This window comes from Sphingobacterium sp. UBA5789 (assembly GCF_002418355.1).
Classification (GTDB): Bacteria; Bacteroidota; Bacteroidia; order Sphingobacteriales; family Sphingobacteriaceae; genus Sphingobacterium.
This window is the reverse complement of sequence record NZ_DIDX01000004.1, coordinates 393273-450943: the sequence shown is the minus strand read 5'-3', so window position 1 is coordinate 450943 and position 57671 is coordinate 393273. Positions and strand designations below refer to the sequence as shown.

The 57671-nt window shown below is 39.3% G+C and carries 57 protein-coding genes (2 of these 57 cut by a window edge); 31 read left to right on the top strand and 26 right to left on the bottom strand.

All coding sequences use genetic code 11. The features are described 5' to 3' along the window. From B4B65_RS11205 to fbaA, 8 genes are all read right to left on the bottom strand, one after another. Positions 1-1787: the 5' portion of a GH92 family glycosyl hydrolase gene (locus tag B4B65_RS11205; protein WP_293915697.1), read on the bottom strand. 505 nt of this gene lie to the left of the window's left edge; 1787 of the gene's 2292 nt are visible here — the first part of the coding sequence; it begins with the start codon at positions 1785-1787; the stop codon falls past the left edge of the window. Positions 1788-1883: 96 nt separating this feature from the next. Continuing rightward, the gene (locus B4B65_RS11200) at positions 1884-2852 is read right to left on the bottom strand and encodes an NAD(P)H-quinone oxidoreductase (protein ID WP_293915696.1); all 969 of its coding nucleotides are present in this window, start codon (positions 2850-2852) and stop codon (positions 1884-1886) included. 1 nt (position 2853) lies between these two features. Next, positions 2854-5598 (bottom strand): TonB-dependent receptor, encoded by a 2745-nt coding sequence (locus B4B65_RS11195; protein WP_293915695.1) that lies wholly within the window; start codon positions 5596-5598, stop codon positions 2854-2856. Positions 5599-5842: 244 nt separating this feature from the next. After that, positions 5843-6370 (bottom strand): ferritin, encoded by a 528-nt coding sequence (locus B4B65_RS11190; protein ID WP_002995590.1) that lies wholly within the window; start codon positions 6368-6370, stop codon positions 5843-5845. 179 nt (positions 6371-6549) lie between these two features. Then, a complete protein-coding gene (locus B4B65_RS11185) occupies positions 6550-6927 on the bottom strand; it encodes a DUF6686 family protein (RefSeq protein ID WP_236582137.1) in 378 nt (125 codons plus the stop codon). Between the two features lie 151 nt (positions 6928-7078). Then, positions 7079-7423: a ribosome hibernation-promoting factor, HPF/YfiA family gene (gene hpf, locus B4B65_RS11180; RefSeq protein WP_002995592.1), complete on the bottom strand. Its 345-nt coding sequence runs from the start codon at positions 7421-7423 to the stop codon at positions 7079-7081. A 14-nt stretch (positions 7424-7437) separates the two neighbouring features. Then, entirely contained in the window at positions 7438-8319 is an 882-nt protein-coding gene (locus B4B65_RS11175; protein WP_293916766.1) for a tyrosine-type recombinase/integrase, read from the bottom strand. A gap of 129 nt (positions 8320-8448) precedes the next feature. Then, positions 8449-9528, bottom strand: a complete 1080-nt coding sequence (fbaA, locus tag B4B65_RS11170; RefSeq protein ID WP_002995594.1) for a class II fructose-bisphosphate aldolase — start codon at positions 9526-9528, stop codon at positions 8449-8451. Positions 9529-9771: 243 nt separating this feature from the next. Between fbaA and B4B65_RS11165 the strand changes: the two genes are divergently transcribed. The 6 genes from B4B65_RS11165 to B4B65_RS11140 all read left to right on the top strand — a co-directional run bounded on the left by B4B65_RS11165 (position 9772) and on the right by B4B65_RS11140 (position 15674). Continuing rightward, complete coding sequence (locus B4B65_RS11165) at positions 9772-10119, top strand: ArsC family reductase (protein WP_293915694.1); 348 nt, start codon at positions 9772-9774, stop codon at positions 10117-10119. A gap of 20 nt (positions 10120-10139) precedes the next feature. Continuing rightward, positions 10140-12098 (top strand): M1 family metallopeptidase, encoded by a 1959-nt coding sequence (locus tag B4B65_RS11160; protein WP_293915693.1) that lies wholly within the window; start codon positions 10140-10142, stop codon positions 12096-12098. 38 nt (positions 12099-12136) lie between these two features. After that, complete coding sequence (locus B4B65_RS11155; protein WP_293915692.1) at positions 12137-12838, top strand: hypothetical protein; 702 nt, start codon at positions 12137-12139, stop codon at positions 12836-12838. 110 nt (positions 12839-12948) lie between these two features. Beyond that, complete coding sequence (locus tag B4B65_RS11150) at positions 12949-13365, top strand: Rrf2 family transcriptional regulator (RefSeq protein ID WP_201679115.1); 417 nt, start codon at positions 12949-12951, stop codon at positions 13363-13365. Between the two features lie 8 nt (positions 13366-13373). Then, complete coding sequence (locus B4B65_RS11145; protein ID WP_293915691.1) at positions 13374-14024, top strand: NAD(P)-dependent oxidoreductase; 651 nt, start codon at positions 13374-13376, stop codon at positions 14022-14024. A gap of 168 nt (positions 14025-14192) precedes the next feature. After that, complete coding sequence (locus B4B65_RS11140) at positions 14193-15674, top strand: amino acid permease (protein ID WP_201679113.1); 1482 nt, start codon at positions 14193-14195, stop codon at positions 15672-15674. Positions 15675-15753: 79 nt separating this feature from the next. On the opposite strand, the gene B4B65_RS11135 is transcribed toward B4B65_RS11140, so the two are convergent. After that, positions 15754-17217: an aminoacyl-histidine dipeptidase gene (locus B4B65_RS11135; protein WP_293915690.1), complete on the bottom strand. Its 1464-nt coding sequence runs from the start codon at positions 17215-17217 to the stop codon at positions 15754-15756. Between the two features lie 65 nt (positions 17218-17282). Between B4B65_RS11135 and B4B65_RS11130 the strand changes: the two genes are divergently transcribed. Then, a complete protein-coding gene (locus B4B65_RS11130; protein ID WP_293915689.1) occupies positions 17283-17879 on the top strand; it encodes a sugar O-acetyltransferase in 597 nt (198 codons plus the stop codon). On the opposite strand, the gene B4B65_RS11125 is transcribed toward B4B65_RS11130, so the two are convergent. Beyond that, positions 17876-18448 (bottom strand): 2'-5' RNA ligase family protein, encoded by a 573-nt coding sequence (locus tag B4B65_RS11125; RefSeq protein WP_236582135.1) that lies wholly within the window; start codon positions 18446-18448, stop codon positions 17876-17878. The two genes, B4B65_RS11130 and B4B65_RS11125, sit on opposite strands and share 4 nt — an antisense overlap. 213 nt (positions 18449-18661) lie before the next feature. Here B4B65_RS11125 and B4B65_RS11120 point away from each other — a divergent pair, with 213 nt between their 5' ends. The 3 genes from B4B65_RS11120 (at position 18662) to B4B65_RS11110 (ending at position 20947) form a co-directional block, all read left to right on the top strand. Continuing rightward, positions 18662-19522 carry a DUF4846 domain-containing protein gene (locus B4B65_RS11120; protein ID WP_293915688.1) on the top strand — a complete coding sequence of 287 codons (861 nt, stop codon included), beginning with the start codon at positions 18662-18664 and terminating at the stop codon, positions 19520-19522. Positions 19523-19590: 68 nt separating this feature from the next. Next, positions 19591-20433: a universal stress protein gene (locus B4B65_RS11115; protein ID WP_293915687.1), complete on the top strand. Its 843-nt coding sequence runs from the start codon at positions 19591-19593 to the stop codon at positions 20431-20433. Between the two features lie 46 nt (positions 20434-20479). Continuing rightward, entirely contained in the window at positions 20480-20947 is a 468-nt protein-coding gene (locus B4B65_RS11110) for a copper resistance protein NlpE (RefSeq protein WP_201679109.1), read from the top strand. 174 nt (positions 20948-21121) lie between these two features. On the opposite strand, the gene B4B65_RS11105 is transcribed toward B4B65_RS11110, so the two are convergent. Both B4B65_RS11105 and pnuC read right to left on the bottom strand, forming a co-directional pair. Continuing rightward, positions 21122-22201: an acyl-CoA dehydrogenase gene (locus B4B65_RS11105; RefSeq protein WP_293915686.1), complete on the bottom strand. Its 1080-nt coding sequence runs from the start codon at positions 22199-22201 to the stop codon at positions 21122-21124. 56 nt (positions 22202-22257) lie between these two features. Then, on the bottom strand, positions 22258-22896 hold the full coding sequence (gene pnuC, locus B4B65_RS11100) for a nicotinamide riboside transporter PnuC (protein WP_293915685.1): 639 nt from the start codon (positions 22894-22896) through the stop codon (positions 22258-22260). 13 nt (positions 22897-22909) lie between these two features. Between pnuC and B4B65_RS21735 the strand changes: the two genes are divergently transcribed. Then, positions 22910-23035, top strand: coding sequence for a hypothetical protein (locus B4B65_RS21735; protein WP_422663651.1), 126 nt, complete (start codon positions 22910-22912; stop codon positions 23033-23035). Positions 23036-23117: 82 nt separating this feature from the next. Here B4B65_RS21735 and B4B65_RS11095 read toward each other — a convergent pair whose 3' ends face one another. After that, a complete protein-coding gene (locus B4B65_RS11095; RefSeq protein ID WP_293915684.1) occupies positions 23118-24614 on the bottom strand; it encodes a malate:quinone oxidoreductase in 1497 nt (498 codons plus the stop codon). 240 nt (positions 24615-24854) lie between these two features. On the opposite strand from B4B65_RS11095, the gene fabG reads away from it, so the two are divergent. Next, on the top strand, positions 24855-25598 hold the full coding sequence (fabG, locus tag B4B65_RS11090; protein ID WP_293915683.1) for a 3-oxoacyl-[acyl-carrier-protein] reductase: 744 nt from the start codon (positions 24855-24857) through the stop codon (positions 25596-25598). A 208-nt stretch (positions 25599-25806) separates the two neighbouring features. Beyond that, positions 25807-26784 (top strand): acyl transferase, encoded by a 978-nt coding sequence (locus B4B65_RS11085; RefSeq protein ID WP_293915682.1) that lies wholly within the window; start codon positions 25807-25809, stop codon positions 26782-26784. Between the two features lie 2 nt (positions 26785-26786). On the opposite strand, the gene ypfJ is transcribed toward B4B65_RS11085, so the two are convergent. Beyond that, on the bottom strand, positions 26787-27656 hold the full coding sequence (gene ypfJ / locus B4B65_RS11080; RefSeq protein ID WP_201679103.1) for a KPN_02809 family neutral zinc metallopeptidase: 870 nt from the start codon (positions 27654-27656) through the stop codon (positions 26787-26789). Between the two features lie 131 nt (positions 27657-27787). Between ypfJ and B4B65_RS11075 the strand changes: the two genes are divergently transcribed. Continuing rightward, positions 27788-28366 (top strand): PhnA domain-containing protein, encoded by a 579-nt coding sequence (locus B4B65_RS11075; protein ID WP_293915681.1) that lies wholly within the window; start codon positions 27788-27790, stop codon positions 28364-28366. A gap of 92 nt (positions 28367-28458) precedes the next feature. Here B4B65_RS11075 and B4B65_RS11070 read toward each other — a convergent pair whose 3' ends face one another. After that, on the bottom strand, positions 28459-30678 hold the full coding sequence (locus B4B65_RS11070) for an NADP-dependent isocitrate dehydrogenase (protein ID WP_293915680.1): 2220 nt from the start codon (positions 30676-30678) through the stop codon (positions 28459-28461). Positions 30679-31025: 347 nt separating this feature from the next. On the opposite strand from B4B65_RS11070, the gene B4B65_RS11065 reads away from it, so the two are divergent. Further along, entirely contained in the window at positions 31026-31355 is a 330-nt protein-coding gene (locus B4B65_RS11065; RefSeq protein ID WP_201679100.1) for a DMT family transporter, read from the top strand. A gap of 96 nt (positions 31356-31451) precedes the next feature. On the opposite strand, the gene B4B65_RS11060 is transcribed toward B4B65_RS11065, so the two are convergent. From B4B65_RS11060 to B4B65_RS11050, 3 genes are all read right to left on the bottom strand, one after another. Continuing rightward, entirely contained in the window at positions 31452-32015 is a 564-nt protein-coding gene (locus B4B65_RS11060; RefSeq protein ID WP_293915679.1) for a Crp/Fnr family transcriptional regulator, read from the bottom strand. Between the two features lie 5 nt (positions 32016-32020). Continuing rightward, complete coding sequence (locus B4B65_RS11055; RefSeq protein WP_293915678.1) at positions 32021-32353, bottom strand: DMT family transporter; 333 nt, start codon at positions 32351-32353, stop codon at positions 32021-32023. Positions 32354-32415: 62 nt separating this feature from the next. Beyond that, positions 32416-33192, bottom strand: a complete 777-nt coding sequence (locus tag B4B65_RS11050; RefSeq protein WP_293915677.1) for an AraC family transcriptional regulator — start codon at positions 33190-33192, stop codon at positions 32416-32418. A gap of 63 nt (positions 33193-33255) precedes the next feature. On the opposite strand from B4B65_RS11050, the gene B4B65_RS11045 reads away from it, so the two are divergent. From B4B65_RS11045 to B4B65_RS11000, 10 genes are all read left to right on the top strand, one after another. Continuing rightward, the gene (locus B4B65_RS11045; protein WP_293915676.1) at positions 33256-34512 is read left to right on the top strand and encodes a CynX/NimT family MFS transporter; all 1257 of its coding nucleotides are present in this window, start codon (positions 33256-33258) and stop codon (positions 34510-34512) included. A gap of 112 nt (positions 34513-34624) precedes the next feature. Then, positions 34625-34993 carry a hypothetical protein gene (locus B4B65_RS11040; protein WP_293915675.1) on the top strand — a complete coding sequence of 123 codons (369 nt, stop codon included), beginning with the start codon at positions 34625-34627 and terminating at the stop codon, positions 34991-34993. A 203-nt stretch (positions 34994-35196) separates the two neighbouring features. After that, positions 35197-36336: an efflux RND transporter periplasmic adaptor subunit gene (locus B4B65_RS11035; RefSeq protein WP_293915674.1), complete on the top strand. Its 1140-nt coding sequence runs from the start codon at positions 35197-35199 to the stop codon at positions 36334-36336. Between the two features lie 11 nt (positions 36337-36347). Beyond that, on the top strand, positions 36348-40913 hold the full coding sequence (locus B4B65_RS11030) for an efflux RND transporter permease subunit (protein WP_293915673.1): 4566 nt from the start codon (positions 36348-36350) through the stop codon (positions 40911-40913). Positions 40914-41057: 144 nt separating this feature from the next. Then, positions 41058-41603, top strand: coding sequence for a GNAT family N-acetyltransferase (locus B4B65_RS11025; RefSeq protein WP_293915672.1), 546 nt, complete (start codon positions 41058-41060; stop codon positions 41601-41603). Between the two features lie 128 nt (positions 41604-41731). Beyond that, a complete protein-coding gene (locus B4B65_RS11020; protein ID WP_201679092.1) occupies positions 41732-42292 on the top strand; it encodes a GNAT family N-acetyltransferase in 561 nt (186 codons plus the stop codon). 11 nt (positions 42293-42303) lie between these two features. Continuing rightward, entirely contained in the window at positions 42304-42828 is a 525-nt protein-coding gene (locus B4B65_RS11015; RefSeq protein WP_293915671.1) for a DUF4269 domain-containing protein, read from the top strand. 118 nt (positions 42829-42946) lie between these two features. Next, positions 42947-43822 carry a pirin family protein gene (locus B4B65_RS11010; protein ID WP_201679090.1) on the top strand — a complete coding sequence of 292 codons (876 nt, stop codon included), beginning with the start codon at positions 42947-42949 and terminating at the stop codon, positions 43820-43822. Between the two features lie 47 nt (positions 43823-43869). Further along, positions 43870-44181, top strand: coding sequence for a GNAT family N-acetyltransferase (locus tag B4B65_RS11005; RefSeq protein ID WP_201679089.1), 312 nt, complete (start codon positions 43870-43872; stop codon positions 44179-44181). Between the two features lie 8 nt (positions 44182-44189). Further along, the gene (locus tag B4B65_RS11000; RefSeq protein ID WP_201679088.1) at positions 44190-45071 is read left to right on the top strand and encodes a pirin family protein; all 882 of its coding nucleotides are present in this window, start codon (positions 44190-44192) and stop codon (positions 45069-45071) included. Positions 45072-45143: 72 nt separating this feature from the next. Here the strand turns inward: B4B65_RS11000 and B4B65_RS10995 are convergent, their stop codons facing one another. Continuing rightward, positions 45144-46280 carry a TlpA disulfide reductase family protein gene (locus B4B65_RS10995; protein ID WP_293915670.1) on the bottom strand — a complete coding sequence of 379 codons (1137 nt, stop codon included), beginning with the start codon at positions 46278-46280 and terminating at the stop codon, positions 45144-45146. Between the two features lie 92 nt (positions 46281-46372). After that, positions 46373-47770: an alpha-L-fucosidase gene (locus B4B65_RS10990; protein ID WP_293915669.1), complete on the bottom strand. Its 1398-nt coding sequence runs from the start codon at positions 47768-47770 to the stop codon at positions 46373-46375. Positions 47771-48105: 335 nt separating this feature from the next. Here B4B65_RS10990 and B4B65_RS10985 point away from each other — a divergent pair, with 335 nt between their 5' ends. Next, positions 48106-48663 carry an AAA family ATPase gene (locus B4B65_RS10985; protein ID WP_293915668.1) on the top strand — a complete coding sequence of 186 codons (558 nt, stop codon included), beginning with the start codon at positions 48106-48108 and terminating at the stop codon, positions 48661-48663. Positions 48664-48961: 298 nt separating this feature from the next. Next, on the top strand, positions 48962-49546 hold the full coding sequence (locus B4B65_RS10980) for an outer membrane beta-barrel protein (RefSeq protein ID WP_293915667.1): 585 nt from the start codon (positions 48962-48964) through the stop codon (positions 49544-49546). A gap of 334 nt (positions 49547-49880) precedes the next feature. Here the strand turns inward: B4B65_RS10980 and B4B65_RS10975 are convergent, their stop codons facing one another. Genes B4B65_RS10975 through pdxH form a run of 3 tightly spaced genes read right to left on the bottom strand, consistent with a single transcriptional unit; the run spans position 49881 to position 52245 of the window. After that, positions 49881-51077, bottom strand: coding sequence for an NADH-quinone oxidoreductase subunit D (locus B4B65_RS10975; RefSeq protein ID WP_293915666.1), 1197 nt, complete (start codon positions 51075-51077; stop codon positions 49881-49883). A gap of 17 nt (positions 51078-51094) precedes the next feature. After that, complete coding sequence (locus tag B4B65_RS10970; protein WP_293915665.1) at positions 51095-51589, bottom strand: NADH-quinone oxidoreductase subunit C; 495 nt, start codon at positions 51587-51589, stop codon at positions 51095-51097. Positions 51590-51591: 2 nt separating this feature from the next. After that, complete coding sequence (pdxH, locus tag B4B65_RS10965; RefSeq protein WP_293915664.1) at positions 51592-52245, bottom strand: pyridoxamine 5'-phosphate oxidase; 654 nt, start codon at positions 52243-52245, stop codon at positions 51592-51594. A gap of 135 nt (positions 52246-52380) precedes the next feature. Here pdxH and B4B65_RS10960 point away from each other — a divergent pair, with 135 nt between their 5' ends. Then, entirely contained in the window at positions 52381-52950 is a 570-nt protein-coding gene (locus B4B65_RS10960) for a YqgE/AlgH family protein (protein ID WP_293915663.1), read from the top strand. A gap of 73 nt (positions 52951-53023) precedes the next feature. Here the strand turns inward: B4B65_RS10960 and dinB are convergent, their stop codons facing one another. Continuing rightward, complete coding sequence (gene dinB, locus B4B65_RS10955; protein WP_409590283.1) at positions 53024-54070, bottom strand: DNA polymerase IV; 1047 nt, start codon at positions 54068-54070, stop codon at positions 53024-53026. Positions 54071-54195: 125 nt separating this feature from the next. Between dinB and B4B65_RS10950 the strand changes: the two genes are divergently transcribed. After that, positions 54196-54435 (top strand): hypothetical protein, encoded by a 240-nt coding sequence (locus B4B65_RS10950; protein ID WP_002995669.1) that lies wholly within the window; start codon positions 54196-54198, stop codon positions 54433-54435. Positions 54436-54440: 5 nt separating this feature from the next. On the opposite strand, the gene B4B65_RS10945 is transcribed toward B4B65_RS10950, so the two are convergent. Then, positions 54441-54854 (bottom strand): DUF6157 family protein, encoded by a 414-nt coding sequence (locus tag B4B65_RS10945; RefSeq protein WP_293915661.1) that lies wholly within the window; start codon positions 54852-54854, stop codon positions 54441-54443. Next, positions 54826-55821, bottom strand: coding sequence for a helix-turn-helix transcriptional regulator (locus B4B65_RS10940; protein ID WP_293915660.1), 996 nt, complete (start codon positions 55819-55821; stop codon positions 54826-54828). The genes B4B65_RS10945 and B4B65_RS10940 overlap by 29 nt, the downstream gene beginning before the upstream one ends. Before the next feature lie 159 nt (positions 55822-55980). Between B4B65_RS10940 and B4B65_RS10935 the strand changes: the two genes are divergently transcribed. Together B4B65_RS10935 and B4B65_RS10930 are read left to right on the top strand one after the other, a co-directional pair. After that, a complete protein-coding gene (locus B4B65_RS10935; protein ID WP_293915659.1) occupies positions 55981-57165 on the top strand; it encodes an MFS transporter in 1185 nt (394 codons plus the stop codon). Positions 57166-57253: 88 nt separating this feature from the next. Further along, positions 57254-57671: the start of a CofH family radical SAM protein gene (locus B4B65_RS10930; protein ID WP_293915658.1), read on the top strand. It continues 707 nt past the right edge of the window; only the first 418 of its 1125 coding nucleotides appear in the window; the start codon lies at positions 57254-57256; its stop codon lies off the right edge, out of view.

The following is a 57671-nucleotide window of genomic DNA, read 5'->3' as shown; positions in this document are numbered from 1 at the left end:
ATCTCTCTGATCTCATGGATAGGAAAACCATAGTAAGAATCATCAAAAACCGGAGGTAAAGAGAAAACCGAATCCAGTTTGATTTCCATAGCACGATGTCCACCCATTAACTGAGCCAATCCGTTCACATCCTGAAATACAGACCAGCTGTAATGCCAGCTGTTACCCTCTGTAAATGCATCCCCCCATTTGAAAGCATTAAATGGAGATTGAAAAGATCCGTCTTTATTTTTGCCACGCATTAATCCTGAGGCAGGATCAAATAAATTTTTATAATTAAAAGAGCGCTTGCGATACAAATCTACATCTTGCTGACGGCCTCCCAGAGACTTGGCCAGTTGATAGATTGCAAAATCGTCATACGCATATTCTAATGTACGAGCTGCATTCTCATTAATCTTCACATCATAAGGCACATATCCCAGTGTTTTATAATACTCAGCACCTGCCCGGCCTACAGCAGTCAGCGGACCAGCATTATTAGCACCTTTAATGACAGCTTCATACAAGGTTTCTATATCCTTGTTGTTTACCTTTACACCCTTTACCCAGGCATCTGCAACGACAGAGGCCGAATTATTTCCAACCATCACATTTCTAAAGCCCGGGCTTGCCCATTCCGGCAAAAACCCTCCTTCACGATACGCATTTGCCAATCCTTCCTGCATCTTCTCACTCATTTCCGGATACATCAGATTCAGGAAAGGAAATAAGGCTCTGAATGTATCCCAAAAACCTGTATCTGTAAAGAAATAGCCAGGCTTGACCTCTCCAGTATACGGACTGTAATGCATGACGTTTCCTTGCGCATCCAATTCATAGAACATTCGCGGGAATAATAAAGAGCGGTATAAAGAAGAATAAAATGTACGAACCTGATCTATGGAACCGCCTTCGATCTCCACCTTTGCCAGTTCTTCATTCCACTTCTTCTCTCCTTTTAACACCTGCTGATCGAAAGTAACGCTATTCAGTTCCTTCAGATTGATCTCAGCCTGTTCCGGACTGATGAAAGAAGAAGCTACCTTCATTAAGACCTGATCACCACGATTAGCGATCTTAAATCCTACAATAGCACCTACATGATCCGCCTTAATCAGATAGCGGTCATCTTTTAGTACAGAATCGGCAAAGGTGGAAATATTAGCAAATGGATGATCAAAAGTCATCACGAAATAATTCTTAAAATTGTCGGGAACACCACCACTGTTTTTTGTGGAGTAACCGATAATCTTCTGCTCACGCGGAATAACTTCTACGTAAGAACCTTTATCAAAAGCATCAATCAGCACATAAGCTTCCTCTGTTTTAGGAAAGGTGAAACGAAAATAAGCTGCACGTTCTGTTGGGGTAATCTCTGTTTTTACATCATAATCAGCAAGATATACTTCATAAAAATGAGGTTTTGAAATTTCAGCTTTATGACTGAACCAACTTGCTCTTTTATCCTGATCAAAAGTCTTTATTCCAACAGTAGGCATAATAGCAAACTGACCATAATCGTTCATCCACGGCGAAGGCTGGTGTGTCTGCTTAAATCCGCGAATCTTATTCGCATTGTAGGTATACATCCATCCGTCTCCCATTTTTCCGGTCTGTGGACTCCAGAAATTCATACCCCACGGCAAAGCAATCGCAGGATACGTATTTCCATTAGAAATAGTATAATCCGATTGTGTTCCAACTAATGGATTGACAAAATCTACAGGATTACTGATCTTACCGATTTCCTGTGCGGTAGCGCAGACGGTAGAAAGGCAGAGTAAGGCTGTTGCTATATAGTTCATATTACTTGATTATGGTTAGCTATTAACGGAACTAAAATAAAAAAATAATTTGATTATATCGCTGCTAAAAGTATTTAGCAAAGGAAATATTACAATTTAGAAGGTTAACACGAGCTTTCCGAGGAAATGACCCTCCTCCATTAATCTATGCGCCTCTTCTGCTTGCGTAAAATTAAAAGACTTAAAAACCATAGGTTTAAATGCTTTAGATGCTATAAATGGGAAGACATTACCGACTACTGCTGCTGTCAGCTCTGCTTTAAAGCTTTTATCTCTTGCCCTTAGTGTACTTCCGGTTACTAACAGACGCTTTTGCATCATCTGCAGAATATTCAATTGCACCTTTGCTCCTTCCATCGCATTGATATAAACCAATCTGCCGTCCGGGTTAAGGATTGATATGTTTTTATTAAAATAATCACCACCTATACAATCCAGTATCACATCCACTCCACTTTCTTTGAGTACCTCTTCAAAATCTTCTTCATGATAATTGATGGCCCGCACGGCACCCAGCGATTCGCAAAATTCGCACTTCTCCTTACTGCCTGCAGTAGCGTATACCTCCGCTCCGGACAACGTAGCCAGCTGAATTGCGGTAGAGCCTATTCCACCCGATCCTCCATGTATAAGTACACGCTCTCCTTTCTTTAACTGACCCCGCTCAAAAAGATTATGCCATACCGTAAAAACAGTCTCCGGTATTGCGGCAGCTTCTTCATAACTGAGATTTTCAGGTTTAAGCATACAACTGCCGGCATCTACCACAACATACTCTGCATATCCGCCTCCTGCAACCAAAGCCAGTACGTCGTCCCCTGTTTTCCAGGAACCAGCCAGACTTCCGGTTGCCTCAATAACTCCACTTATCTCCAATCCCGGAATATCGGCAACAACTCCTGCAGGAGCCGGATAATTACCCTTCCGCTGAAAAACATCAGGTCTGTTGATTCCGGCAGCCTTCACGCGTATCAATACTTCGTGGTCTCCAACTGTAGGAACTGGTCTCTCTTCAACTTTTAATACTTCAGGACCTCCGAATGAAGAAATAACGACTGCTTTCATACTATGATTTTTTAGGATACTTCTGCAACCGCAGATTCAAGGATAACATAAAATAACGCGCCAAACGGTTATTACGAACGTCGAGGATATCATTGCCAAGAATCTCACGGGAGATTCCGGTATTCTGATTCAGCAGGTCAAAACCCTGCAATCTCAACATGGCGAGTTTATTGGGCAAAAATGTACATTCAAAGTAGGAGTTGATAACAGTTGGGTTAACATTCTTTGCTGTACCTCTGTAACCGTCATTAAAACGTTGAGACACCTCTACTCCAAGCGTCATATGCTCATTAAAGTAAAACTTATTACCCAAGCTCAACACAAATGAATGTGCTGTAATATTACTCTTAAACGGCCATTTGTAAGTAGCCGAATTTAACATATAGTTACCGTTAAATTCAGACTCCATAATGTCGTCAATCATATAACGCAGCTGCATTGACTGTGAATATATAAACTGTCTGTTTGTCACCAATGCTTTATTTACCATGGAGACATTGTTGTAGAAATCTCCGTTCCCGTTAATATTCAGCTGAAAATCATCAGAGATAAAAGGAGAAGAAAACAAATAATACGAACGTATATCATAGTATCCCGACATATTCTGATAACTGGTCTGTTGAACAGTTGTATTATTCAGAGAGATCTTATCTGTCGCAATTTTATTCTGCACAAAATTATAAGACAGATTAGCTTCAAAATATTGTCCCTTAGAAACCAACGACTTGCGGAAACGACTGGAAATACGGTTGGTAAATTCTGCTTTCAGAGCCGGATTACCAACAATAATATTCTGCGAGTTGGATACATCCCGGATAGGCTGAATCTGGTAAAAGTTAGGCTGATTATTCTTCCCCATATAATCAATCGAGAAGTCGGTCTGATCATTGATTTTCCATTTGAAGCCTGCGGTAGGAATCAGGTTTACATTATCATAGGTATATTGTTCATCTTCAGCATATAATCTGCCGGATATTTCCAGCGGCTGTACCCCGAATCCCAGATTATATTTAAACTTCTTATCCCTGGAATCATATTGATAATTAATAGCCGTCTGATTGCTGCTATATTTATAATCATAATTAAGCCCCAGTGAATCTACAAATACCATATATCCCAATAACTGAGAACGCTCCAGATCTTCCACTCTCCTGTCCGCATCAATATCATTCCGTTCAAATTCATAACTTACTTCCAGAGAACTCTGCGCGTTAATAGGCTCAATGTAAGATCCATTTACTTTAATAGACCTGTTATCACTCACGGTCTCTATATATTGCCGCTGCAGAAAGAAGGAGTAATTGTTATTCTTTTTCATTGCATCCTGAATGATATAGCGATCTGTTACCTGTTCATCCTTACTGCTTGAACCGGCACTCATTCTCATATTAAAAACCAATTTACGCCCTGGTTTTTTAAAGGATTTAGAATATAAAGCGTCGATATCCAGATTAGGGGAAAAATTCTTGGAAATAGATGAATAAGTCCCGTCATTGGTCAATACATTATTCCGGAGTTTTTTTTCCCTGTAGTTATTAATATACGTCCGGTTATAGGAAAATACAGGCTCAATCTTTAAGATATCATTATTCTTGAATTTCGAATCAAAATTAAGTGCCATCCTATGGCTAAAATCTTTTGTGTCCACCTGATAATCTTCCTGATTGAAAATAGAATTGTTGCTATATACGGATTGCAACAAGGAATTACCGTCAATCAGATTTTGTCTTTTGGTAAAAGTGTACTGCCCGTTGACCGTAGTCGTTTTGGTAAGATTATCAGAAAAACTACCACCCAGCGATGTAGTGGTGTTGAGACCATCTGTAGGATCAGCGAAATCAGCTAGCTCTCCCATAGAACGCTCCCGGCTTCCTCCGCTTGGAGAACCAAAGGTAAAAAGACTGGTATTCGTATTATTGATAGATCCGATCAGGGATAATTCCTGCCCATCGTTAAACTTATTAATCCCTCCACTCATCAGGTAACGATCTTCCGTACCAATTCCACCTGTTACCTGACCAAAGACAATCTTCTTTTTATCATCCTTTAAGACAATGTTGATAATCTTTTCAGGCTCTCCGCTCTTGGTACCTTTAGAAGCATTATAATCTCCGTAATAATCTATAATCTGTAAATTCTTTACAAAATCGGCAGGCAGATTACGGGTAGCTGTAAGCACATCTCCACCAAAAAACTTTTTTCCTTCCACCTGAACGGAGGTAATAGGTTTTCCGAAAGCAAATACAGAACCATCCCGGGATACCTGAATATTGGGTAATTGCTTAAGAGCATCTTCCAGCAGCAGTCTCTTCTGAAAATTATAGGCATTCATATTATACTGCACCGTATCCTGCTTATATATTACCGGAATCGTTTTTACAATCACCACCTCCTTGAGTAATTCAGACTGCGGAGACAAAATAATAGTGGGAAGAGAAGATCGCGTGACTAATTCTGTAGCAGAATAGGCCTTGTCTGTAATCTGATAACCTAATAAACTATAGGTAACACGAATCTGCCCTAACGGTACAGCCGTGAATGTATAACGGCCATTGGCCGCTGAGGCTTGAGTAAATGCACCTCCTGGAGCAGTCAGACGTACGCTAACTCCTTTAAGCGGTATTCCTGCAGTATCCACCACGAGCCCTTCAATGGTTATTTTTTTCGATTGAGCGTTTACCGTAACCGAAATAAATACCAAAGAAAAAAGAAAAATAAAATGTAGCCGAAAACGAGGAGTAGCCAAACTTCTATTCTTTTAATTTACTTTTGTCAATATAAAAAAAATTACGCACAATAATAATCAGGTATCTAAAAAAATAGCATTAAAAACACATCTATCCATGATTTGTCAATTCTTCTTTACAAAACGCAGAGAATATATAGTACAAACGCTGTTTTCAGACTTAACGTATTCTTAAAATATATTTTCACAAACAAAAAGAGGACACCTTTAGGGTATCCTCTTTCTGTATTCTAACGATTAAATATTATTCTGCACCAAGTGCTACTTTGTTTACGTGTTTGTCAATTTCCCAACGTCCTGTTCCCTCTTCACCAATAACATCAAACATTTCCAGAATACGTCTTGCTACATACTCTTCTTCCACCTGCTCCTCAAGGAACCACTGAACAAAGTTAAAAGTAACATAATCTTTAGCTTTCATACATTTGTCAGCAATCTGATTGAATTGCTCAGTAACAAACATTTCCTGCTCAAGTGTTTGCTCAAACACGCTTCTGAATGATTCGAAGTCTGTAGGAATACCCGTAATTTCAGGAGACACTGCACGACCACCTCTGTTGTTGATGTAGTTGAATAATTTCAACATATGCTCACGCTCTTCATTAGATTGTTTTGCAAAAAAATCTGAACTGAAATCCAAACCCTGATCATCACACCATGAAGACATAGCCAGGTAAAGTGCTGAAGAATGAGCTTCAACTTTGATTTGTGCATTTAATATATTTTCGATCTCTTGTGCCAGAGATGATTTTAATTTCAATAAATCTTTCATATTAGTATATTTTAAAATTCTGTTAAACATTAATGTGGAAAGACACATATTCGCTTTCCTTTGATACAAAGGTACAACGAAGTTATGCAGTTAGTATAAAAAAAGTACAATACAAATTAAGTCTAAATTAGACTTTTTAACGCTAACTTATTTAGAATCAATACAATTACAAAGAAGACTTATCCGACCAGAACAGGTGCAGGGCAGGTACGTAAACAGGATCTGACTACACTATTCAGTTCAATCATAAATTTGGCACCATTCAGAATTTCTCTCAGGTCAAGAACATCCTGTACGGACAATATAAAGCATCTTTCTGTGCGGAAAGGCATAATAATCTCAAAATCAGACGTACGTGAAGCATCATGAAGCATAGCATCAACATCTATAGCATCTACTTTTCTTTTAAAACAAAAGAAATCTGACACACTGAAAGACGTTGTCTTATCCTGAAAATCCAGCCAGTAGTTATTTTTTCTGCTACACTGATACACCGCACCCTGAGCGGTCATAAAGACCTCTTCTACTTCAGCTAAAGGACAAATTTTTGCTATCATTGACATACTTGATATCCGATCGATAAAATTAATACAATGCGAATGTAATGACTATTAAGATTGAATCCAAATAAATTCGTTTATTATTTCAATTTATTCTAAATAAAAAAGGCTAACCTTACGGCTAGCCTTCTCTAAAAGTGTTAAAATGTTAATACTCTTCCTCTTCCGAATTGAGTAATTCTTTATGATTGCTCGTAGCAGTTCGTGTTTTCGTCTTATGTTTGTTAATCTGTCTCCTAATGGATTCCACAGCGACATCTGTTGCTTCTTCAAAGCTCTTTGCCTGTGCTTTGGCAAACAATTGATTTCCCGGAATATTCAATTTTAGTTCTACCACCTTATTTTCTTCGTCGTCTACATTCTCCAGTCTCAGATAACATACGCCTTCGATTATGCTGTCTAAAAACTGCTCTAACTTAGATGTTTTCTTTTTAATGAAATCTACAAGTTTTTGATCTGCATCAAATTTAATGGATTGCACAGTAATGTTCATTTTTCCTCCTTTTTTTAAGCCTTTGGATGGGCTTGTTTGTAAACTGATTTTAATCTCTCTACCGAGTTGTGCGTATACACCTGAGTGGCCGCCAATCCGGCATGTCCCAATAACTCTTTTATTGCATTCAGATCTGCTCCGTTATCCAGCAGAGCTGTAGCAAATGTATGCCGCAATACATGCGGGCTTTTTTTACGCTGTGTCGAGATCAGGCTTAAATACCGATGAACGATCCGGTAGATCATCTTAGGATATGCCTGCTTCCCTTCTTTAGTAACAATTAAGAACGCAGTTTTGTTGTCTTTTTTTTGATTATCCAATTGCTGGATATAAATCTTTAGTTTTTCTAAAAGTGTATGGTTGACCGGAACAAGTCTTTCCTTGTTCCTCTTTCCTAATATAAGGATATTTTTATTATAAAAATCAATATCCGTAATCTTTATTTGTAATAACTCTGTCAAACGTATACCTGTTCCAAAAAGCAGTTCCAAAACCAAATAATCCCGCTCATCAGTGAAAGAATCTACCTCTCCTTCCATCTGATCCAGAAGACCAACCATCTTATCTTTCTCCATGACAGATGGTAATTTCTTCGGGGTTTTTAATGCTTTGATTAAAGTCAAAGGATTCTGGTCTGTCAAAGATTCCCGTTGTAAAAACTTATAATAAGTACGTAAAGCTGAAATAGAACGGTTTACAGAAGTTGCCTGCCGCCCACCTTCCATCAGATGGGAAAGATAAAGCCGTATAACCCGATGATCAGCTTCATTCTCGGGAATAGCCTGATCCTGAAGAAAAGTAAAATAAACATCTAATTCATGCGTATAAGCTTCAATCGTGTGATTAGAATACCGTTTCTCAAAACGCAAAAAATTCAAAAACCGCTGCTGATACATATCTTCTTTCTTGATCAAAGGAAAGTTAGAAAATAAAAAGGCAATAAAAAAGCTCAATCCTTAGAATTGAGCTTTTTTAACATATTTAATAATACTATACATTTTCTGCCTGAAGCAGAGCAATACAGATTACAGTTTGCTGTTTACGTCGACAGCGTTTAATTCTTCGAAAGCCTGTGTAAGACGAGTTACAAAAGCTTCTTCACCTTTACGCAACCATACACGCGGATCGTAGTATTTTTTGTTTGGTGAATCTGCTCCTTCCGGATTGCCGATCTGTCCTTGTAAATAATCATGGTTCTTAGCTTCATATCCACGAACTCCATCCCAGAAAGCCCACTGCATATCGGTATCGATATTCATCTTGATCGCTCCGTATGAGATTGCTTCTTCGATTTCTTCAGCAGAAGAACCTGACCCCCCGTGGAATACAAAATTAACTGGCTTCTCTGCATTCAATCCGAATTTTTCTTTTACATACTCCTGAGAATTATGCAAAATAACAGGCTGTAATTTTACGTTTCCTGGCTTGTATACACCATGTACATTACCAAAAGCTGCCGCAACAGTGAATTTGTCAGAAATTTTAGATAATTCTTCAAATGCATACGCTACTTCTTCCGGTTGAGTATATAATTTGGAGCTGTCAACATCAGAGTTGTCCACACCGTCTTCTTCACCTCCGGTTACACCAAGTTCAATTTCAATGGTCATACCAAGCGGTTTCATACGCTCCAGATATTTTTTAGAGATCTCAAGATTTTCTTCTATTGGCTCTTCAGAAAGATCCAGCATGTGCGAAGAGAATAAAGGTTTACCGTGTTGAGCAAAGAATTTCTCACCTGCATCTAACAATCCGTCTATCCAGGGCAATAATTTTTTAGCTGCATGATCTGTATGCAAAATTACAGCTACACCATAGTGTTCAGCCAAAAGATGAACATGCTGTGCTGCAGAAACTGCACCTAATACGCAAGCCTTTAAATTGTCATTGTTTAAAGTTTTTCCTGCATAGAATTGTGCTCCTCCGTTTGAAAGTTGGATGATAACTGGAGAATTAACAGCTTTCGCTGTTTCCATTACAGCATTAATTGAATTAGTACCGATAATATTAACTGCCGGTAATGCGAATTTGTGTTTTTTAGCAATTTCAAATAACTCTTGAACTTGATCGCCGGTCAACACACCTTTAAAATCTTTTAGGCTCATTGTATTGTTTTAAAATTTATTGATTCTGTTCCTCTTTATTTTGTGGTCCTAAGTTAAAAATAATTTTTAACTACTCCTAATCATATAGTGTAAAAGTTACACCATCTCACGCAGGTTTACATTGATTATAGGACACAAAACAATCGTAATACAAAGGTGACATTATTTATCCGAAAGGGAAAAGACTATTACAACTAAAAATAATATATTTGAAATATTACCATATTTAAGTCTTTCAATATTATGCTTCACGTTTACGGAATAAAAAACTGCAATACAGTAAAAAAAGCCCTCGATTATCTGGCTGATCATAAACTCGATTACACCTTTCACGATTTCAAGAAAGAAGGAGTATCAGATGAACAATTAAAAAAATGGGAAAAACAGGTCGACTGGGAAAAATTAGTCAACAAAAAAGGAACAACCTGGAAAAAACTGACGGATGAGGAAAAAGAGGCTGTTACAGATGCTTCTTCTGCCAATAAAACACTTATATCAAATACCAGTATGATCAAAAGACCTGTAATTGAGTACAGTTCAGGTTTGATTTTAGGGTTTGACGAGGAAGAATATAATCAGAAATTGAAATAATTCCAATTTATAAATAGCCCATGAATAAAAAATCTTGTGCCGGGATTTCTTTAGCATTAGCATTGATCTGTGCTCAATTGAATGAGACTGTCGCCCAGGACAACACCACCCGATATAACTATACACAAGCGTTCAGCCCGCAGTTTTATACTTCCAATGGCAACTCCTACCGTTCTGCCAGTGGTAAGCCAGGAGATCAGTACTGGCAAAATGCTGCCAGTTACAGCATAAAGGCAAGGTTAAGTGATACCGATAAAAAAGTAAGCGGCAGCGTAACGATTACGTATACCAACAATAGTCCGGACCGGCTGGATTATATCTGGCTCCAACTTGATCAGAATCTGTTTAAAAGCGATTCCAGGGGACAAAGCACCGTTCCTCAGAATAATAGCCGATACGGTGATGCTGCATCACAGTTTGAGGGAGGTTACAACCTTTCTTCGGTACAGCTTAATGGGAAAGATCTGAAATACGAAGTGTCTGACACGCGTATGAAAATTACACTGCCTCAAGCGCTGAATCCAAAAGGAGGACAAATCCAGTTTACCATTGACTATTCCTATACAGTACCGCAATATGGCGCCGACAGAACCGGAATTCTACCCACTGCAGCAGGAGACATTTATGCTATCGCTCAGTGGTATCCGCGTATGGCCGTTTATGATGATATATTAGGATGGAATACAGACCCCTATTCCGGTCCGGGAGAATTTTACTTGGAATATGGGGATTTTAATGTGGAAATCACTGCGCCTGCTGATCATATAGTCGTCATGGGAGGCGAACTGCTAAATCCTCAGGAAGTATGGACTGCTGAACAATTCAAACGCTACCAGCAGGCACAATCTTCGGATCAGACCGTGATCATCCGTAGTGCTGCTGAAGTCGCAAATAAGAACTCCAGACCGGCAAAGAAAGAACTGACATGGAAATATACTTTAAAAAATGCCAGAGACGTTGCATGGGCATCTTCTAAAGCATTTATTATTGATGCAGCAAAAATCAATCTTCCAAGCGGCAAAAAATCATTAGCCATATCAGCCTATCCAAAGGAAAGCGACGGACAGCAAGCCTGGTCCCGTTCTACTGAGTATACCAAGTCTTCTATAGAATATTATTCAGAAAAATGGTTTGAATATCCTTATCCCGTAGCTGTCAATGTAGCTTCCAATGTAGGTGGCATGGAATATCCGGCATTATCATTTTGTGGTTCCTCCGCCAAAAACGCAGGATTATGGGGAGTAACGGATCACGAATTCGGACACAACTGGTTTCCTATGATAGTCGGTTCCAATGAACGCCTTCACGGATGGATGGATGAAGGATTTAATACATTTATAAATGGATTATCTCGTGAAGCATTTAATAAAGGTGAATATGATAAAAGTATAGGTAGCCGGAATAAAATGGCTCAGGGATTCAATTCAAGTTCACTGGAACCAATCATGTCTACACCACAAAATATGCAGGAACGCAATATTGGCACACTGGTTTATTACAAACCAGGTTTTGGATTGCGTTTATTACGGGATGAAGTAATTGGTGCAGAGCGGTTTGATGAAGCTTTCCGAACATACATTCGCGATTGGGCATTTAAACATCCTACACCGAATGATTTCTTCAGAACAATCGAAAATGTAACCGGAGAAAATCTCGGGTGGTTTTGGAGAGGATGGTTTCTCAATAACTGGAAACTGGATCAGGCGATCAGAAAAGTGGAATATGCAAAATTCAATGCTGCAAACGGAGCGCTGATTACCATAGATAATCTTGAAAAGCTACCTATGCCTGTTGTTATAGAAGCAACAACGGTATCGGGAAAAAAGATACGTAAAAAATTACCGGTGGATATATGGCAACGCAATACTTCCTGGACTTTCCTTTTAGACTCTAAAGAAGAATTAAGCTCTGTCGTAATTGATCCTGATCAGGTGTACCCGGATATTAATCCCGAAAATAACACTTGGTCTAAGAAATAGATTTCGTACTTTTATAACAAAAAAAAATCAAACGTACTATGCTGTTAAAGTCCTCTTTACTGAAGAAACTATCCGGAATAATCGGAATCCTGTTTATAATGGTAGCCAATACCTATGCACAAAAAATAAATGGTATAATCTACGATTTGGAAAGCAGTGAACCAATCTCCAATGTCAGCATACAAAACATGAAATCAGCGGTCAAGTCTTTTTCTGATAAGGATGGAAAATTCAGTATTGATGCCGCAATGGGTGAAAGACTTTCTCTTTTTGTTAATGGCTATACTCCGGATACCATTTTTCTGTATCAGGAAGGCGTACAACGTGTATATATGATGCGTGATGGCAAATCTATTGTCCTGAATGAAGCTTTGGTAACCCGACTTACAGATTCCAGACTGGATGAAGAGATTAAAAAAGCGAAAGAGCAGGGACAAATAGCAAATGCAAGTCAGTATCAAGGTGGAATACGCGTATCACCATCCCGTCTTTTTGGCAAAAAAGGAAAGACAGCACGTAAGAATCTGGATATTCTGGTACTGGAGAAAAATAACAGAATTATCGATCGCAGATTCTCAGACAAACTTATCGCCTCCCTCACTCCTCTTGAGGCTGATGAGATTCCATTGTTCAGAGAGCAATTCAGACCATCACTGGACTTTATACAAACTGTGAATGACGAGACACTGAAACTTTACGTATTGGATTCGTACAAGAAGTATAAAAGTAATAAAAAATAAAACTGTTAACCTTCTATTGTCATAGAAGGTTAATTTTTACACAAAACTGTAACAAAAATTATTACAGTATAATTTTAACTGCTACATTTGTACAACAAAAACAAAGAATCATGTTCAGTAATTTACATTTTGCCACTTCTACCCATATCATAGCCCTCCTGATGTTGGAGCGTGATGCATGGCTCTCATCTGACTATATAGCCGGAAGCATTAATGTAAATCCGGTAGTTGTACGTAAAGAAATCAGAAAACTCAAAGAAGCGCAGCTTGTTATAAGTAAAGAAGGTAAAAACGGTGGTGTGCGTATAGCAGCAGACATAAACAAAAAAACACTGGCGGATATCTATAAAGCAACACTTGCATCAGATGAAAAGGGAAAATACAACAATCCGAATCCTAATTGTCCGGTGGGAAAAAACATCAATAATTATCTTACAATCGTATACAGCGATATTGAACAGCAACATATTGCCTATTTAAATCAAATCAGTATTCAGGATTTATCCTCATATTTTAACAATAAATAATAAAAAAAATGAAAGTAGCATTAATCGGAGCTTCAGGATATGTAGGTTCACATATCTTAAAAGAATTAGTACATAGAGGACATCATGTAACCGCTATAGCAAGAAACACAGATCAGATAGAGAAAAATGAGCATATTCTCGCTGTACAAAATGATGTCAATGACAGTAATGCGCTGGCAGCTATCCTAAAAGGAAGTGATGCGGTGATCTCTGCATATAATGCGGGATGGACTAATCCTTCTATTTATGATGATTATACGGCCGGTGCCAGATCCATTCAGGATGCTGTAGAGCACGCAGGTATCAAGAGATTTATCGTAATCGGCGGAGCAGGTAGTTTGCTTACCGAAGCCGGAACAAGAATTGTAGATGCTCCTGATTTTCCGGCAGAGATCAAACCGGGCGCGTTGGCTGCAGCAGATTACTACGAAGTAATCCGCAGGTCCGAAGGCCTGGACTGGACTTTATTCAGTCCTGCTATTGAGATGAGCCCAGCCTCTCCGGGCACACGGACAGGCACGTATCGCACAGATCTTGATCATCCTGTCACGGATCACGAAGGTCGTTCACGTCTGTCTGTAGAAGATGTAGCTGTTGCAATAGTCGATGAGTTGGAAAAACCACAGTTTATCAAAAAGCGTTTCACAGCTGCTTATTAAGACATATTTAAAAAAAAACCGAAAGGGAAGAAGATTTTCTTCCCTTTTTTCATTTAAAAATCTATTTTTGGTATAGAATTACTTGTGCTAACCAATGAGTAATAAATTTTAAGATTCAAAAACTGGAAAAACAAGTGTATTAACTCATTATTCTAATCAAAATTATAAATGCTTTTTAAAAAATCAATCACTCAATTAGTCTCAGAGGCCCACGAAAGTGGCGAGCACACCTTGAAAAGAACCTTGTCCAGCACAGGGCTGGTTGCCCTTGGCGTTGGAGCCATTATTGGTGCAGGATTATTTTCACTGACGGGAATGGCAGCAGCTGATAATGCAGGGCCGGCAGTTATGCTTTCCTTTATTATAGCCGCTGTAGGCTGTGCTTTTGCAGGGCTTTGTTATGCAGAATTTGCATCTATGATTCCGGTAGCAGGAAGTGCTTACACATACTCTTATGCAACTATGGGAGAATTGGTTGCATGGATCATCGGATGGGATTTGGTATTAGAATATGCACTTGCAAGTGCCACGGTAGCCGTGAGCTGGTCTCAATACTTCGGAGAGTTGCTGAAGATATTCGGCATGAATATACCAGACGAATTCCTGCACGGTCCATGGGAAGGCGGATATGTCAATATTCCGGCAATTATTATTGTCTGCCTACTCTCCTTGCTACTGATAAGAGGTACCAAAGAATCATCTACAGTAAACAATCTGCTTGTTATTCTTAAAGTATCGGTAGTTTTGATTTTTATCGGTTTAGGCTGGTCATTCATCAATCCGGCAAATCATACTCCGTTTATCCCTGCTAATGAAGGTGAAGAACTATTGAAAAGCGGAAAAATCGGTTGGGGTGAATTCTTTAAAGATGGTTATTTTGGTAATTTTGGTATTTCCGGAGTTTTCAGAGCAGCAGGAGTTTTATTCTTTGCTTTTGTTGGCTTTGATGCCGTCAGTACAGCAGCACAGGAAGCCAAGAATCCTAAAAAAGGAATGCCGATTGGTATCATTGGTTCATTGATTATCTGTACGGTATTGTATGTATTATTTTCGTATGTGATGACCGGATTGGCGAATTATACAGAATTCAAAGGTGACGCAAAACCAGTCGCTACAGCATTTGCCAAGACAGGATACCACTTCCTGAATACGGCCTTGATCATTACTATTATCAGTGGATATACTTCCGTTATTCTGGTTATGCTCTTAGGCCAAAGCCGTGTATTTTACTCTATGAGTAAAGACGGTTTGCTTCCGGCTCTTTTCTCTCATCTCGGAAAAAATCAGACACCATGGAAAACCAATGTTATTTTTATGATTTTCGTAAGTCTTTTTGCCGGATTTGTACCTGTCTCTGATCTGGGACATATGGTGAGTATCGGAACTCTTTTTGCCTTTACATTAGTTTGTATCGGTATTCTGGTACTGAGAAAAACAGCTCCGGATATCGAACGACCATTCCGCACACCTTTAGTTCCGTTAATCCCGATACTGGGTGTTATCGTGTGTGTGACAATGATGGCATCATTACCAATCCAGAGCTGGGAGCGGTTAGGTATCTGGCTGGGAATAGGAATGATTATCTATTTTGTGTATGGTAAAAAACACAGTAAGATCCGTAAACAGCATGAACAAGGATTGAAAAATTAATATCCTGACGCAAGCTAATAATATACAAGAAGGGCAGTCCNNGGACTGCCCTTCTTGTATATTATATTCTGATTTACGCTTACTTTTTGGGAATGTTTACCAGAATCTCCTGTGTAAATTTCCAGAATTTCTGAACGGAAGATATGGATACACGTTCCGCCGGAGAATGTGCCCCGAGAATAGTCGGGCCAAAGGAAATCATATCCATACCTGGATAATTCCGTCCCAGAATACCACATTCCAGGCCAGCATGGCAGGCGACCACCTCCGGTTGTTCATTGTATTGCTTCTGATAGATATCCTTAAGTACCTGCAAGATCTGTGAGTCCGCATCAGGTGTCCAGCCCGGATAATCTCCTGAAAAACCAACTTCTGCGCCCATCAGCTCAAAGGTAGATTTTAACGCGTTTGCCAAATCATATTTAGAAGATTCAACAGAAGATCTCGTCAGACATTTTATCGTGATCTTACCATCCTTCACTTCTATATTGGCTATATTATTGGATGTTTCTACCAAATCCGCAAAATCAGCACTCATGCGGTACACGCCGTTATGAGCGGCATACACGGCTTTGATAAGTTGCTCCTGTACATCCAGTGGCAAAATAGTGACCGGAGTATGCTCTTGCTGTTCAATAATAATTTCAAGACCGGCATCTACACTTTTATATTCGGCTTTGATAGCCTGAATTACAACTTCAGCAGCTGAAATAAAATGCTGAACCTGATCCTGAGGCAAGACAACTTTGGCAAAACTTTCTCTTGGAATAGCATTCCTCAGGCCACCGCCTTTAATTTCTGACAACCGAAGGCCAAATTGGGCATGTGTACCAAACAAGACCCTGTTCATAATCTTGTTCGCGTTCCCCAGGCCTTTATGAATTTCTATACCGGAATGTCCGCCATTCAGTCCTCTTACTGTAATTGTCAGTCCCGCATATCCGTTTAATACAGGTTCAGAGCTGTAACTCTTTGTTGCAGTCACATCTATTCCTCCGGCACAGCCGATGTCAATTTCTGTATCATTTTCTGTATCCAGATTCAATAATATCTGTCCCTGTAAAACTCCTCCTTCCAAACCAAATGCACCTGTCATACCGGTTTCTTCATCTATGGTAAAAAGGGCGTCTATAGCCGGATGAGCCAGATCCTGTGATTCCAGAATCGCCATAATAGTCGCCACTCCTATCCCATTGTCAGCACCCAAAGTAGTACCGTCAGCTTTTACCCAATCACCATCGATCAACATACGGATTCCGTCTGCATCAAAATCAAACACGGTATCGTTATTCTTTTGATGTACCATATCCAGATGCGATTGCAGAACTATCCCTTTACGATCTTCCATACCTGCTGTAGCTGGTTTTCGGATCACGACATTTCCGGTTTTATCTGTGATGGTTTCGAGACCTAATGATTTTCCAAAATCCTCTATAAAAGCAATTACCCTTTCCTCTTTCTTAGAAGCTCTGGGTACTGCATTTAAAGCATTAAAATTTTTCCAAATCGACTGTGGTTGTAATTGTAATATTTCCTGATTCATAGTATCTGAATTATGCCACAAAGGTAAGGATTATAAACGACGATAAAATTTTCTATCTTGGGAACATGAAAACTGCTAAAGAACTTATGCTTGCTTCTGAACCCTATCGCGCAATGGGAAAAGAATTATTCGAGGACCGTCAGTATGCAAAGGAGGAATTGTACAAATACAATTCATTAGCGCCTTCAAAAATCAAGGAGCGTAATCAGATCATCAAAAAATTATTTGCGAAGACAGGGAGCCGTCTCTTTATTGAGCCGCCGTTCCGTTGTGATTACGGATATAATATAGAAATAGGTGATAATTTTTATGCGAACTATAATTGTACAATCCTAGATGGTGCCAAAGTCAGCATAGGTGAAAATGTCATGTTTGCACCCAATGTAAGTTTATTTACAGCTGGTCATCCCATACATGCAACTCCCCGAAATGAAGGATGGGAATATGCCTTTCCTATTACTATAGGAGACAATGTATGGATCGGGGGCAATGTAGTAATCAATCCCGGTATCACGATTGGAGATAATTCAGTCATAGGTGCCGGTTCAGTCGTTACCAGAGATATTCCAGCCAATGTCATTGCTGTAGGTAATCCCTGCCGTGTACTTCGCCCGATTACGGACGAAGACAAGCAATATTACTTCAGGGATAAAAAATTCTAGCTGAGATCCAGCCTGAATTGGGCAGGCGCAGCTGGCATTTTGCTTCCAAACTTAAATTCATCTGCAAATTGATATTGACTGGACCCTTTATCGTAGATACGTAATACAACACGATCACAGAAGAAGTTAAGACTGATACTCTCAAACCGTTCCAATGCAATTGCCAGTTTATCCGCATTGAGTTTTCGAGCAATACTCATGTGCGGATCGTTACTTTTCCGGACATTTTTTGCATTCAGAGATCCAACAAACCTATTCATAATATTCTTCAGATAATTCTTGGAATAATCCGTTGGAGCAATAAAAAATGCTCCGTTTTGCGGAAATGCCTCATACTTATCCAGATAGACATAATCGGGACGTTCGGTATCAGCCAGCTGTCTGATTTTACGTTTGATAAATTCCAATTCGGCATCGGTAGCGTTGAACTCTAAAATAGTAATATGAGCATCCGAATTTTTACTATTGTACCAACCGATTATATTGGCCAATGCTTCCTTGAGATGACGGACCAGACTCATAGAACGAGAACACGGCAGGAAAACCAGCGAATAATGTTTACTTTCCATAGTTATAATAAATTGAACCTATAATAATTGACACTACTATAACGAATGAATTGTAGAAAAAGTTTACGGAAGAACACTCAGACCCCAATTGAAACAAACTTGTTACTTAACAAACTTTAACATAATTTATCAGATTTCATACGCTGCATGCATGCCCTAAATTTCTTAATACCACATAAATTTGCTACTTTGAAGTAAAAATTAAAATCTATTATGCTGCATCTCTTTCATACTCTTCTGCTTATCCCCTCTTTGCTGGTGTCCGCAACAGCCTGTCAATCAGGCACAGGAAATGCCGAATCTAATATAGCACGGCGTGACTCTCTTCCGTCCGAAAATTATTTGTCTGATGAGGGGTACAATACAGCATGGATCAATCCTGACGGTATGATTATAAAAGATCGCTTTATCACACCTGAGGGATACCAGCGCAAAACCTTTCAGGCGAATGAGTTTGGTTACTTTCTACAACATCTTCCTTTGAAAAAGATGGGATCTGAGGTCTTATATTACAACGGTAATGTCAAAGCTCAAAACAAGATATATGCGAGTGTAGTCAACCTTCCTATCGGCACAAGAGACCTGCATCAATGTGCAGATGCCGTCATGCGGCTAAGAGCAGATTACCTGTATCAGCAAAAAAGGTATAAGGATATCCGCTTCAATTTTTTATCTGATGCCAAACCGCGTTATTATACAGATTATATAAAGGGGGACTACAGTGCAAAAAAATACTGGAAGTATATGGAATATATATTTGCATATGCTAACACAGCTTCACTGCATGATGAATTGCCCTCTGTGGCTTCCGTCCGTAATATTAAAATCGGAGACACATTTATTCAAAAGGGAAACCCTATTGGACACGCTATCATCGCTGTCGATATAGCGGAAAATGAAAAAGGAGAAAAATTAGTACTCCTTGCACAAAGCTATATGCCTGCGCAGGAAATACAGATATTAAATAACCCGAATGATCCTAAACTTAGCCCCTGGTATAAACTGAAAGACGGAGTTATTCTTACTCCTGAATGGAAATTTAAAAGTGAAAACCTCAAAACCTGGAAAAACTAAAAGCAGTATTATTTGCAATTACACCTCAAAATCAGTAACTTAATAGAATTCTACATCATATTTATCCTATGAAACGTATTTTATTCCCTACCGATTTTTCAGAAGCTGCCAACAATGCATTTGTTTATGCGCTTCAACTTGCTAAAAGTATAGACGCATCCCTTTACATCCTGCATGTCTACGAATTGCCGATTTATTCGAGTATGTACGCAGGTCAGTTGGATTATGTACAGCAGATTTATCAATCTATAGAACTGGCTCAATTTGACAATTATAAAGACAATGTTCCTCAGTTACATGAAATTGCTAAAAAGTATAACCTTGAAGATATAGAGATGTATTTTGTCTTCGAAAAAGGCCTGTTTCTGGACTCGATCAAACGCGTCATTAAACGTGACCATATCGATATAATTGTCATGGGTACTACTGGTTTGAATTCAGCCAACTCTACACTCATAGGTTCGAATACCGTCAATCTTATCCGCTCGGTATCGCAGCCTGTATTCAGCATTCCAAGACTGGCAAAATTTGATGGGATCAAAAGTATAGGATTTACCACTCTCTTCAGAGAAGCTGACAAGAAACCATTAGCTGAGATTTTGAAACTGGCAGATTATTTTGATGCAAAAGTTGAAGTACTACATATTAAAACGAAAGAAAACGAACATATAGAGTCGCTTGTATCCGAATGGAAAGATCAATTCAACAGTCCTCGTCTGACATTTTCAATATTGCCGGCCACATCTGTTGAAGAGAGAGTGTTGGAATTTATTATGGAGCATAACATTGATTTTCTGGCCATTGTAAAACGTAACCGCAATTTCTTTGATCGGTTATTTACATCCAGTATGAGCCAAAAATTAGCCTATCATTCTACCATACCTATATTAGTTATTCGCGAAGAAGTATAAAGGAACGGTTTTTGCAAATCATCAGGTACATCAAAAGAAAGCAACTATGAAGAAATTGATTTTAAGTATTACAGGAGCGGCATTGGTTTTAATTTCTTGTCAAAACACATCTACAACATCTGAAAAAAGTGATTCTACTGAGGTCTTATCAAAAAAAGATTCAACAGGAGAATTTGTAAACCCGGATCCGGCTCATAACAGCCAAAACGCATTAGACTGGGATGGGGAGTATGAAGGCGTATTGCCATGTGCTGACTGTGAAGGTATCAAAACAAATGTAATCCTGCATAAGGATAATACTTATTCACTTGTATCTGAATATTTAGGAAAAAAATCAACTTTCAAAGAAGAGGGAAAATTTACCTGGGATGATAGTGGAAGTGTCGTTACACTGAAACTTAAAGACGGAACAAATAAATTCAAAGTACAGGAAGGATCTATAAAAATGCTGGATCAGGAAGGAAATGTTATCACCGGATCACTGGAAGCAAATTATATACTTAAGAAAGTTTAGAAATTAAAAATCCATATAAGAAAAAGAGCTGTTTTAGGATATAAAACAGCTCTTTTTATAGTTACTCATTGTACTGTTCTTCCTCTCTCTCTTTCCAAGGATCCCGATATAATCGGGAGAGAAATTCTTACTTTTAGTAAAGTATCAATGGAATAACTAATAATTCGAAAAGCTCTAATCTGCCTTTAGAAGCAAACTATGCTGCGAAGCGGTAAAAATATTCCGGAATACAATGTTCAATTCTGATTCCCGTTGCGCAGCAGTAATACCGCAATAAGGAAAAAATTCAGTCACTTTATTACGAATAAAGGATACCATTTCTCTACTTTGAGTTTCAATACGTTTATAGCATATCGTATTATCTTCTCCATCAGTAAGTTTACTCCAGGAAAGATCCATATCCCCCCATATTTCTTGTTGCATCTTATCATAAAGAGCTACAGTGTGATCCAAATGATCCTTTACTGAGACGCCAAATTGCTCCTGCCATACGGATTTTTTGGATTTATGCTTAAACAGATCCACGGCCAGATCCAAAAAACGCTCAAACATGCCCATATAATTTGCTAAAAGGGTCAATGCAGCAAATGGCATAAAAGGGTATTGATATAAAGGAGCGGTTAAGGTCGCTTTTTCAGGCACCAAAGAATAAACCTGATTATCCGCAATAAAAACATTTTCTAATTTAAAACTATGGCTTGCCGTACTTTCCAAACCGAATGTATCCCAGTCTCTTATCAACTCCACATCTGTGTGATCTGCAAAGATGGTAATAAAACAAGCCTGTCCCTTTTCATCTATGCACACGGAATCTCCTTCAAATAGGGGTACATTTGCTGTAAAATGAGTTAAATGCGGAGAACCGGTAGCATATTTCCATTCACCGGAAACGAGGTATCCACCTGCTGTCTTATAAGCCCTTCCTGATAACAAACCACTTCCACCAAAGCACACTTTTGGATCTGCAAAAACAGATTTTCCTTTTTCCTTATCTATAAAACCAACAAATAGATTCGCTCCCGAACATAAGGTTACTGTCCAGGCAAGACTACCATCAATATAGGCAAGGTCCCGAAGGAAACGTACACCTTCTGATAAATTCAAATCTGCTCCATTCAGTTCTTCAGGAACCCATATTTTAAACCATTTTTCCTGATAAGCCAGCTCCAGCTGTGCCGTTGTCAATTGCTTCTGTGCTATGGCAGCATGAATCTGCGATTCAAGTATATTCTTCTGATCTTTCGTAATCTGCATATTATAAGAGCTGTAATTTCATCGTATAGAATTTGTTGGAAACGGAGCCGTAGATATCAAATCTTTTTATCCTCCTGTGCTATAGATAGCTCACGTTGCTTCATCATTTTTTTCCAGTTGAAATAACCAAAAAATGCAACTGTAAATAAATAAAGGGTAAGTATAGCATAAAGCAGCAGACCTTTATGATAAAGCAAAGGAATCGCAAACAGATTGCTGATATTCAGCAATATCCAATTCTCAAGTTTACGTTTGGCGAGCAACCACATTCCGGCCCAGGCTGTAGCGGACACCCAAGCATCCCACAAAGGCACATCTGAATCTGTGTGACGAGTTAGAAAATAATAGAAAATAGCAAATGCCGTCCCTACTATCAAAACAACGATGCCCCAATCCCTTCCTGAACAGGATGTAATAGGTTTCTGAGCAGCCTCTTTATTTGAAATCCAATACCACCAACCATATATACTCATAATAAGGTAATACATATTAAGAGCAATCTCTGCATAAAGTTTAGCCTCATAGAGTACTATCATGGTCACTATAACGCTGATAATACCAAATAAATAATTGGAGACTTTATTGTTTTTGGATAACATGACTTGTGTAACTCCTGCGGATACACCTAACCATTGCAACCATGATGTTTCCAGAACCTGTTGCCAAAGGTGCTGAATAATAGATGATACTTCCATTTAAAAGTGTGTAATGATAATATACGCACCTATGGATCTGGCTAATTTTAAAACAAATATAAACGAAATTAAATCCCTACGCCGGCATTATCCGGATCAGGTATATATTACAGACGGACGAGGAATGGTCCGTCTGTAATATTGGGTATAATCTCAGCCTGTTTCATAACAACAAAACCAGTGTTCTGCTGCCTAAAGCACCCCATAAGTATTATTTAAGACTAATCTAATTTCAGCGCTTTCTGTGTACGCGCACGTGTCGTTTCACAAAGCGCAGGATCAGCTGCCAGAGATTGTCCCCATGTCGGGATCATTTCTCTTAATTTATCTCGGTATTCCTGCGTTTTTGCACGGTCAGGAAAACATTTTTTTAGTAATTCAACCATGATCTTAACCGAAGTAGAAGCTCCCGGTGAAGCGCCCAATAAGGCCGCTAATGATCCGTCAGCACTTGCCACAACTTCAGTTCCGAACTCCAGTACTCCTCCGTGCTTTTTATCTTTTTTAATAACCTGCACACGTTGTCCTGCAACTTCCAGAGCCCAATCCTCCTGTTTTGCATTCGGCATATACTCTTTCAGAGATTCCAGCTTATCTTTCGGACTCTTCATTACTTCAGTAATCAGGTATTTGGTGAGATCCATATTATCCCATCCTGCTGCAAGCATAGGACGTATGTTGCTGAGTTTGATCGATGCTGGCAAATCGAAGAAAGATCCTTTTTTCAGAAATTTGGTCGAAAACCCGGCATAGGGACCAAACAGTAAAGCCTGCTTGCCATCAATGTATCGTGTATCCAAATGAGGAACAGACATTGGTGGTGCGCCTACAGATGCTTTGCCGTAAACTTTAGCGTGATGTCTGGCGATTACTTCTTCATTTGTGCATCGCAACCATTGTCCGCCGACCGGAAATCCTCCGTAACCTTTGGCTTCCGGAATGCCTGATTTTTCAAGGAGTAATAATGAATGTCCACCTGCCCCTATAAAAACAAACTGTGCTTTTAAATCTCTTTTCTTTCCGGTTTTGATATCTTTTACTTCTATTTCCCATCGGCCATCACCTTCACGATCGATATCTTTCACTTCATGCTCCAGCTTCAGAGAAAAGTTATCTTTTGTAACCAGATGATCAATCAGATCTCTTGTCAGCGATCCAAAATTCACATCTGTACCGATATCCATTTTGGTAGCTGCTACTTTATCTCCTTCCGGACGTCCCTCCATCACCAAAGGTATCCATTCTTTCAATACTTCCGGATCTTCAGAATACTCCATTCCTTTGAATAATGTATTTTCTATCATCGTAGCATGACGTGTTTTCAAGAACTCAACGTTACGCTCTCCAAAAACACAACTCATATGCGGTATACTGCGAATAAATCCTTCCGGATCTTTGATAATTCCTTTTTCGACAAGGTATGTCCAGAATTGTTTTGAAATTTCAAAGGATTCAGCAATACTGATAGCTTTCTTTATATCGACGGAACCATCTGCCTTCTGAGGAGTATAGTTCAGTTCACATAATGCTGAATGTCCTGTACCTGCATTATTCCAGGCGTCTGAACTTTCAGCGGCGACCAGATCCAATCGCTCAAACATTTCAATCTTAACATGTGGGTTTAATTCATTGATCAATGTACCCAAAGTAGCGCTCATGATACCGGCGCCTATTAATACGACGTCTACGTCTTCGTAATTTTTTTTGCTTTTACCCATGTCTCTGTGATTGTTGCAAATTTACTATTCAATTTGGTTTATTACCAATGGTTTTGTCAAATTTCTTTCATTAAACTACATTTTTATCAAAAACAGACCTTTTCTTTTTTGAGATTGACAAATACCCGTGATTCAGAGCGTTTCTTTTATTTTCTTTTCTTAAAAAATTGGTAATATAATCGGATTTTAACATTTTTGCTGTTTATCTGTTAAATTGTAAATAGCATTATTAAATAAGGTATGAAATTATTGGAAGGAAAAACTGCGCTTGTAACAGGTGCATCCAAAGGTATCGGCAGAAAGATTGCAGAAGTTTTTGCACAAAATGGAGCAAATGTAGCGTTTACATATTTGTCATCAGTTGAAAAAGGACAGGCACTGGAACAAGAGTTACAGGCTTTTGGAACTCAGGTCAAAGGATACCGCTCTGATGCTTCAAAATTTGAAGAAGCAGATAAACTGATTAACGATATCTTAGCAGACTTCGGAACAGTGGACATCGTGGTAAATAATGCAGGAATTACCAAAGACGGTCTTTTAATGCGTATGACAGAGGAAAACTGGGATGATGTTATCAACGTGAATCTGAAGTCTATCTTCAATGTGACTAAAGCTGCTTCAAAAGTTATGATGAAGAACAGAAAAGGTTCATTTATCAATATGTCTTCTGTAGTAGGTGTACAGGGAAATGCCGGACAGGCAAATTATGCGGCATCGAAAGCAGGAATTATTGGTTTTTCCAAATCAGTAGCCAAAGAATTGGGATCACGTAATATCCGTGCAAATGTGGTAGCTCCGGGTTTTATCCGTACTGAAATGACCGATATACTGGATCCTAAAGTCGTTGCAGGTTGGGAAGCCGGAATTCCGTTGAAACGCTCCGGAGATCCTGAAGAAGTGGCAAATGTATGTCTTTTCTTAGCTTCTGATTTATCTGCTTATGTAACCGGACAGGTTATACCGGTAGACGGTGGTATGTTATAGGATAAAATTACATCTGCACTATAAAAATAGCTGTTAATCGCTGTATACAAGCAAATTAACAGCTATTTTACTTTCCTGTCATCGCTAAGCTTATATAGTCTCCTATCCTATTATAAGTGCTAAGTTGCCATTATTGTCATCCCAAAACTCCGGTATCTGTGGAAGTGATCAGAAAAGATATGCTTATATTTGCATTTCAATATAGAAGATGGATACGCAACAGATATTTGAGATACAGTCCGATAAGCAATTTAATGACAACTGCTTAAGCATATTCCGATACCAATATGATCATTGTCTGACGTATAAGCAGTATGTGGATTATCTGCATATTGACCCTGACAACATTTCGCTCTATACGCAGATTCCTTTTCTTCCTATAGAACTTTTCAAATCTCAGGAGATCATTGCTTCCGGGTCTGTTGCTCAAGTAACTTTTAGCAGTTCGGGAACAACCGGAATGATAACCAGTAAGCATCTTGTCGCTGATAAAAAACTGTATGAAAGCTCTTTCAGAAAAGCTTTTGAACAATTCTACGGTGATGTCAGGGAAATAGCAATTCTGGCTTTACTGCCCTCTTACCTAGAACGTTCGGGATCTTCACTCATCTATATGGTCGATGATCTGATCAAAACAAGTGAACAATCTGAATCCGGGTATTTTCTGTATAATCATTCGGATTTATTCACAGCTTTGCAAAAGCTGAAACAAAAAAACACAAAAACCATTTTATTTGGCGTGACCTACGCCCTTCTGGATTTTGTCGAAACATATGAAATTGATTTTCCCGAACTGATCATTATGGAAACAGGAGGCATGAAAGGAAAACGCAAAGAAATGATTCGGGAGGAAGTTCATGAACTGCTTCGTGAGGGATTTAATGTGCCTGCCATCCATTCCGAATACGGGATGACCGAATTGCTCTCGCAGGGATATTCCTTTGGTGAAGGTGTCTTTCAGCATCCGAACTGGATGAAGATACTGATTAGAGATACGAATGATCCGCTGACATTAATCGACAACGGCCGCACAGGAGCCATCAATGTCATTGACTTAGCCAATGTGTATTCCTGCTCTTTTATAGCTACCCAGGATTTAGGAAAAATTTACCCTGATGGTTCTTTTGAAGTATTAGGAAGATTTGACCAGAGTGATATCAGAGGCTGTAACCTTTTGGTACAGTAAAACTACCTCAGACTTCTATCCGAAAAAGTGTCGCCGGCTTTCATATCACCAGTATCATATCCCTTCTTAAACCAACGGGCCCGCTGCTCGGAAGTGCCATGCGTGAATGACTCGGGAACCGCATAGCCTTGCGCCTGCTCCTGAAGTTTATCGTCTCCTACTGCCTCTGCAGCCTGCATTCCGTCTAATATATCATTGTAATCGATCTTGATATCAGATAACTGATTAACATAGTGCGCCCATACGCCTGCATAGAAATCAGCCTGCAGCTCTGTCATTACACTGACTTTATTGTATTCAGCTTCACTCATCTGCTGACGCATTTGGTTTGTCTTATTTAATGTACCTACCAGATTCTGGATATGATGACCTACTTCATGTGCTATTACATACGCTAAAGCAAATTCCCCCTTAGCGCCAAACTTTTGCTGCAACTCCTGATTAAAACTAAGATCAAGGTATACATTATGATCGCCCGGGCAGTAAAAAGGTCCGTAGGAAGCTTTCCCTACACCACAACCTTCAGTTTGTGTACCACCTGTATATACAACCAGATCAGCTGTCTGGTAAGTCAATCCGTTATCTTTAAATACTTTTGTCCATACATCTTCCGTACTCGCTAATACCGTTCGGGAAAATGCAGTAAGTTGTTTTTCCTCTTCTGTAAGCTGGACTTCTCCCTGCTCTGTCTGCGGTGCGCCCACATTGGCATTTTGCAATTGTTCCATCAATTGTCCCGGATCACCACCCATCAGAAAACCGATGACCAGAATAATCACACCACCGATACCACCAATTGCAAATTTCTGTCCACCGGACATACCTCTTCTGTCTTGAAAATTATCGCTTTGACGACCGCCTTGCCATTTCATATACTTACATAATTAAAGTTGATTCAATTATACAAAATCTCTGCCATATCTGTACAAGAATGAAGTTATACGCTCAAATTAATTTATTAATCCCTTAAAATTGATTAATTTTAGGGATTTAAATATTAGGAATGACATTAGAACAACAACTTATTGAAAGATCAGGCAACAGATGTGAACTGTGCAATAGCACAGAAAACCTAAGTGTATATGAAGTGCCTCCTGCATCTAATGCGAATACAGATAACAGCATACTTGTATGTCAGGTATGTTTATCACAAATTGAAAAAAATGAAAGCTTAGATCCGGATCATTGGAAAGTATTGTCAGAGACGATGTGGTCAGAGTATCCACCGGTACAAGTTATGGCCTGGCGTATGCTGAGCAGACTTCGTAATGAAAGCTGGGCATCAGATAACCTGGAAATTCTGTATCTGGACGATGAAAACCTGGAATGGGCAAAAAAAACCGGAGACCATGAGGCAGACAGTCATGTCGAATTTCATCAGGACTCCAATGGAACACGATTGTATGAAGGTGATACCGTTGTGCTGATCAAAACATTAGATGTAAAAGGTTCTTCTTTAAGTGCAAAATTAGGCACCGTTGTAAAAAATATCAGATTGGTTGCTGATAATACCGGCCAGATAGAAGGTAAAGTAGAAGGTCAGACAATTGTTATTCTGACTAAATACCTGAGAAAAGGATAAAATCTTAAAACTTCACTTCTGTATTAGAAGATAATTTCATAAAAAAGACCATTCATTTTTTGAATGGTCTTTTTCGTTATAACAGTATAGGATTACAAAGATGCAATTGCACTGTTTAATGTCGCTGAAGGACGCATAGCTTTTGAAGCCAGCTCATCGTTCGGGAAGTAGTAACCTCCGATATCCTGAGGTTTACCCTGTGCTCCGATCAATTCTTCATTGATTTTTGATTCATTCTCTGTTAACTGCTGAGCTAATGGAGCAAATTTAGCAGCCAATTCTGCATCCTTTGTCTGCGCTGCCAAAGCCTGTGCCCAATACAGGGTCAGGTAAAAATGAGAACCACGGTTGTCAATCTGTCCCACTCTGCGTGCAGGGGATTTATCATTCGCCAGGAATTTTTCAGTTGCTTCATCCAGTGTTTCAGCGAGGATCAATGCTTTTGCATTATCCTGTGTTTGTGATAAGTGTTCTAAAGAAGCGCCTAAGGCTAAGAATTCACCCAATGAATCCCAACGCAGGTATCCTTCTTCCTGAAACTGTTCAACGTGCTTAGGAGCGGAACCTCCAGCACCTGTTTCAAACAAACCACCACCATTCATTAGAGGAACAATAGAAAGCATTTTCGCAGATGTACCTACTTCCAGAATTGGGAATAAATCTGTCAGATAATCACGTAATACGTTTCCTGTAACAGAAATAGTATCTAACCCTTTACGGATACGCTCCAGTGAAAGTTTAGTCGCTTCTACAGGGCTTAAAATCTGAATATCCAGTCCTTTAGTGTCAAAATCAGGAAGATATTTTTCCACTTTCTTAATGATTTCTATGTCGTGCGCTCTGTTTTTATCTAACCAGAAGATAGCAGGAGTTTCAGAAAGACGTGCACGGTTTACGGCTAGTTTAACCCAGTCCTGAATAGGTGCATCTTTTGTCTGACACATACGGAAAATATCTCCTTCTTCTACCTTTTGCTCCATAAGCACTTTACCATCTGCATCTGTGACACGGATAGTACCTGCAGCTGCAGCCTGAAATGTTTTATCATGAGATCCGTATTCTTCCGCTTTCTGAGCCATTAATCCAACATTCGGCACCGAACCCATTGTTTTAGGATCTAAGGCACCATTTGCTTTACAATCTTCAATAGTCGCTTCGTAGACTCCTGCATACGAACGATCCGGAATAATTGCAATAGTATCCTGTTGTTTACCTTCGGCATTCCACATCTGACCTGAAGTACGGATCATAGCTGGCATAGAAGCATCAACGATAACATCTGAAGGAACATGAAGATTCGTGATACCTTTATCCGAGTTAACCATAGCCAATGCCGGACCGTTAGCAATAGCAGCATCAATAGCAGCTTTTACTTCAGCCTCTTTTGCATTTCCGGAGATTTTGGCATATACTTCGCCAAGACCATTATTTTTATTAATACCAAGTTCCTGAAATAAATCAGCATACTTTGCAAATACGTCTTTAAAATATACTTCTACAATAGCACCGAAAATGATAGGATCAGATACTTTCATCATCGTCGCTTTCAGGTGAGCTGACAGTAATACACCTGCATCCTTAGCTTCTTCAATAGTAGCAGCTACGAACTTTTTCAGTGCATTCACACTCAGTACAGATGAATCGATTACCTCTCCTGCTTTAAGCGGAGACAATCCTTTCAATTCTGTGACCTGACCATTAGCATCTGCAAATTCGATTTTGAATTGAGTAGCATTCTCAACAGTTACAGATTGCTCTGACCCGTAAAAATCACCTTCACTCATAGAAGCAACCTTTGTCTTTGAATCTTTAGACCACGCTCCCATGCTATGCGGATTAGCTTTTGCATAGTTTTTTACTGCTTTTGGTGCACGGCGATCCGAGTTGCCCTCTCTTAATACCGGATTTACTGCAGATCCTAATACTTTGGCATATTTAGCTTTGATAGATTTTTCTTCGTCATTGTTTGCATCATCCGGATAGTTTGGAATTGCATAACCCGCTTTTTGTAATTCTGCAATAGCTCCCTTCAACTGAGGAATAGAAGCAGAAATATTCGGCAATTTGATAATATTAGCTTCAGGAGTAGTTGCTAACGCGCCCAATTCAGCTAATGCATCTGCAATCTTCTGGTCTTCTTTTAAATACTCCGGAAAGTTAGCAAGAATACGTCCTGCCAGGGAGATATCTCTCAATTCCACATCAATATTTGCGGAGGAAGCGAAAGCCTGAACAATTGGTAAAAAGGAATACGTAGCAAGTAAAGGAGCTTCGTCTGTTTTGGTGTAGATAATTTTTGATGTATTCGACATGGTTATCTATTAGAAATATGTTAATTTTCTGATTTAATACTTTAAGAGGTTATTGGATTATCAACTTCCTCAAAAATTTGCCTAAAGATAAGAAATTAAGAATAAAACAGCGACCTAACATTCACTTATGACAATAAAATCGTCAAAATCGAAATATTTTGGCAAGCATCGATAAATCCGGTAAATGAGGACTGTAAATCTTATCTGAAAACAGTTGCGGACAGGTATTCTTTATTATATACATCAAAGTAGGAACAAAATATACACTGATTTCATTTTTTAACATTTGTAAAATTTTTAGTCCCTCTTAAAGCAGACCTTTGTGCCATAGATAAAATAAAAATATTATGAATTGGGTTATTTTAATTCTCGGGGGACTTTTTGAAGTTGGATTTACTTTCTGTCTGGGAAAGGCAAAAGAAACATCAGGTAATGAAACATACCTTTGGTATGGCGGCTTTTTTGCGTGTTTACTGATCAGTATGTATTTGTTGATCCGTGCGACTCAGACACTTCCGCTAGGGACGGCTTATGCTGTATGGACTGGTATCGGTGCTGTAGGAACTGTTTTAGTAGGTATTCTGGTATTTAAAGAACCGGCTACATTTATGAGACTTTTGTTTATTACTACTTTAGTAGGGTCAATTATAGGACTTAAAGCGGTATCTTCTCATTAAACAGATGATGTATACATAACATTTAGGGTGATTTGTTTGATATATCTATAGTATAAAAGGGTCGGTTACGACACGGTGCCGTCCCTTTTTCAAAAATCAACGTTTATCTGCTCTTATCCGGCTCAGGCTAACCTGTGTGATACCAAGAAATGAAGCGATATATCCAAGCTGCACACGTTGCAACAGATGAGGATAATAATCTATCAGATCCTGATAGCGTTCGGCAGCTGTTTTAAATTCACGGTTTATCATTCGCGTTTCTGTCTTTATCAGTTCCTGCTCTGCAAATTTTCGTCCCCAGTTTGCTATATGAATGTTATTTTCATATAATCGCTGTAAATCACTGGTTTTAAACTGGTATAAAATACAATCTTCCAGAAGTTCGATATACTCATATCCGCTTTTGTGTTCAATATAACTCCGCATAGAGATCAGAGCACTGCCTTCTACTCCAAACCAAAATGTCATTTCTGTATTCTCCAGATAAGCATAAGCCCGGGCTATTCCTTTCCTTATAAAATAAAGTGTATCTTCTACTTTCTCAGCCTCCATCAGCGTATACCCTTTAGGATGAAAAATTTCCGTCACAACTTCCTGAAGCAGAAGCATAGCACTTTCGGGAAGTGGATAGATCTCATTCACAATCTCCTTTAATTCCATAATACTTAATGTGCTGACATTTTGGAAAATACATTGATCACTATCACGCCTGCTATAATCAACGTTAATCCGATGACAGCCGGAAGATCAGGAGTCTGCTTGAAAAGAACTATTCCTACTATAATAATCAGTACAATACCTACACCGGACCATATGGCATAGGCAATTCCGACAGGAATGCTACGGAGGGTCATACTTAAAAAGTAAAAGGCAGCCAGATATCCAAGTACTGTTATAATGGAAGGTTTCAGCTGGGTGAATTGTTCTGATTTTTTTAGAAAAGTGGTTGCAACAATCTCAAAAGCAATAGCAAGCAATAAAAACAGATAACTTTTCATATATGTATTATTTAATATACTGAGATCAAAAGTACAAAAAAAGCAACTCCGCAATTTCAATTTTAAATCAAAAAAGTATGTGGTCTCTCTTTAATAATTATACAAAAACTGTCACTGAAAGCCTGAACACTTTTGTAGCCCACCCTATTGGCGACCTGAGATACGGTATATCTTCCTGTACCCAATAGTTCTACGCTTTTGATTACACGTACCATCTGAATATATTTGGCGAGGGTAATTCCGGTTTCGGACTTGAATATGCGCTGCAGAGAACGTAGAGAAAGGTAGTGCCGCTCTGCTACTTCTGCTACAGTCCAGTTACCGGCAAGATGACCATGAATATATGCGCAGACGCTGATGAGTCGACTATCCTTTGGAGCCGGAATATGCAGGGATAACGAATGCTTCCAAAAATTGGGCATTTCCAATAATATCGCTTTCAAAAATGTGTCTTCCTCTACACAATAATCCGAAATCTTATTCCATTTTTCTGCATAACGAATCATTTCCTTCAATACTGGTGGAACCTGAAATATACGTAACTCATTATAAAATTCCGGGATATCATCCATCCGGTAAAAAATGGTCCGCAATTGTACATGAGAAGCGTCTGTAGAAGTCTTGTGCAACATGTTTGGTGGAATCCATGCAGCATGATTCTGAGGTAACAGATGGATCTTTCCTCCTGCTTCCAGATATTGAAATCCTTTCTCCACGTATACAAACTGAGCCACACGATGGCCATGCACAGCGTGCGCATGTACCCAGTTGTTATCAAACCATACATAGGATTCTTTACCTATCGAATCCAGTAATTCATTGCTTAATGAAATATCCACTTATGTCGTTATAGATGTAATTATTGGCAAATTTAATTAAAATAACCATTTTACATTTGTATTATGCAATCAGAATTAATCACATCCTCAAAAAAAAGATCGCGGATACGCTTTGAAATCAGAAATCCTTACCTGCGGATTTTGTCTTTCTTAGGAGTCATATTTGTGGCAACCAATCTACGTTCTCCTCTCTCAGCAGTAGGTCCTGTCATGAATGAAATCATTAACGTTCTTCACTTGTCAAATATTGAAGCCGGATTATTAACAGCAGTTCCTCTGGCTGTATTTGCCGGACTATCCAGCGCAATAGGTCAATTTGCGATAAAATATAAGATGGAAAAACTTATTCTCATCAGTCTACTCGTATTGATCGTCGGGCTGTGGGCAAGAATATCAGGAAATAATCTTTGGTTATTTACCGGCTCAGCTCTTGTAGGTATAGGTATATGTGTCTCCAATGTATTAATGCCGGCTTTTATCAAGAAAAATTTTCCGGAGAAGGTTGGTGTAATGACTGGTATATACTCCGTAGCCATGAATCTTTCTGCAGCTCTCGCTGCCGGTCTGAGTATTAGTATCGGTCGCTGGACGCAATCCGGATGGCAAGGCTCTTTGGGAATATGGATTATTCCGGCGGCGCTCACGCTTATGATCTGGTTGCCACAGCTTTTCAATGTCAATGCTTCCGGAAAACCAACCGTGGCGACATCTTCTGAAAATCATAAAATTGCTATTTTTAAATCCAGACAGGCATGGAATATCAGCATATTCATGGGATTACAATCGCTGATGTACTATTCGATAGCAGCCTGGTTGCCTGCTGTTCTGATGGATTATGGAATGGACACCAATACTGCCGGCTGGGTGCTATTCTACTTTCAGTTAGCTATGCTTCCGGTGACATTTCTGGGTCCGGTTATAGCAAGCAAGATGAAGCAGCAAAGCTTATTAATCTGGATTCTGAGCTTTTCCATGTTAGCGGGACTTATACTGATCATCGTTTTCCGTTTAAAATTTATCTACCCGGCAGTCGTACTCTTCGGATTAGCGAACGGACTATCTTTTAGCTTGTCCATGCTGTTTTTTTCTCTGCGAACAGAACACGCTCATACGGCCATACAAATTTCCGGCATGTCACAGTCCGTTGGTTATCTTATTGCCGCATTCGGACCTCCGGTATTTGGTAAACTTTATGATATCACCCGTATATGGAATGCTTCTTTCTATTTTTTGATCGTAACAGTCTTACTGATGCTGATCTTTGGGCTGTATGCTGCTAAAGACCGCAGCATTGAATCTGATTTCAAAAACAAAAACTGAAAAAGACAACTTTATTAAGACTTAAACCTCAGATAATGAAAGTATGACATAATTTTGTAACAAAAAGGGGGCAATTATGCGAATTGACCCTCCTTTTGATATATTTGTAAAGATGTCTAAACAGTTATTAGGTTTGCTGATGCTCTTCTTTTACATGAATGCAATTGCATATCATGAAACTTGTGTTTTGGACAAAGTTGACAATGATATCCACTCAGGTGTTACATTGGTCAATATTATTCTGGATGACCTTCTGGACCTACCGGCAAACAACGAACAGGAAACTTCTGATTTCCAATACGATGAATACAGAACAGCGAATCACGCAAATGCGATTCTCCCCATTCTTCTGATCGTCTTCTATCTGCCGAGAGTTTTGAAAACGGATACGCTCCGTGCCCCAATATCAAAACGTATTAATAAAATAATTCCCCTTCAATTGGGTTATTATCAATATCTTTTTAGATTGAAACCATTCTAGACCAATCTCGTTTCCCACTTCTTTCCTAATTTATAATCAAACTTTGTTTCGGATTTAGATTTTTCTTTTAGTTCCGGCAACAGCCTTTGATTCGAATCTGTATCCTTTTTATCTAAACATATTTACCGAGGTACCGTATTGCAGACACCTGCTCCTTCATGTGTTTTCAGCTATACTGCTTCATTTAAACATTTTTTTAAGATATGAAACCAAATTTCATCCGTTCCCTTATTTTTTCATCTCTGGCAATTGTGCTTTATTCCTGCCAGGAATCCCAGTCATCTGAATCATCAAAAGATGAAATCTCTGTTATCCCAACGACAACTGTCATCCGTCTGGATACCACTATTACACAAGATTATGTAACAGATATACAAGCTGTCAAAAATGTAGAGTTACGCTCCCGCCTTAATGGTTTTCTGGAAAAAATATATGTGGATGAAGGTGATTTTGTCCGCAAAGGTCAAATATTATTCACCCTCAACGCAGAAGAATTTCGCACGGAATTAGCAAAGGCTAATGCCATGCTCAATAATGCTATTGCTGATGCTAAAAAAGCAAGTCTTGAAGCCGATCAGACACGAATCTTATTGCAAAAAAATATTATTTCCAAAACTGAAATGGATCTGGCAAAAGCGAAACTTCAGGCAGCTGAATCCAAGATAGATGAAGCAAAATCTTTAGTGCAATTTGCCAAAACAAAACTAAGTCAATGTTCAATTCGCGCACCTTTTGATGGAAACATAGACCGCATATTACTCAGAGAAGGTTCTTTACTTACAGAAGGATCTCTGCTGACCACTATCTCAGACAATAAACAGGTATATGCCTATTTCGACATTACTGAACAACAATTTTTATCTATGGCAGCAGACACCAGCAGCAGTAATACATTCAAAACTCCTGTTCAGTTAACATTAGCGAATGGCGAAATCTATCCTTTATCAGGAGTAGCAGAACTAGCTGAAACAGAATTCAATAATGAAACCGGAACAATTTCACTACGTGCAAAATTTTCGAATCCGAATAAGACGCTTCGTCATGGTGCATCAGGAAATATCAACTTTCCTATCCGGATGGATAATATAATAGCCGTTCATCAAAAGGCTGTATTTGAAATTCAGGACCGAACTTTTGTCTACACTGTTGGCAAGGACAATATCATCAAAATGACCTCTTTTATTCCCGGTCCACGCATCGGACATTATTATGTGGTCAATTCCGGATTAGATCAGGATCAACAGGTTGTATATGAAGGTACACAAGGTCTGAAAGACGGAAGTGTCATTCAGCCACAACTTATCTCCGAAGAACAAAGCAAATTAGCGCATAACCCTCAATAATAGCTGTACAGATGTTTGATATATTCATTAAACGACCCATATTATCACTGGTCATATCGGTATTTATTACCTTACTGGGATTATTATCCCTGTTTACCTTACCCGTCACCCAGTTTCCGGATATTGTACCACCTTCTGTTGTGGTTACAGCCAATTATACCGGAGCCAATGCAGAAGTAAGTACCAATGCTGTAGCTATTCCTCTGGAAAAAGCCATTAACGGTGTGGCAGGTATGACGTCTATGTCTACTGTCAGTACCAACAATGGAAATACATTGATTCAGATCTTTTTTAAAGTAGGTACAGATCCTGATATTGCCGCAGTAAACGTGCAAAACCGTGTGACTACGGTATTAGATGAGTTACCGGAAGAAGTTATTAAAGCAGGGGTAACTACAGAGAAAGAAGTCAACAGTATGCTGATGTACCTCAATATCTTCAGTGAGGATAAAAATGCAGACGAAAGATTTATCTATAACTTCACGGATATCAACATTTTAAAAGAGCTGAAGCGTATTGAAGGTGTAGGTTTTGCACAGATTATGGGTATGCGCGATTATGCGATGCGTATCTGGCTCAAACCCGACCGGCTGGCGGCTTATAATATCAGTACAGATGAAGTCATCAATTCCTTACGCTCCCAAAATATAGAAGCTGCTCCGGGACAAACAGGTATCGGATCCGATAAAGTAGTCAATATGCAGCAATATGTATTGCGCTATACCGGAAAATTTACGGAGGCATCTGAATACGAAAATATTCCGATCAGGGCTAATGCGGATGGATCTGTCCTTCGTATCAAAGACATTGCTACATTGGAATTCGGATCTCTGGATTACGAAATGGTTTCTAAAACAGACGGACGCCCTTCAGCATCTATCATGATGAAACAGCTTCCCGGATCTAATGCCCAGGATGTGATCAATAATGTAAAGAAACGGATGGCCGAACTAAAGGAAAGCAGTTTTCCTCCCGGCATGACGTACACAATGGGGTATGATGTTTCCAGATTCCTGGATGCGTCTATCAGTAGTGTTATTACAACCTTAATAGAAGCATTTTTACTTGTTTTCCTGGTTGTATTTATTTTCCTTCAGGACTTCAGGTCTACTCTTATTCCTGCTCTGGCAGTTCCGGTTTGTCTTATTGGTGCCTTGTTCTTTATGCAGATGCTGGGCTTTTCGATCAATCTCCTTACCCTGTTTGCACTCGTACTTGCCATTGGTATTGTAGTCGATAATGCGATAGTAGTAGTAGAAGCAGTATATGCCAAGATGGAAGATGATGAATCTCTGACTCCACGTGAAGCTACCTTTGCAGCAATGAAAGAAGTAGGTTCGGCGATTATTGCGATTACACTGGTGATGTCTGCTGTATTTATACCGGTAGCATTTCTTTCCGGGCCGGTCGGTATATTCTACCGTCAGTTTTCATTAACACTGGCATCTGCTATCGTGATTTCAGGAATCAATGCCCTGACGCTGACTCCTGCACTCTGTGCCCTTATGCTCAAATCCCCTCACGGAAAAGAAAAGAAAAACAACCTTTTAAACCGTTTTTTCAATGGGTTTAATAAATGGTACAACAATACTTCCGGAAAATATGCCGTCATCGTCCGCACTATAGCCAGCAGACGGGTCATCACCACCGGACTACTTATCATATCATTTGTCGCTACCTGGGGAATGAGCAGTATTCTTCCGGGAGGATTTATCCCGACAGAAGATCAGGGTATGATCTATGTCAATGTCACGACTCCTCCGGGAGCAACTGTAGATCGTACAGAAGCTGTGATGAATGAAATTGACCGGGTTAGCAGAGAGTTGAAACCAGTAGAAACGGTTTCTACATTATCTGGTTACAGTCTCGTGAATGAAGTATCAGGCTCATCCTACGGAATGGGGATGATCAACCTGACCAGCTGGTCCGATCGGGAACAAAACGTATGGCAGATAATAGAAGAGCTTAAAACAAAAACGAAGCACATCAAGGATGCGCAAATTGAGTTCTTCCCTCCTCCTACAGTTCCGGGATTCGGAAACTCATCCGGTTTTGAGCTTCGTGTACTGGATCGTTCCGGTAAAGATGATCTGACAGCCTTTTCAAAAATCCTCGAAACATTCATGGAGGATCTGAAGAATACACCGGAAGTAGGTAATGTATTTACATCTTTCGAAACGAATTTCCCTCAATACATGCTTCATATAGATTATGATCTGGCCGCAAAAAAGGGTATATCGGTGGAGAACTCCATGAACACACTTCAGACTTTGATGGGAAGTTTCTATGCGACCAACTTTATTCGTTACGGACAGATGTATAAAGTAATGGTACAGGCTGATGCGATGTATCGTCAGAAGCCGGAAGATGTTCTCAAACTGTTTGTTAAAAATGATAAAGGTGAAATGGTTCCTTTCTCTGCATTTATGCGTATGGAAAGAGTGTATGGTCCTGAACAAATTACACGGTACAATATGTTTGCTTCAGCCATGCTCAACGGAGATCCTGCAGATGGGTACAGCTCCGGGCAAGTGATTAGTGCAATAGAACGTGTAGCTAAGGAAAAACTGCCTGCGGGTTATACATTTGAATGGTCAGGTATGACCAAAGAGCAGAAAGCTTCCGGTAATCAGGCCGTTTATATCTTTGGTATCTGTCTTCTGTTTGTATACCTACTTCTGTGTGCACAATACGAAAGTTTCCTGTTACCATTACCTGTGTTATTCTCACTGCCTGCCGGAATATTCGGTGCGTTTCTTTTCCTTAAAGTATTTGGACTGGATAACAATATTTACGCACAAGTAGCCTTAGTCATGCTTATCGGATTGTTGGGTAAAAATGCTATTCTGATTATTGAATATGCGGTAATCAAACACAAGCAAGGACTTTCCGTTATAGAAGCTGCTATTGAAGCCGCTGTTATGCGTCTTCGTCCTATCTTGATGACTTCCTTTGCTTTTGCAGCAGGTCTGGTACCGTTGGCGATGGCGTCAGGTGCAGGTGCATTAGGTAATCGCTCTATCGGACTGGCCGCACTGGGCGGAATGCTTATCGGTACTATATTCGGAGTTCTGATCATTCCTGGATTGTATGTATTATTTAATGCGGATGGTAAAAAAGACAAGAAAAAGACAGGTAGAAAAATAGTCGAACCTGTTGCCGGAATAGTTCTGATATTAGTCCTGTTTTCAGCATGTAAGGTTCGTTCTGATGTAAGAGACAGTTATATTCCATCCAAAATACCAGTTACGGATACCGCAGCGATAGACAGTGCATTTATTCATAATTTACATTGGAATACTTTTTTCAAAGATGAAAACCTGAGACAGCTTATTGATACTGCTCTTGTACGTAGTCCAGACCTTGGTGAGGCTTTGGAACGTATCGAATTCAGCAAGTCAAAATTACATTTACGTAAGGGGGAGCAACTCCCTCAGGTAGATGCCGCTATCGAAGGAAGTTTAAGCCGGTTTGGAGACTACACAATAGATGGAACAGGGATATTTGATCAGAATCTTTCCGATAATATTTCCGGAAAGAAAGTAATTCCCAATCCTGTTCCGGATTATTTTATAGGTATACGTTCGGTTTGGGAACTGGATATCTGGGGTAAATTACGTAATCTGAAAAATGCAGCTCTACATGAGTATTTGGCAAGCTATGAAGGCAGGAAGCTGGTTCAGTCTGAATTAGTCACTTCCATCGCTACGCGATATTATGATCTGGTAGCTCTGGATGCTGAGCAGATTGCTATTCAGGAAAATATAAAACTTCAGTCCAAAAGTCTGGAGATTATGGAAGTCATGAAAAAGGCCGGAACAGCGAATTCACTTAGTGTCAGCCAGTTTCAGGCAGCATTACTACAGGCGAAAGCCAGAGAGAAAAAAGGTCTTCAACAAATCCGGGAGATCGAAAATGAGATCAATTACCTTATCGGACGTTTTAATGGTGACATTATCCGTACACCGTTGACCGCTCATAATAGTCCTGTATTTTCCAATATCAGACCAGAGCATGCCGATCAGTTACTGGCTTCGCGACCGGATATCAGACAGGCTGGCTTACAGCTTATTGCTGCAGGATTGGAAACTGATGCCGCTAAAGCTAATCTCTATCCGTCACTGGTACTCGCTCCTCAGTTGGGTGTCAACTCCTTCCGTATTGAAAAGTTGCTGTCATCTTCCTCACTGGCTTACAGTCTTATCGGAGGATTATCGGGCCCTATCCTGAATCGTACAGCTCTCCATGCAACGTATGACCAGTATAAAGCTAACTATGGTATCCAATTCTATCAGTACGAAAAGACTGTTCTTAAAGCCTGGCAGGAACTTTACAGCCAGCTGGAAGTTCAGGACTATGCACGTGAAAGACAAGATATGCTTAGCAAACAGGTTGACGTCCTGAATGAAGCAGCACAGGTATCAAATGACCTGTTTATAGCGGGTCGTGCAACTTATCTGGATATATTAAGTGCTCAAAAATCAGCACTTGAAGCCAGCATAGATAAAATTGAAAGCCGAAAAGAAAATATACTTATTCAATTGAACATTTATAAAGCCCTCGGAGGAGGCTGGTAATTTTTTCCCAATCTTGTATTTTGACAGAGCTTTCCGGAAACGGAACAGCTCTGTTTTTTTATAGCGTTGACTGTAATACGGATACAGACTGTTCAGGAATATATACTATATTTACTCCTGACCGCTTACAGAATACGAAAATAAATGGAAGACAGACATATAATAGGTATTAAGGATCTTATTATTAGAAAGGAAGAAGAGCCGGATATGGCTGAAGTATTTCATGTGAATGTTACGGCCTTTAAACAGGAAGATGAAGCAAAACTGGTGGATGCATTGCGATTAAGTGATGCTTATGTGCCTAAACTATCTCGGGTAGCTGTTTACAATGCAGAGGTAATTGGTCATGTGATGTTTACAAAAATTACTATTGAAAATAAAGAAAATGCTACCGAAAGTCTGGCACTAGCTCCTGTTGCGGTATTGCCTGAATTTCAGAATATGAAAATCGGACAACGGCTAATCGATGAAGGACTGTCCATAGCCAGGGAAATGGGTTTCCGCTCTGTTATTGTACTTGGAAATCCTGCATATTATATGCGTTTTGGTTTTGCGCCTGCGATTAACTGGAACATAAAGCCTCCGTTTGATGTTCCTTCTGAAAATTTCATGGCCCTCGAATTACAGGAAGCAGCTTTGGAGCAAGTGTATGGGTTAGTCAGGTATTCTGCTCCGTTTGGAATTTCCTGATCCCGATAAAACTCCTTTTAGTATTTTTCCAACCAATAGTTCCTTTATTGCACTGGTCACTATCCGGGCCAATCCTGAAAAATTTCGTATACTTGAAAATATAGTCAGTTACAAAAAATTTAATACATATGTATATCAGACCCGCTCAACCTTCAGATCTAGCCGTTCCGGTTTTAATGCTTTTAGCAATGGAAGATATTATTTACAAATTTATCGGAAACCGCGATCAGCAACAGGCCATTGAATTTCTTACCGGATTCTTTCAGGATACCAACAATCAATATAGTTATACCAATACTTTTGTCGCTATAGATGAAAATGGTAAAATAGCGGGATCTGTAACAGCCTATGATGGAGACAGACTGGACGAACTTCGTGCCCCGGTAATTACTGCAGTAACTCAACACTACAAGCAACAAATTAACTTTGAAAAAGAAACAGAAGGTGGTGAACTCTATCTGGATACAGTCGCTGTAGCTCCGGATCAGCAAGGAAAAGGTGTAGGAAGTGCATTGATCAGATACATTATAGACTACGCGAAACAACAGCACTTTGATAAAGTAGGTTTACTGGTTGATCTGTCCAATCCTAATGCACAACGCCTGTATGAACGAATAGGATTTCAGTTGGGCAAGCAAAGACCTTTTATCGGAGGAAATTATTATCATATGTTCTACCCTGTTAAATAGCCGGACTGCTTTTGAACTTTACTACGATACATTATCTCCAAAAAGGGAATGTTGTACAGCAGCAAATATATCAACTGCTGCAAAAACATGGGATATTTGACCTGTTGGCTGTATATCATCCAATCCTGGCAGGAACTTATCCCCTAGCAATCAACATTGACTCAAGCGATCTGGATATTATTTGTGAGGTACAGGATTTTCACAGTTTTCAGGAGTTGCTTTTCAAAGAGTTTGCAGAAGAAGAAGACTTCAACATGCGGGAGAAAGTAATTTATAATGAGCCTTCTGTGATTTGTAATTTTAAACTGGGTGGCTTTGAGTTTGAAATTTTTGGTCAAAACGTCCCCACCACCAGACAGTATGCTTACAGGCATCTGATCATTGAGTACCACTTATTGGAGACACACGATGATCAATTCCGAGAAAAAATTATTGAATTGAAAAAGCAGGGCATTAAAACAGAACCTGCCTTTGCAAGATTGCTCGGATTGGAAGGAGACCCATACTTAGCGCTGTTAGAACTGGAAAAACTATAATATTATCTTCAGGTATTCAGACATAACTGAAATTTACTGATTATTTCTTATCTTACATCAATGCCAGACCGCTTTGACAGGGGTACTTTTGTACTATACTACTTTAATATTTAATGATATGAGTACAAGAACAATAGAAACTGTGATAGCCCCTCAGGGAGCACACTTTGTAGGAGACGGCTTTCGGGTGCACAACTTCATTCCGGGTATTGCCCCACTAAGCATGCAACGCATGAGTCCTTTTCTTCTTTTGGATTACAACGCCCCTTATATATTTCCGCCTTCTGACAAACTAAAAGGCGTGGGTGTACATCCGCACAAAGGATTTGAAACCGTGACTATAGCTTATAAAGGTCGTGTCGCGCATCACGACAGCAGCGGTGGTGGTGGTGTTATTGATGCGGGAGATGTACAGTGGATGACAGCTGCGTCTGGTATATTGCACAAAGAATACCATGAAGAATCGTTCAGTAAAAGTGGCGGAGAATTTCAAATGGTACAACTGTGGGTCAATCTACCTTCGACTGACAAAAAATCCAGTCCGAAGTATCAGGCAATAACAAATGCAGACATGACACGCGTCCCTCTGAACAATGAAAAGAGTTATGTAGAGGTGATAGCGGGAACATACGAAGGTCATAACGGGCCGGCGACGACATTTACGCCGGTTAATCTGATGAATGCTCACCTTACGAAAGGTGGAAAAGCGCATTTTTCATTCCCTTCACATTATAATACAGCGGTATTGGTTATTGAAGGAGCTGTTACTGTAAATAACACAGCAGTAGACACCGATAATTTTGTACTCTTCGAAAACAATGGGGAAGAATTTGATGTTGAAGCTACTGAGGATGCAATTGTATTGGTATTGAGTGGTCAGCCTATCGATGAGCCAATATTTGCACATGGACCATTTGTTATGAATACACGTGAAGAAATAATGGAAGCTTTTGATGATTATAACAAAGGCAAATTCGGATATCTGGAAGATTAAATATTCCGCATTGTCCCCCATTTTTATTAAAATCAAAACGAGATATTATGAAAGAAGAATTTTTAACAATCCCTTTGGTGAAAAATGAAACGGATCATCAGTACGAAATAACAATTGATGGCAGCAAGGCTTTTATCACCTATCGTGAAAATCCAGTTATGATCACACTTTTGCATACTGAAGTGGAACCTGCTCTGCAGGGAAACGGAGCTTCTACTGCAGTAATAGAAAAGACGCTGGATGCAATAGAGCAAAGTGGAAAAAAACTAAACCCCTTATGTCCGCTGGTTGTAGCTTATATTAAGCGACATCCCGAATGGAAAAGAATAGTAATAGACCAGAGCAAATCATTAGATTAATTTTAACTATGTCAAACATTGGATTAATAATTGAAGAGAGAGCCGCTGACATCGGCAATTTTATGGTGGGAAGACTGCTCCCTTTTACACAGAAGCGGGCGGTCGGACCTTTCGTATTCATCGATCATATGGGGCCGGCGGCATTGAAAGATTACCAAAATCTGGATGTACCTCCTCATCCGCATATCGGTTTATCGACTTTAACCTACCTGTTTGAAGGGTCTATTTTTCACAGAGACAGTATAGGGTCTGCTGTAGAGATACAACCAGGAGCTGTTAACTGGATGACAGCAGGAAAAGGTGTAGTACATTCTGAACGTACACCAGAATATCTTCGCCATACGGACAAGCATCTGCATGGCTTACAGATTTGGGTAGCACTTCCAAAAGAACTGGAAGAATCTGAACCTACATTTACACATGTAGAAGCAACGGAGATCCCGGCATGGGAACAAGATGGTGTACAGATAAAACTGATCGCCGGTGAGGCTTTCGGAAAAAAATCTCCTGTGCCGGTGCATAGTCCCTTATATTTTATTGAAATAAAAAGTACAAAAGCAGCAAAACTTAGTATAGGAAATGATCTTTTTGGGGAAAGCGGACTTTATATTCTGGAAGGTGAAATCAAAAGTGAAGGAAATACCTATTCACCTAAACACATCTTGATTGCAAAAGATTCTAAGTTATGCGAATTTGAGATAGGAGAAAATACAACGGTATACATTTTTGGCGGAGAAGCCTTTCCTGAACAAAGGTATATTCACTGGAATTTTGTGAGTTCGGACAGAGAGCTGATCGAACAGGCGAAACACGACTGGAAAGATCAGAAATTTCCAAAAGTACCCGGAGAAACAGAATTTGTACCGCTGCCCGCCTCTTCTCTGAAGTAGCCGGCATAGTTAAAATAAAAGAGGGAATCTGAATAAGATTCCCTCTTTTATGTATAGAAATTCTGAAGACATCTATTTTAATAATTCTTCTAATTTCTTATGCAACTCTTCACCTCTAAGATTACTTGCCAGAATCTTTCCATCCGGACCTATCAGGTAATTTTGAGGAATAGACCGTATACCATACAATTTAGCAGCTGCATTATTCCAAAATTGTAAATCGCTGACCTGTGTCCATGTCAACTGATCCTTTTCAATTGCTTGTAACCAGTTTTCTTTTTTACCCGGTTGATCCAGGGAAACTCCGAGCACGGTAAAGTTTTTATCTTTATATTTCTGAAAAGCTGCTACTACATTCGGATTTTCAGCACGGCACGGCCCGCACCAGGAAGCCCAAAAATCCAATAACACATACTTACCTTTAAAATCAGAGAGTTTTACAGGTTTATCATTCACATCATTCTGTGTGAAATCCGGAGCAGACGAACCAATAGCAGTTGCTTTAGCTGCAGCGATCTGTTGAGCGAATGACTGGCCGGCAGCTGTGTTTTTTATTTCAGCAGTGAGTTTATTATAAAGTCCTTCTAATTTTACTACGTCAAAATCCTGATAAGATATATCCTGAATAGCCTGCAAACTAAAATATGATGCCGGATTATTCTTTGCATAATCCTCCTGTAATGCGCTTTTTTCATTCGCATATTTCATATATTCATCACGCAGGGCATTTGAGTAAGCCGTATCTTTCTGCTGTTCTTCAGTGGAATTTCTAAACGTTGTACTTACACGGTTCATTTCACTGTTAACCGTTTTGAGCAACTGCGCATATTGACTGTATTGGTCCTGAATAGCAGTTCCCTTAACAACTGCATTTTTGATGGAATCGGTGATATTGATTGTTGTCTGTCCCTTATCAACATAAATAGAAAGCGCATCAGAGGGAGCTCCATTTTTTTTACGTCCTTCGTGTTCATGATCGTATATCAGATACACTGCAGTAGGTCCGTCTACCGTACCCTGAAACTGGAATGCTCCGTCTTTGACATCTACTGAATCCAGTACCTGCATTTTTGCATTGCGGATAGAAAGATATATCTGTGATTTTTCTTTTGGTTTTTCGATCTTTCCAATGATCGAATACGTATTACTTTGAGCAGAGGCCAGTACAGGCAGACTGAGTAATAGGGCGATGGCGGTCTTTTTTATCATATATTTAAAATTAGTAATGCGTATAAAATTATAAGTTTCCTTTTATCATTCAAAATGCGCAAAATAAAAACGGGGCTTTCGCCCCGAAATTATCAGTCATTCAATATAAGTTCGATTACAGGTATTTCTACATTAGGCTTCACAACCGGAAGATCCATAATAAGGTCCCCCTCTCCTGCAGTTATAGCCATGTGTTCTCCGGCTGCGGCACTACTTCGTGAAGTATATTTAATCTCCGAATTATCGTGCAGGAACTGAGCATATTTAACTTTATCCTTGAATCCCGGAAGATATAACGTTTTAAAAGGCCACTGCAACAAATGAATATACATTCGCTTAGTATCAGGATTATAGGTCAGAAAAGTATTATCCGGCTTCTGGAATCCTTCAGGAGCCGCTGTACAGCCGTAGATAGATTTGCTGTTGTATTTCATCCATTTCCCCATTTCTTCCAGTCGGTTTGTCGCTCTGTCATCAAAGTACCCTCGTGCTGTAGGTCCTACATTCAAAAGCAGATTTCCACCTTTGCTCACCACTTCGATCAGCATGGCAATAAGCTGATTTGTGCTTTTCCAGGTATTCTCGTCTCTGTGATACCCCCATGACCCTGAAAATGTCTGGCATGTCTCCCAGGCCACTTTCTTTCCATTATGCTCTGGCCATTTATTAGGCATAAACTGCTCCGGTGTCTTATAATCCCATCCCCAGTCTTTATCCATCAGATCAAGCCTGTCGTTCATAATGATTTGTGGCTGAAGTTCTCTGGCCAGCTTAACAAGTCCTTCACTATCCCAGTCGTTATGTCCCTTACCGTCTTTTCCGGGATAAGAGAAATCCCAAAACAGCATATCAATTTTACCGTAGTCTGTAAGTAACTCACGCACCTGATCTTTCAGAAACTTGCGGTAGTTATCCATATTGCGGTTAGCGTTACTTTTTCTAGCTTCCTGATTGTTGCGTAAAGCGTGTGTGCCATCAATTGTAAAATCAGGATGATGCCAGTCTATGACAGAATAATAAAACCCTATCTTCAATCCTTCGGCACGACAAGCCTCAACAAATGGTTTTAGCAAATCCTGTTTAGCGGGTGTATTGGGAGCTTTGTAATCACTTACCTTTGTATCCCATAAACTGAATCCTTCGTGGTGTTTTGCTGTTATAACTACATACTTCATCCCGGCTTTCTTAGCATAGGCAGCCCATTCCTTTGGATTATAAAGATCCGGATCAAACAGATTGAAATATTTATCCTTATACTTCTCCGTACTGATTTGTTCCATCTGCTGAATCCATTCATGACGGGCCGGCACAGCATACAATCCCCAGTGAATAAACAATCCGAAGCGATCATGTGTCCACCATTTCATTCGGTTTTCTTTGTCATCATTGGCTTTTTGTGCCCAGGAAGGAGTTTTATCTTGTGCGTGTAACTGGCTGACAGATAACAATCCCAGCATTAAGCACACTTTCAGGAAACTTCGTTTTCTCATAGTACTTGCGTTTATATTGGCTCTATCACAATATTAACGAAAACTCTTTAAACTGACAAGCACACAATTTATGCAATCGATTGTTTAATCATCCTATATCTGACATAATCATGATAATAGCTATGTTCTTCATTTTCTGTTTTTTATTATTTTTGAAATACAATTTGTTATACGGATTAAAACCGATAAATAGCCAGATAATTCCCTTCCCATTTGGCAACTGTATATCTCCCATAAAATACGAATCAAACATTTTTAACACTAATCCGGATACAGTTTACACTGAGCAAATTATCAAAGAGCACACTCCCTTTTATTAAAGAAGCAAAACTTATATGAATACCTTTGAAAGAAATAATTTTTACATCATTACAGGTGGTCCGGGCGTTGGAAAGACTACCTTAATAGAAACGCTTAAAAACGATGTACAAATCGTAGCTGAAGTAGCCCGCCAGATTATTAAAGAGCAGATTCAATGCAAAGGACTGGCGCTTCCATGGGCTGAATACCAGGCATATGCAAAATTGATGTTTGATTACTCTGTACGCGATTTCCTCCACTTCAACAGTCAGCATCATAATCAAATTACACTGTTTGATCGAGGAATACCGGACACATTGTGCTATTTAGAAATGCTTGGTGAAAAAATCCCCATTCAAATGGAGAATGTTGCCAAACATTACCGCTATAATCCTAAAGTATTTATTTTACCACCCTGGAAAGATATCTTTGAACAGGATGATGAAAGAAAACAATCCTGGGACGAAGCCGAGCAGACCTATTATTATATGAAACAGACCTATGAGAAATATGGATATCACTTGATTGATGTTCCCAAAGTATCGCTTGATGAACGCAGAACCTTTATACTTGAGCACCTGCAGCTTGTTTAAACATTCCTCAATTCACTGACAAGATTTCCATAAAACTGACATTTCTATCAAAATGGTCAAAATGTCATACTTTTGAAACACTGAACTTCTCCCATTAAGAAATCATTAAAAATTTATTAATAAAAAATATAAGACTGACTACCAGACAAATAAGACAAAAACAACTATATAAAGCAATTTTTTAAAAACTGGCACGTTGGGAATGGCACAAACATTGACTATTAGTATGAAACGGTCAGAAAGTAAACATAAATAGATCGTTTATTAATAAGTAAAATACAATTAAAAATTTGTAAACATGAAAAAATTATTCTTAACATTAACTGCCATTACAGCTTTAACATTTGCAGCTAACGCACAAACAGAAAAAGGTAAATTCATTGTTGGAGGTCAGGTTGGCTTCTCTACTTCAAAAATTCAAGATACAGATATCAAAAGCAGCAGCTTTTCTATTATGCCACAAGTAGGTTATTTCGTAAGTGACAACTTCGCAATAGGTACAGGAGTTGGTTATGAATACAACAAATCAGAAACAACAACTGAAAATGTAAATGATGCTTTCAAAGTTGCTCCATACGGACGTTATTACCTGGGTGAAGGACCAGTTAAGTTCTTCGGACAGTTAACAGTTCCAATGGCATGGGGTAATCAAAAAGTAGATGATGTAAAAACAAACAAAACTACAAATTACGGAGTTGAAGTAGCACCAGGTTTTGCATACTTCCCTACTTCTAAAATCGGAATCGAATTTAAAGTAAGAGGTTTGTACTATAATCATGGTCAGGTCGAAAACATTGCGACAGATACAAAGGTGAAAACAAATACATTCGGTTTGGATGCAAATTCTTTAGCACCTACAATCGGCGTACAATTCCACTTTTAATATTTAATATTAACAAACAAACGGAGATGAGGTATCTGGAAACAGATATCTCATTTTTTTTGTGCTTATAATTTGATTTTACCACTGTGTATTAACTCTTTCAAAGGAAACTATTGCTATCAGGTGAAGCTCTTGAAATCCTATCGCTGATTTTAGACATGTGATCTATAACAAGACAATGTCTGCTATTTGGTTTGTATAAAATAAAAAAGTCCGCAAACCGAGCGGTTGCGAACTTTCTATTAACCAATTATAAACTTAAATTATGAGACTACAAATATAAGTGTTGAAACACTAAACACAAAATATTTTTGCATTTTTTTGCATGTTTCAATTATCTATCGACTTCTCCAAGCACAATATCAATTGACCCTAAGATCGCAATCAAATCCGCAATCAATACTCCCTTCCCTAATTCAGGTAATACGGACAAATTATTAAAACTGGGTCCTCTTGATTTAACACGTTTGGGAATATCAGATTTATCCTGCGCCACAAAATAGAACCCTAATTCACCTTTGGGATTTTCGGCCCTTACATAATAATCCTGTGCTTTTATATTCACTTTCTTGGGAACTAATGCACGGGGATCAAAATCTGTTGTACGCGGAAAATCTTTTTGAAGACGTTCCAGACACTGTTCAACAATATGTACCGATTCTTTTATCTCATCCACTCTCACCTTATACCGATCCCAGCAATCTCCTAATTGTCCCATTTCTCCCTTCCCGACGGGAATATCAAATTCTAATTCAGGATATACAGAATATCCGTCAGCTCTCCTCAAATCCCACTTTATACCTGAAGCCCGCAACATTGGTCCGGAACACCCATAATTAATGGCTACATCAGCCGGAAGAGCCCCGATATTAGCAGTTCTTGAAATAAAGATCTGATTTTGAGTTAATAACTCATCCAGCTCGGTCAATTTAGGCTTGAAATAGTCTACGAATTCAGTGCAACGCTCTTCGAATCCCACAGGAAGATCATAAAAGAGCCCTCCGATCCAGATATAATTATACAACATGCGTGAACCTGAAGCCCACTCCAGCATATTCATAATATGTTCGCGATCCCGAAAACACCACATAAACGGTGTAAATGCACCTATATCAATACCATAGGTACCTATTGCTATAAGATGTGAGGCAATACGGTTTAACTCGCAAACCAACACACGTATATACTCTACACGCTTAGGAATTCTAGTATCCAGTCCCAGCATACGTTCTACCCCCATTACATATGCATGGCTGTTATTCATAGAAGCCAGATAATCCAGACGATCTGTAAAAGGTATAGTTTTGGTATAATTGATAGATTCAGCATGCTTGTCAAAACAACGATGCAAATAACCCAGATGAGGGATAATATCTTTAACAATTTCTCCGTCAGTGATCAGTTCGAGTCGCAACACACCGTGGGTGGAAGGGTGTTGAGGTCCCATATTGATTACCATCTCCTGAGAACCGATAGCTGCTATCCTGTTTTGATAATTTGTAAATGCCTGATTGTATACGTCGTTTGTCATTGAATCAAAAGAGAGAGTTAATTGATATTAATACCATGATACTGCTCGGGATCCTGGTAATCTTTGCGTAATGGAAATCCTTCCCAGTCATCAGGAAGCAAAATTCTTCGGAGATCTGGATGATCTGTAAAAAATATTCCCATCAGATCGAACGCTTCACGCTCATGCCATTCAGCTGTTTTCCAAACTGCAGATACCGAAGGCAGAGAAGGCAGAATTTCCAGATCCCGGCTTGCCGTCAATTCTGTCTTCAGAGTCAGCTGAAGTTGATGCGGAATAGAGGCTAAATGATAAACGACAGTAAAGGTATCCGCAGGAAAATCATCTACTGCTGTAATATTAGATAGAAAATCAAAATACGTATCTGAACAATCCCGAAGAAACTGACATACTTCAACCAGATTTTCGGGCATAATATATAAGGCTGGTTGCAGACCTGTAGCCTGTTCTTTTACAATTACTGCTCCGTCAAACTGGCGTATCAGCAATGCTTTAATATCTTCAAAGGTCATTTTTAAGGAGCTAAACGTGTAATTTTCCAGGAATCGGAAACTTTACTATACAACAATCGGTCATGCAGTCTGCTGCTTCTTCCCTGCCAGAATTCAACAGCTACAGGGCGTACCAGATATCCACCCCAGTGTTGTGGTCTGTCCACAGTATCCTGGTCAGCATACTGACTGTTCAACTCATCCACCTTACTTTCCAGATAAGCTCTGTTGGGAATCGTTTTACTCTGCGGAGAAGCAACGGCTCCAATTTGACTGCCTTTCGGTCTGGATGCAAAATATTCGTCCGAATCTGATGAAGGAAGTTTTTCTATTAAACCTTCAATTCTGACCTGCCTTTGGAGCTCAGGCCAAAAGAATAAAAGTGCAACATGACAATTTTCTACTACTTCATTTCCCTTACGGCTCTGATAATTAGTAAAAAAACTAAATCCATTATCCTTCAGATCTTTCAGCAATACAATTCTGGAAGAAGGAAAACCTTCTGCAGAAACAGTCGCTAATGACATGGCATTCGGCTCCATTACTTCAGCATGTAGCGCTTCATTAAACCATTTTTCAAATTGTGCAAGAGGATCTGCATTAACCTGATCTTCTGACAATTCATTCAGCGTATAATCCACCCGTATCGCTGCTATATCTTTATGTATTATTGACATGATAGGAATAGTTGTCTATGTGCAAACTTACTAAAAAAGTGCTCCTTTTTTATCTCCTTAATGTATTTATTGATTTTTTCAAGACATATATTTCTCTTAATTACTATATTTATCACAAAGAAAGGAGATAAAGCTATGTTTAATGAACTACAACCGCAGAAAGGTAGTCTATTGGTTTCCGAACCCTTTATGCTTGATCAGAATTTTAAACGATCTGTCATCTTATTAGCGGATCATAATGAGAGCAACGGGACAGTTGGTTTCATATTAAATCAACGCACTCAACTTATGTTATCTGATGTATTCCAGGACGTAGAACGGGAAGCTGACTTTCCGATTTATCTTGGAGGTCCTGTGGAATGTGAAGCTTTATTTTTTATTCACAAAGCATACGATCTGCTGCTCAGTGGTGAGCATATTATTGATGATGTATATTGGGGCGGAGATATAGAATTGGTACTTAAATTAGCGAAAGAAGAAAAAATAACATCTGATGAAGTGAAATTTTTTATCGGATATTCCGGATGGAGTCCTTCTCAGCTGGATCGCGAAATTAAAGAAAACAGCTGGGCTGTAGATAATAAATTCAATAAAGATCTCACATTTATTACCGATGGAGAGGATTTATGGAAACAGGCACTGATCAGTATGGGTCAGAAATATGCTCATGTCGCTAATTTCCCACAATCACCGGAATTAAACTAATACAGGTACATAAGCAAGATCGTAAACTTAACTTTATTCTGTACCTCTGTTTTCAGAAAGTGCATACCGCATTTTAAAACAGCGTTAGCTGTCTGTTTAGCTGCTGGTCAGGATCTTCACCTGTAAAATTAGATACTCCTACTCCCAGTAAGCGCACTTTCATCTCGATCAGTGAGACTTTATTCAGGAGCTCAGCAGCGATCTGATAGAGTTCCTCCTCACCTGTCACTGCCTCTAAAAATGTCATACTACGTGTCGCCTGAGTAAAATCAGAAAATTTAACTTTTAAGGTAACAGTCTTACCTGTAAGCTCTTTTGCATGCAATCGTTTAACAAGACGTGTAGACAACTCTTTCAGAATATCTTCCAGAACCTGTATATCTGCAATATCCTGAGCAAAGGTATCTTCCACACTTATAGATTTTGTTTGCCTGTTGGGCTGTACCGGTCGATTGTCAATACCACGAACAATATTGTAGAAAAACTTACCTGTTTTACCAAAATGTCTGAGCAGAGCTTCTTCCGTCCACTGTTTCATATCTGCGCCTGTGTGTATCCCCAATTTTTTCATCTTTGAGGCCGTTACTTTACCCACTCCAAAGAATTTTTCAATAGGCAAACGTTCCATAAAGACTACCACTTTTGAAGGTCCTATAAACGTCAGGCCATCCGGTTTATTCATATCGGAAGCTATTTTAGCGACAAATTTATTGACCGACACACCGGCGGATACCGTCAGGTTTAACTCTTCCTGAATCTCCTTTTTAATCTGTTTGGCTATATCTATGGCGGATCCTATACCTTGTTTATCTTCCGTTACATCCAGATAAGCTTCATCCAGAGAAAGCGGCTCGATTAAATCCGTATACCGAAGAAAAATTTGTCTGATCTGTTGTGATACTTCTTTATATACATCAAAGCGGGGATATGTAAAGATCAGTTCGGGACATAACTGTAGCGCCTGTCGGGAGGGCATAGCAGATTTAACACCGTATTTTCTGGCTTCATAACTTGCGGTCGCCACGACTCCCCGCCCATCCGGAGATCCGCCAACTGCAAGCGGTTTTCCCCGCAATGCAGGGAAGTCCCGTTGCTCTACAGAAGCATAAAATGCATCCATATCCAAATGAATTATTTTGCGTTGGGTTTCCAAATTGTTTTAAGACAAAACCATAGTAAGCATAAGTAGCTAAGCAAAATTAGCCCTAAAATATTATTGAAAAAACTTATGTTTGTAAAAAAATCATGGAACAATTCTTAAAGCTGATCAATCAGGCAGGACTCGCTTCTCAGGTAGTGACCGATCTTTCTCTGGTGGTAGATGATAAGCATATCACGCACGGATGCATATTTAATGTGAAAGTAGACCGTAAGAATTTCAAGTTATTTGTTCCCTCTCCTCTGCATGAACCTTTACTGGCCGATGGTAAAAAACCTTTGCTGAAAGAAATTATTCAGATAAAAGAGGTAATGCTCCTCAAATAACCAGGTTAAGCCCTTTTACTCCGCATAGCACGTGTATGCTGTAATGCAATATCCTCTGACAGTTCTTTGTAAGCTTGTGTTTCTATTCCGTATACTGCCATTTTTCCAGATTCATCAAAATGTATACCCCATCCAAAGACTTTTGCCAATGGGGAAGCACGCATACATGCCTGCCCTTTGCTGAAAAAATCTGTTCTCGCAGAAAAATCATTCCTTTCAAAGCCATTTTTATCTGCATATAACCAGTAAAGTACATCATCGGAAGTATAGGTGTAAGGATGGGTGCGAATTAGATCAAGTTGCTGCTGAGCAACAGTTGGTTTATTTCCTCTTTGCGAAGGAATTGTGCCGCTTTTGACCGGGCAATCTTCGGCTGCCTCGATAAAAGTGTTAAAGTAATTCGTTGTGTATGTTTTCATTGAGCTGCGTCAGGTTTTCCATTGCTTTAAAGGTTAGTTCATGTACTCTAACTTTTAATTCGGGAGGTTCTTCAATCTCGGCTACGTCTGCAAACATCATAAACCATCGGGCAAAATCTTCACACATATAAGCTGTCATAAAAGTCAGTCTTACCTTTCCTCCTTCTACTCTTTCTTCGGATATAAAGCCGTAAGCATCTCGCTGCCAGACTAAATATTTAGCAATCTTTGCATCCATTAAAATGACAACTTTCCGCTTTTCCACATCCTGTCTTTTATGCAAAAACTCGCTAATAGCAGGATGCTCTATATCAAATGCATCCTCCAAAGCTTCTAATCGCTGAATACGATCTGTTCTGAATTGTCTGTACGCCTTGCGGAGATAACAATAGGCAATCATATACCAGAATTTATTCTCATGGAATATACCCACAGGCTCTATAACTCTGGTTTCCGGATGTTCGTTTTCAATAGTCTGATAATGCATTCTGACCTTTTTCTTTCGTGAGATGCTTTCAAAAAGCACCGACAATGCATTGGGTACTAATGTATTCAGATTTTTGTTATTGGATTGTATCAGCACCTGAGATTCCAGATTAGATAGCAGATCCTTTTCCATGGACTTGAGTACTGCCTTTATTTTGATTATTGCTGACGAAAAATGCTCCTGTATACCCTGATCTACATATTGCTGCATTAATTTTTCTGCTGCCACAAAACTGGTCGCCTCTTCTCGGGTAAACATAATCGGTGGAAGACGATAACCTTCCATCAAAGAATATCCTGTGCCGGCTTCTCCAAAAATAGGCACCCCGGAGGCTTCCAATGTTCTGATGTCACGATAGATCGTTCGTAAACTCACATTAAAGCGGTCCGCAAGCTCCTGTGCCTTTACAACTCTTTTAGATTGCAACTGAATCAGGATGGCAACCGTACGGTCAAATTTTTTAGGCGAATCATCATTCATACAACGTCTAAAGTTAAGGCTTTTTATATAATGAACAATCTATTTTTTCAGCCTTATACAGAAATACAATTTAGTGTTTAAACAATATTTCAATAAATTTATGACAAAAAACATCCTGAAGGAGTGTACCTTTGCCCCCTCACATGATTACGATATAAAATGAACAAAGGACTTATAGCTTTAGCATTCGGTGGTCTGGCAATCGGGATGACAGAATTTACGATGATGGGAATCCTGCCTGATATAGCTAAAGATCTGAAAATAGACATACCTGTAGCTGCTAATCTTATTGCTTTCTATGCCTTAGGCGTAGTGGTAGGCGCTCCTACATTAGTGGCTTTCAGTTCTAAGTATTCTCCAAAGAGTGTATTATTATTTTTAATGCTGTTGTTCTTTATTTTCAACGGTCTGTTTGCGATCTCTCCGGATTACAACACACTGTTGCTGACCCGGTTTATATCCGGACTGCCACATGGAGCATTTTTTGGAGTAGGTTCGGTAGTCGCAGCTAATCTGGCAAAAAAAGGAAAGGAAGCACAAGCTATATCTGTGATGTTTACAGGAATGACTATCGCTAATCTGGCCGGTGTACCTATTGGTACATACATAGGGCATCATTTTTCATGGCGGATAACCTATGCCATTATCAGTAGTCTTGGTTTATTGACTTTTCTGACGCTGAGCATGTGGCTGCCAAGGCTTAAAGCAAATAAAGACAGCAATATACTCAGTCAGATATCGTATTTCAAAAAATGGTACTCCTGGCTCATTATTGCGATTATCTCTATCGGTACAGGAGGTTTATTTGCATGGATCAGCTACATTGCACCTTTGGTGACAAAAGTATCCGGACTTGACCCGGACCGAGTTCCCTACATTATGGTATTAGTAGGTCTGGGAATGTTTTTCGGAAATCTGCTTGGAGGAAAACTGGCCGACAGTATCTTGCCAACCAAAGCCTCCATGGCCAGTTTTGCAGCTATGGCCGTCTGCCTCGTTATCCTGTTCTTTGTTTCCCATATAGACTGGCTCGCATATGTCATGGCCTTTATTACCGGTATGATATCTTTTACAATAGGACCATGTCTGCAAATGATGCTTATCAATAATGCTAAAGGAGCAGAGACTTTTGCCGCTGCAGCCGGACAGGCAGCTTTTAATATAGGAAACACTTTCGGAGCATTTTTCGGCGCTATTCCGATTACAATGGGATTAGCTTATAATTATCCTTCTCTTGTTGGTGCAGGGATGGCCAGTATAGGAGCTTTACTGACATTCGTATTCCTGAAAACCTATGTTTTAAAGAAAAAAACCACTGTTGAAAAAAGCGAGATTATCGCCTGACAGATGGGATTTTCTACTGAGATTTTCCGTTTATAAAACTTAACACATACGCCCTATTTTAAGTAAAAGGTACGTATCTTTGTAAGACATGAATATTAACAGTTTATTAGAACGTGCCTTAAATTTTGAATTCCTTTCCAGGGAAGAAGGCATCTATTTATATCATCATGCTGCTACTGCAGACCTGACTTACGTAGCTAATGAATGCCGCAAAGTACAGGTTCCGCATGGGAAAGTGACCTGGCAGATAGACCGTAATGTCAACACAACTAATGTCTGTATTGCCAATTGCAAATTTTGTAATTTTTTCAGACGACCGGGACATGACGAAAGCTACATCACAGATATAGAAACCTATAAGCAAAAGATAGAGGAAACCTTCAAATACGGAGGTGATCAACTCTTATTACAGGGAGGCCACCATCCTGACCTAGGTCTGGCTTTCTATGCTGACATTTTTAAAAAACTTAAAGAATTATATCCGACGCTGAAACTTCATTCGTTGG

Coding starts and splice junctions, on each gene's coding strand:
- B4B65_RS10970 (WP_293915665.1), bottom strand. CDS start 51,589: ATGACCTTTGAAGATATTAAAGCATTGCTGATACGCCAGTTTGACGGA.
- B4B65_RS11145 (WP_293915691.1), top strand. CDS start 13,374: ATGAAAGTAGCATTAATCGGAGCTTCAGGATATGTAGGTTCACATATC.
- B4B65_RS10975 (WP_293915666.1), bottom strand. CDS start 51,077: ATGACAAACGACGTATACAATCAGGCATTTACAAATTATCAAAACAGG.
- B4B65_RS11045 (WP_293915676.1), top strand. CDS start 33,256: ATGCAATCAGAATTAATCACATCCTCAAAAAAAAGATCGCGGATACGC.
- B4B65_RS11095 (WP_293915684.1), bottom strand. CDS start 24,614: ATGGGTAAAAGCAAAAAAAATTACGAAGACGTAGACGTCGTATTAATA.
- B4B65_RS11020 (WP_201679092.1), top strand. CDS start 41,732: ATGTATATCAGACCCGCTCAACCTTCAGATCTAGCCGTTCCGGTTTTA.
- B4B65_RS10995 (WP_293915670.1), bottom strand. CDS start 46,280: ATGATAAAAAAGACCGCCATCGCCCTATTACTCAGTCTGCCTGTACTG.
- B4B65_RS11190 (WP_002995590.1), bottom strand. CDS start 6,370: ATGAAAGATTTATTGAAATTAAAATCATCTCTGGCACAAGAGATCGAA.
- B4B65_RS11140 (WP_201679113.1), top strand. CDS start 14,193: ATGCTTTTTAAAAAATCAATCACTCAATTAGTCTCAGAGGCCCACGAA.
- B4B65_RS11025 (WP_293915672.1), top strand. CDS start 41,058: ATGGAAGACAGACATATAATAGGTATTAAGGATCTTATTATTAGAAAG.
- dinB (WP_409590283.1), bottom strand. CDS start 54,070: ATGGATGCATTTTATGCTTCTGTAGAGCAACGGGACTTCCCTGCATTG.
- fbaA (WP_002995594.1), bottom strand. CDS start 9,528: ATGAGCCTAAAAGATTTTAAAGGTGTGTTGACCGGCGATCAAGTTCAA.
- B4B65_RS11150 (WP_201679115.1), top strand. CDS start 12,949: ATGTTCAGTAATTTACATTTTGCCACTTCTACCCATATCATAGCCCTC.
- fabG (WP_293915683.1), top strand. CDS start 24,855: ATGAAATTATTGGAAGGAAAAACTGCGCTTGTAACAGGTGCATCCAAA.
- B4B65_RS11010 (WP_201679090.1), top strand. CDS start 42,947: ATGAGTACAAGAACAATAGAAACTGTGATAGCCCCTCAGGGAGCACAC.
- B4B65_RS21735 (WP_422663651.1), top strand. CDS start 22,910: ATGATAATATACGCACCTATGGATCTGGCTAATTTTAAAACAAATATA.
- B4B65_RS11065 (WP_201679100.1), top strand. CDS start 31,026: ATGAATTGGGTTATTTTAATTCTCGGGGGACTTTTTGAAGTTGGATTT.
- B4B65_RS11030 (WP_293915673.1), top strand. CDS start 36,348: ATGTTTGATATATTCATTAAACGACCCATATTATCACTGGTCATATCG.
- B4B65_RS11085 (WP_293915682.1), top strand. CDS start 25,807: ATGGATACGCAACAGATATTTGAGATACAGTCCGATAAGCAATTTAAT.
- B4B65_RS11105 (WP_293915686.1), bottom strand. CDS start 22,201: ATGCAGATTACGAAAGATCAGAAGAATATACTTGAATCGCAGATTCAT.
- B4B65_RS11135 (WP_293915690.1), bottom strand. CDS start 17,217: ATGAATCAGGAAATATTACAATTACAACCACAGTCGATTTGGAAAAAT.
- B4B65_RS11200 (WP_293915696.1), bottom strand. CDS start 2,852: ATGAAAGCAGTCGTTATTTCTTCATTCGGAGGTCCTGAAGTATTAAAA.
- B4B65_RS11155 (WP_293915692.1), top strand. CDS start 12,137: ATGCTGTTAAAGTCCTCTTTACTGAAGAAACTATCCGGAATAATCGGA.
- B4B65_RS10950 (WP_002995669.1), top strand. CDS start 54,196: ATGGAACAATTCTTAAAGCTGATCAATCAGGCAGGACTCGCTTCTCAG.
- B4B65_RS10980 (WP_293915667.1), top strand. CDS start 48,962: ATGAAAAAATTATTCTTAACATTAACTGCCATTACAGCTTTAACATTT.
- B4B65_RS11035 (WP_293915674.1), top strand. CDS start 35,197: ATGAAACCAAATTTCATCCGTTCCCTTATTTTTTCATCTCTGGCAATT.
- B4B65_RS10945 (WP_293915661.1), bottom strand. CDS start 54,854: ATGAAAACATACACAACGAATTACTTTAACACTTTTATCGAGGCAGCC.
- B4B65_RS11175 (WP_293916766.1), bottom strand. CDS start 8,319: ATGTATCAGCAGCGGTTTTTGAATTTTTTGCGTTTTGAGAAACGGTAT.
- B4B65_RS11165 (WP_293915694.1), top strand. CDS start 9,772: ATGCTTCACGTTTACGGAATAAAAAACTGCAATACAGTAAAAAAAGCC.
- B4B65_RS11075 (WP_293915681.1), top strand. CDS start 27,788: ATGACATTAGAACAACAACTTATTGAAAGATCAGGCAACAGATGTGAA.
- B4B65_RS10985 (WP_293915668.1), top strand. CDS start 48,106: ATGAATACCTTTGAAAGAAATAATTTTTACATCATTACAGGTGGTCCG.
- B4B65_RS11060 (WP_293915679.1), bottom strand. CDS start 32,015: ATGGAATTAAAGGAGATTGTGAATGAGATCTATCCACTTCCCGAAAGT.
- B4B65_RS11130 (WP_293915689.1), top strand. CDS start 17,283: ATGAAAACTGCTAAAGAACTTATGCTTGCTTCTGAACCCTATCGCGCA.
- ypfJ (WP_201679103.1), bottom strand. CDS start 27,656: ATGAAATGGCAAGGCGGTCGTCAAAGCGATAATTTTCAAGACAGAAGA.
- B4B65_RS11110 (WP_201679109.1), top strand. CDS start 20,480: ATGAAGAAATTGATTTTAAGTATTACAGGAGCGGCATTGGTTTTAATT.
- B4B65_RS11185 (WP_236582137.1), bottom strand. CDS start 6,927: ATGATAGCAAAAATTTGTCCTTTAGCTGAAGTAGAAGAGGTCTTTATG.
- B4B65_RS11125 (WP_236582135.1), bottom strand. CDS start 18,448: ATGGAAAGTAAACATTATTCGCTGGTTTTCCTGCCGTGTTCTCGTTCT.
- B4B65_RS11000 (WP_201679088.1), top strand. CDS start 44,190: ATGTCAAACATTGGATTAATAATTGAAGAGAGAGCCGCTGACATCGGC.
- B4B65_RS11120 (WP_293915688.1), top strand. CDS start 18,662: ATGCTGCATCTCTTTCATACTCTTCTGCTTATCCCCTCTTTGCTGGTG.
- B4B65_RS10960 (WP_293915663.1), top strand. CDS start 52,381: ATGTTTAATGAACTACAACCGCAGAAAGGTAGTCTATTGGTTTCCGAA.
- B4B65_RS11115 (WP_293915687.1), top strand. CDS start 19,591: ATGAAACGTATTTTATTCCCTACCGATTTTTCAGAAGCTGCCAACAAT.
- B4B65_RS11070 (WP_293915680.1), bottom strand. CDS start 30,678: ATGTCGAATACATCAAAAATTATCTACACCAAAACAGACGAAGCTCCT.
- pnuC (WP_293915685.1), bottom strand. CDS start 22,896: ATGGAAGTATCATCTATTATTCAGCACCTTTGGCAACAGGTTCTGGAA.
- B4B65_RS11040 (WP_293915675.1), top strand. CDS start 34,625: ATGTCTAAACAGTTATTAGGTTTGCTGATGCTCTTCTTTTACATGAAT.
- B4B65_RS11005 (WP_201679089.1), top strand. CDS start 43,870: ATGAAAGAAGAATTTTTAACAATCCCTTTGGTGAAAAATGAAACGGAT.
- B4B65_RS10990 (WP_293915669.1), bottom strand. CDS start 47,770: ATGAGAAAACGAAGTTTCCTGAAAGTGTGCTTAATGCTGGGATTGTTA.
- B4B65_RS11160 (WP_293915693.1), top strand. CDS start 10,140: ATGAATAAAAAATCTTGTGCCGGGATTTCTTTAGCATTAGCATTGATC.
- B4B65_RS10940 (WP_293915660.1), bottom strand. CDS start 55,821: ATGAATGATGATTCGCCTAAAAAATTTGACCGTACGGTTGCCATCCTG.
- B4B65_RS10935 (WP_293915659.1), top strand. CDS start 55,981: ATGAACAAAGGACTTATAGCTTTAGCATTCGGTGGTCTGGCAATCGGG.
- hpf (WP_002995592.1), bottom strand. CDS start 7,423: ATGAACATTACTGTGCAATCCATTAAATTTGATGCAGATCAAAAACTT.
- B4B65_RS11055 (WP_293915678.1), bottom strand. CDS start 32,353: ATGAAAAGTTATCTGTTTTTATTGCTTGCTATTGCTTTTGAGATTGTT.
- pdxH (WP_293915664.1), bottom strand. CDS start 52,245: ATGTCAATAATACATAAAGATATAGCAGCGATACGGGTGGATTATACG.